Origin of the sequence: Trichocoleus desertorum ATA4-8-CV12 (assembly GCA_019358975.1) — a bacterium.
GTDB classification, from domain to species: Bacteria; Cyanobacteriota; Cyanobacteriia; order FACHB-46; family FACHB-46; genus Trichocoleus; species Trichocoleus desertorum_A.
Window position 1 is genome coordinate 1 of record JAHHIL010000022.1, and the last position, 57,671, is coordinate 57,671.

At 49.6% G+C, this 57,671-nt stretch carries 49 protein-coding genes (1 of these 49 running past the window's edge); 27 read left to right on the forward strand and 22 right to left on the reverse strand.

Annotation, left to right across the window (positions count from 1 at the left end):
* Position 1 precedes the first annotated feature (1 nt).
* Entirely contained in the window at positions 2 to 160 is a 159-nt protein-coding gene (locus KME12_15920; GenBank protein MBW4489276.1) for a transposase, read from the forward strand.
* A 36-nt stretch (positions 161 to 196) separates the two neighbouring features.
* On the opposite strand, the gene KME12_15925 is transcribed toward KME12_15920, so the two are convergent.
* Both KME12_15925 and KME12_15930 read right to left on the reverse strand, forming a co-directional pair.
* Positions 197 to 529: a hypothetical protein gene (locus KME12_15925; protein ID MBW4489277.1), complete on the reverse strand. Its 333-nt coding sequence runs from the start codon at positions 527 to 529 to the stop codon at positions 197 to 199.
* Between the two features lie 72 nt (positions 530 to 601).
* A complete protein-coding gene (locus tag KME12_15930) occupies positions 602 to 4,138 on the reverse strand; it encodes a DNA polymerase III subunit alpha (GenBank protein ID MBW4489278.1) in 3,537 nt (1,178 codons plus the stop codon).
* 484 nt (positions 4,139 to 4,622) lie between these two features.
* Here KME12_15930 and KME12_15935 point away from each other — a divergent pair, with 484 nt between their 5' ends.
* Positions 4,623 to 5,876: a DUF3747 domain-containing protein gene (locus tag KME12_15935; GenBank protein ID MBW4489279.1), complete on the forward strand. Its 1,254-nt coding sequence runs from the start codon at positions 4,623 to 4,625 to the stop codon at positions 5,874 to 5,876.
* Between the two features lie 140 nt (positions 5,877 to 6,016).
* Positions 6,017 to 7,177 (forward strand): isomerizing glutamine--fructose-6-phosphate transaminase, encoded by a 1,161-nt coding sequence (locus tag KME12_15940; GenBank protein ID MBW4489280.1) that lies wholly within the window; start codon positions 6,017 to 6,019, stop codon positions 7,175 to 7,177.
* Between the two features lie 9 nt (positions 7,178 to 7,186).
* On the opposite strand, the gene KME12_15945 is transcribed toward KME12_15940, so the two are convergent.
* The 4 genes from KME12_15945 to gatA all read right to left on the reverse strand — a co-directional run bounded on the left by KME12_15945 (position 7,187) and on the right by gatA (position 14,112).
* Positions 7,187 to 10,861 (reverse strand): hypothetical protein, encoded by a 3,675-nt coding sequence (locus tag KME12_15945; protein MBW4489281.1) that lies wholly within the window; start codon positions 10,859 to 10,861, stop codon positions 7,187 to 7,189.
* A gap of 302 nt (positions 10,862 to 11,163) precedes the next feature.
* Positions 11,164 to 12,069: an alpha/beta hydrolase gene (locus KME12_15950; GenBank protein MBW4489282.1), complete on the reverse strand. Its 906-nt coding sequence runs from the start codon at positions 12,067 to 12,069 to the stop codon at positions 11,164 to 11,166.
* Positions 12,070 to 12,154: 85 nt separating this feature from the next.
* A complete protein-coding gene (locus tag KME12_15955; GenBank protein ID MBW4489283.1) occupies positions 12,155 to 12,424 on the reverse strand; it encodes a hypothetical protein in 270 nt (89 codons plus the stop codon).
* 227 nt (positions 12,425 to 12,651) lie between these two features.
* Positions 12,652 to 14,112, reverse strand: a complete 1,461-nt coding sequence (gatA, locus tag KME12_15960; GenBank protein ID MBW4489284.1) for an Asp-tRNA(Asn)/Glu-tRNA(Gln) amidotransferase subunit GatA — start codon at positions 14,110 to 14,112, stop codon at positions 12,652 to 12,654.
* A gap of 125 nt (positions 14,113 to 14,237) precedes the next feature.
* Here gatA and KME12_15965 point away from each other — a divergent pair, with 125 nt between their 5' ends.
* Positions 14,238 to 15,098, forward strand: a complete 861-nt coding sequence (locus KME12_15965; protein ID MBW4489285.1) for an alpha/beta hydrolase — start codon at positions 14,238 to 14,240, stop codon at positions 15,096 to 15,098.
* A gap of 71 nt (positions 15,099 to 15,169) precedes the next feature.
* Here KME12_15965 and KME12_15970 read toward each other — a convergent pair whose 3' ends face one another.
* From KME12_15970 to KME12_15995, 6 genes are all read right to left on the reverse strand, one after another.
* Positions 15,170 to 15,454 (reverse strand): DUF1816 domain-containing protein, encoded by a 285-nt coding sequence (locus KME12_15970; GenBank protein MBW4489286.1) that lies wholly within the window; start codon positions 15,452 to 15,454, stop codon positions 15,170 to 15,172.
* Positions 15,455 to 15,522: 68 nt separating this feature from the next.
* On the reverse strand, positions 15,523 to 17,004 hold the full coding sequence (gene rlmB / locus KME12_15975; protein ID MBW4489287.1) for a 23S rRNA (guanosine(2251)-2'-O)-methyltransferase RlmB: 1,482 nt from the start codon (positions 17,002 to 17,004) through the stop codon (positions 15,523 to 15,525).
* 91 nt (positions 17,005 to 17,095) lie between these two features.
* Complete coding sequence (locus KME12_15980; protein ID MBW4489288.1) at positions 17,096 to 17,515, reverse strand: ribonuclease III; 420 nt, start codon at positions 17,513 to 17,515, stop codon at positions 17,096 to 17,098.
* A 231-nt stretch (positions 17,516 to 17,746) separates the two neighbouring features.
* The gene (locus tag KME12_15985) at positions 17,747 to 18,097 is read right to left on the reverse strand and encodes an STAS domain-containing protein (GenBank protein ID MBW4489289.1); all 351 of its coding nucleotides are present in this window, start codon (positions 18,095 to 18,097) and stop codon (positions 17,747 to 17,749) included.
* Positions 18,098 to 18,247: 150 nt separating this feature from the next.
* Positions 18,248 to 19,432, reverse strand: coding sequence for a glutamine-hydrolyzing carbamoyl-phosphate synthase small subunit (carA, locus tag KME12_15990; GenBank protein ID MBW4489290.1), 1,185 nt, complete (start codon positions 19,430 to 19,432; stop codon positions 18,248 to 18,250).
* Positions 19,433 to 19,562: 130 nt separating this feature from the next.
* Positions 19,563 to 20,507, reverse strand: a complete 945-nt coding sequence (locus KME12_15995) for a diacylglycerol kinase family lipid kinase (protein ID MBW4489291.1) — start codon at positions 20,505 to 20,507, stop codon at positions 19,563 to 19,565.
* A gap of 275 nt (positions 20,508 to 20,782) precedes the next feature.
* Between KME12_15995 and KME12_16000 the strand changes: the two genes are divergently transcribed.
* On the forward strand, positions 20,783 to 21,715 hold the full coding sequence (locus KME12_16000; protein MBW4489292.1) for a retroviral-like aspartic protease family protein: 933 nt from the start codon (positions 20,783 to 20,785) through the stop codon (positions 21,713 to 21,715).
* Between the two features lie 114 nt (positions 21,716 to 21,829).
* On the opposite strand, the gene hisA is transcribed toward KME12_16000, so the two are convergent.
* Both hisA and KME12_16010 read right to left on the reverse strand, forming a co-directional pair.
* Entirely contained in the window at positions 21,830 to 22,603 is a 774-nt protein-coding gene (gene hisA, locus KME12_16005) for a 1-(5-phosphoribosyl)-5-[(5-phosphoribosylamino)methylideneamino]imidazole-4-carboxamide isomerase (GenBank protein ID MBW4489293.1), read from the reverse strand.
* Positions 22,604 to 22,770: 167 nt separating this feature from the next.
* Positions 22,771 to 24,468: a transglutaminase family protein gene (locus tag KME12_16010; GenBank protein MBW4489294.1), complete on the reverse strand. Its 1,698-nt coding sequence runs from the start codon at positions 24,466 to 24,468 to the stop codon at positions 22,771 to 22,773.
* Positions 24,469 to 24,673: 205 nt separating this feature from the next.
* Here KME12_16010 and KME12_16015 point away from each other — a divergent pair, with 205 nt between their 5' ends.
* A complete protein-coding gene (locus KME12_16015; GenBank protein ID MBW4489295.1) occupies positions 24,674 to 25,564 on the forward strand; it encodes a lipid kinase in 891 nt (296 codons plus the stop codon).
* On the opposite strand, the gene KME12_16020 is transcribed toward KME12_16015, so the two are convergent.
* A complete protein-coding gene (locus tag KME12_16020; protein MBW4489296.1) occupies positions 25,497 to 26,672 on the reverse strand; it encodes an EAL domain-containing protein in 1,176 nt (391 codons plus the stop codon). The two genes, KME12_16015 and KME12_16020, sit on opposite strands and share 68 nt — an antisense overlap.
* A gap of 468 nt (positions 26,673 to 27,140) precedes the next feature.
* On the opposite strand from KME12_16020, the gene KME12_16025 reads away from it, so the two are divergent.
* A complete protein-coding gene (locus tag KME12_16025; protein MBW4489297.1) occupies positions 27,141 to 29,942 on the forward strand; it encodes a cation-translocating P-type ATPase in 2,802 nt (933 codons plus the stop codon).
* Positions 29,943 to 30,002: 60 nt separating this feature from the next.
* Here KME12_16025 and KME12_16030 read toward each other — a convergent pair whose 3' ends face one another.
* A complete protein-coding gene (locus tag KME12_16030) occupies positions 30,003 to 30,158 on the reverse strand; it encodes a hypothetical protein (GenBank protein ID MBW4489298.1) in 156 nt (51 codons plus the stop codon).
* Between the two features lie 5 nt (positions 30,159 to 30,163).
* On the opposite strand from KME12_16030, the gene recF reads away from it, so the two are divergent.
* Positions 30,164 to 31,324, forward strand: coding sequence for a DNA replication/repair protein RecF (gene recF, locus KME12_16035; protein ID MBW4489299.1), 1,161 nt, complete (start codon positions 30,164 to 30,166; stop codon positions 31,322 to 31,324).
* 105 nt (positions 31,325 to 31,429) lie between these two features.
* Positions 31,430 to 31,849, forward strand: coding sequence for a hypothetical protein (locus tag KME12_16040; GenBank protein MBW4489300.1), 420 nt, complete (start codon positions 31,430 to 31,432; stop codon positions 31,847 to 31,849).
* Between the two features lie 47 nt (positions 31,850 to 31,896).
* On the opposite strand, the gene KME12_16045 is transcribed toward KME12_16040, so the two are convergent.
* The 4 genes from KME12_16045 to KME12_16060 all read right to left on the reverse strand — a co-directional run bounded on the left by KME12_16045 (position 31,897) and on the right by KME12_16060 (position 35,077).
* The gene (locus tag KME12_16045) at positions 31,897 to 32,871 is read right to left on the reverse strand and encodes an S-layer homology domain-containing protein (GenBank protein MBW4489301.1); all 975 of its coding nucleotides are present in this window, start codon (positions 32,869 to 32,871) and stop codon (positions 31,897 to 31,899) included.
* A 105-nt stretch (positions 32,872 to 32,976) separates the two neighbouring features.
* Positions 32,977 to 33,648, reverse strand: a complete 672-nt coding sequence (locus KME12_16050) for a (2Fe-2S) ferredoxin domain-containing protein (GenBank protein ID MBW4489302.1) — start codon at positions 33,646 to 33,648, stop codon at positions 32,977 to 32,979.
* A gap of 165 nt (positions 33,649 to 33,813) precedes the next feature.
* Positions 33,814 to 34,062: a hypothetical protein gene (locus KME12_16055; protein MBW4489303.1), complete on the reverse strand. Its 249-nt coding sequence runs from the start codon at positions 34,060 to 34,062 to the stop codon at positions 33,814 to 33,816.
* Positions 34,063 to 34,537: 475 nt separating this feature from the next.
* Positions 34,538 to 35,077, reverse strand: a complete 540-nt coding sequence (locus KME12_16060; GenBank protein ID MBW4489304.1) for a hypothetical protein — start codon at positions 35,075 to 35,077, stop codon at positions 34,538 to 34,540.
* Positions 35,078 to 35,189: 112 nt separating this feature from the next.
* Between KME12_16060 and aroA the strand changes: the two genes are divergently transcribed.
* The 6 genes from aroA (at position 35,190) to KME12_16090 (ending at position 40,578) form a co-directional block, all read left to right on the forward strand.
* The gene (gene aroA / locus KME12_16065; protein ID MBW4489305.1) at positions 35,190 to 36,542 is read left to right on the forward strand and encodes a 3-phosphoshikimate 1-carboxyvinyltransferase; all 1,353 of its coding nucleotides are present in this window, start codon (positions 35,190 to 35,192) and stop codon (positions 36,540 to 36,542) included.
* A 636-nt stretch (positions 36,543 to 37,178) separates the two neighbouring features.
* Positions 37,179 to 38,903, forward strand: coding sequence for an EAL domain-containing protein (locus KME12_16070; protein ID MBW4489306.1), 1,725 nt, complete (start codon positions 37,179 to 37,181; stop codon positions 38,901 to 38,903).
* 80 nt (positions 38,904 to 38,983) lie between these two features.
* The gene (locus tag KME12_16075) at positions 38,984 to 39,409 is read left to right on the forward strand and encodes a hypothetical protein (GenBank protein MBW4489307.1); all 426 of its coding nucleotides are present in this window, start codon (positions 38,984 to 38,986) and stop codon (positions 39,407 to 39,409) included.
* 144 nt (positions 39,410 to 39,553) lie between these two features.
* Complete coding sequence (locus KME12_16080) at positions 39,554 to 39,688, forward strand: DUF167 domain-containing protein (protein ID MBW4489308.1); 135 nt, start codon at positions 39,554 to 39,556, stop codon at positions 39,686 to 39,688.
* A gap of 26 nt (positions 39,689 to 39,714) precedes the next feature.
* On the forward strand, positions 39,715 to 40,302 hold the full coding sequence (locus KME12_16085) for a molybdenum cofactor guanylyltransferase (GenBank protein MBW4489309.1): 588 nt from the start codon (positions 39,715 to 39,717) through the stop codon (positions 40,300 to 40,302).
* An 87-nt stretch (positions 40,303 to 40,389) separates the two neighbouring features.
* Positions 40,390 to 40,578 carry a CsbD family protein gene (locus KME12_16090; GenBank protein ID MBW4489310.1) on the forward strand — a complete coding sequence of 63 codons (189 nt, stop codon included), beginning with the start codon at positions 40,390 to 40,392 and terminating at the stop codon, positions 40,576 to 40,578.
* 80 nt (positions 40,579 to 40,658) lie between these two features.
* Here KME12_16090 and KME12_16095 read toward each other — a convergent pair whose 3' ends face one another.
* Together KME12_16095 and KME12_16100 are read right to left on the reverse strand one after the other, a co-directional pair.
* On the reverse strand, positions 40,659 to 42,050 hold the full coding sequence (locus KME12_16095; GenBank protein MBW4489311.1) for a HEAT repeat domain-containing protein: 1,392 nt from the start codon (positions 42,048 to 42,050) through the stop codon (positions 40,659 to 40,661).
* Positions 42,051 to 42,078: 28 nt separating this feature from the next.
* Complete coding sequence (locus KME12_16100) at positions 42,079 to 42,528, reverse strand: ubiquinol-cytochrome c reductase iron-sulfur subunit (GenBank protein MBW4489312.1); 450 nt, start codon at positions 42,526 to 42,528, stop codon at positions 42,079 to 42,081.
* A 519-nt stretch (positions 42,529 to 43,047) separates the two neighbouring features.
* On the opposite strand from KME12_16100, the gene KME12_16105 reads away from it, so the two are divergent.
* The 12 genes from KME12_16105 to KME12_16160 all read left to right on the forward strand — a co-directional run.
* Entirely contained in the window at positions 43,048 to 43,917 is an 870-nt protein-coding gene (locus KME12_16105) for a formate/nitrite transporter family protein (protein ID MBW4489313.1), read from the forward strand.
* 336 nt (positions 43,918 to 44,253) lie between these two features.
* On the forward strand, positions 44,254 to 46,200 hold the full coding sequence (locus KME12_16110) for a ferredoxin--nitrite reductase (GenBank protein MBW4489314.1): 1,947 nt from the start codon (positions 44,254 to 44,256) through the stop codon (positions 46,198 to 46,200).
* Positions 46,201 to 46,206: 6 nt separating this feature from the next.
* A complete protein-coding gene (locus KME12_16115) occupies positions 46,207 to 46,440 on the forward strand; it encodes a hypothetical protein (GenBank protein MBW4489315.1) in 234 nt (77 codons plus the stop codon).
* Positions 46,441 to 46,551: 111 nt separating this feature from the next.
* Complete coding sequence (locus KME12_16120) at positions 46,552 to 47,883, forward strand: ABC transporter substrate-binding protein (protein ID MBW4489316.1); 1,332 nt, start codon at positions 46,552 to 46,554, stop codon at positions 47,881 to 47,883.
* Between the two features lie 85 nt (positions 47,884 to 47,968).
* Positions 47,969 to 48,805: a nitrate ABC transporter permease gene (gene ntrB / locus KME12_16125; protein ID MBW4489317.1), complete on the forward strand. Its 837-nt coding sequence runs from the start codon at positions 47,969 to 47,971 to the stop codon at positions 48,803 to 48,805.
* Positions 48,806 to 48,915: 110 nt separating this feature from the next.
* Positions 48,916 to 50,976 (forward strand): nitrate ABC transporter ATP-binding protein, encoded by a 2,061-nt coding sequence (locus tag KME12_16130; protein ID MBW4489318.1) that lies wholly within the window; start codon positions 48,916 to 48,918, stop codon positions 50,974 to 50,976.
* A 112-nt stretch (positions 50,977 to 51,088) separates the two neighbouring features.
* Positions 51,089 to 51,922 carry a nitrate ABC transporter ATP-binding protein gene (locus KME12_16135; GenBank protein ID MBW4489319.1) on the forward strand — a complete coding sequence of 278 codons (834 nt, stop codon included), beginning with the start codon at positions 51,089 to 51,091 and terminating at the stop codon, positions 51,920 to 51,922.
* Positions 51,923 to 51,994: 72 nt separating this feature from the next.
* Positions 51,995 to 53,515, forward strand: a complete 1,521-nt coding sequence (locus tag KME12_16140) for an MFS transporter (GenBank protein ID MBW4489320.1) — start codon at positions 51,995 to 51,997, stop codon at positions 53,513 to 53,515.
* Between the two features lie 208 nt (positions 53,516 to 53,723).
* Entirely contained in the window at positions 53,724 to 55,934 is a 2,211-nt protein-coding gene (locus KME12_16145; GenBank protein MBW4489321.1) for a nitrate reductase, read from the forward strand.
* Between the two features lie 18 nt (positions 55,935 to 55,952).
* On the forward strand, positions 55,953 to 56,417 hold the full coding sequence (locus KME12_16150; protein ID MBW4489322.1) for a phosphate-starvation-inducible PsiE family protein: 465 nt from the start codon (positions 55,953 to 55,955) through the stop codon (positions 56,415 to 56,417).
* A gap of 266 nt (positions 56,418 to 56,683) precedes the next feature.
* A complete protein-coding gene (locus tag KME12_16155) occupies positions 56,684 to 57,145 on the forward strand; it encodes a nitrate reductase associated protein (GenBank protein ID MBW4489323.1) in 462 nt (153 codons plus the stop codon).
* Positions 57,146 to 57,221: 76 nt separating this feature from the next.
* Positions 57,222 to 57,671 carry the 5' portion of an HD domain-containing protein gene (locus tag KME12_16160; protein ID MBW4489324.1) on the forward strand. 102 nt of this gene lie beyond the right edge of the window, so only the first 450 of its 552 coding nucleotides appear in the window; the start codon lies at positions 57,222 to 57,224; its stop codon lies beyond the right edge, outside the window.

Here is a 57,671-nt window from a genome sequence, read left to right on the forward strand (position 1 = left end):
TTTGGAATCGCTGGAGCTATCGACCCGACAATGGCGTTGCCCTTCATGCCAGTCGGTGAATGACCGCGATGGCAACGCCGCAGTGAATATCAAACAGGTTGGGATTTCAACCTGGGGATTAGGAGATGTCAGTCAGGCTCAGCCTGCAATCTCTGCTTGAGTCCCGAATCCCCGTCTCTTCAGAGCGGGGAGTGGATCAAGAGCCTTTGGTTTTGAGGTCAGCCAGCATTAAGTTGATGCGCTCAGCCACATCTGCCTTACCTTCTGGATCGGCGTCATATAGAAATACATCCAGAATGAACCAGCGACAGAGGATGGGGTCAATCTGGACTAATTCCAGCATGACTCCGTTGATGACTTCGGTCGTCCAATCCCTAGGCAAGCGCTGGAGTTCATCTCGAATTGCCAAGGCATCTTCTAAGTTTTGACTTTTGTGGGCCGCGATCGCAGATTTAACCACAGCCTCAACCAATTTGTTGAGACCGATCGCTATATCGGAATTGGGGGAGTTGGGAGGCTGGTCTTCCAAGAGAATTTTTTAGATAGTAATACTTCTGAGCTTAGTATGACTCCCTTATTTTTGACCGACATCAACGCTAATTTAAGCATTAACTAAAGCTGAGGCTCTGGCTTGAAAGCCAGCTCTCGCTAAACCATCCACAGCAGCCTGATAATCTTGCACGCGGAACTGTGCCCCTAAGCGCACAAATTGGCGTCGGTTAGAAGCAGAAACGATCGCGACTACTAGAATTTTGGCTTTTTCCTCGTCGCCTCGGTTTTCTAGTAATACTGTTCTGAGGCGATGCTGCGCTTCAATGTCACTAGCTCGTTGGGGGTCAAGCTCTACCATCAGCATCCGTACTTCTTCTACAAGCTCCGCATCATCAATGATGAATTGGTTGCGGTCGTCGCGGCGATCTACTTTGCCCCAGATCATTAAGCGAGCATCAGGAATAATATAAGCTTCGATTCGCGCAAAAGATTTGGGAAACACCACGGCCTCTGCTTGCCCCGTCAAGTCCTCAATTTGCACAATGGCCATGCGATCGCCTTTCTTGGTGACTACGGGCTTGACATTGGTCAGCATGACGATGGCGCTAATAGTTACATCATCGCGCTGTTCACCCAAGTCACAAATATTGATCGGGGCCAGGATCTTGGCTGATTGTTGTAGCGACTTTAGCGGATGGTCGGAGATGTAGAAACCGAGCAATTCTTTCTCTAGCCGTAGCTTTTCCTGCTTCGGAAAATCTTCTACGGGAGGTGCTTTGGGAGCAGATTCAAAATTAGTTGTAGCTATTGTATCGTTGCTTTCAGCCGTGGCTCCTCCAAACAAATCGAACAAGTTCCCTTGACCGATCGCCCGATCTTTGGCGCGGGCTTGGGCCCAATCAATCACGAGCCCTAGGTCTTGAATCAGCTGGTTACGGTTGGAGTTGGGGTCAAAAGCGTCCATTGCCCCGCACTGAATTAAGGCTTCTAAGGCTCGTCGGTTTACAGAGCGAGAATCCACGCGATCGCATAGATCCGCCAGTGATTTAAATGGGCCTCCTTCGTCACGAGCCGCCAAAAGACACTCGATCGCACCCTGACCTACGTTACGCACCGCTGACAGACCAAATAAAATACTGGTTTTGAGCGGGGTGAAATCTACGAGCGATCGGTTGATATCCGGTGGCTCTACTTCAATCCCCATACTCAAGCAAGTACTAAGATATTTTTGAACTTTATCCTGATCGCCACTATTAGCGGTTAATAAAGCTGCCATGTATTCGACTGGATAATTAGCCTTTAAATAAGCGGTTTGATAAGTGACATATCCATAAGCTGTGGAATGGGATTTATTAAAACAGTACTCTGCGAAAAGTACCATTTGATTGAAGAGTTCTTCGGCAATTTTGGACTTTACGCCATTCTTCGTTGAGCCATTTACAAAGATTGCCTGATGCTTTTGCATCTCAGACATCTTCTTTTTACCCATCGCCCGACGTAGCAAATCGGCTTGCCCCAAAGAGTAGCCACCCATATCTTGAGCGATCTTCATGATCTGCTCTTGATAGACCATGATGCCGTAAGTTTCTTTGAGGATTGGCTCTAAAATTTCATGAGCATAATCAATTTGTTCTCGGCCATGCTTACGGTTAATAAACTTAGGAATTAAACCTGCATCTAAAGGGCCTGGACGGTAGAGCGCCAGAATTGATGAAATATCTTCTAAGTTAGAAGGTTTTAGATCACGTACTACCTGACGCATGCCAGAAGACTCTAACTGGAAAATACCTTCTAGTTCCCCTTTAGCTAATAAGGAAAAAGCTTTGGAGTCATCCATCGGAAGTTGGTCTGGATCGACTTTTTGGCCGTGGGTTTGCTCAATTAAGTCAACCGTTTTCTGGATCATCGTCAGGTTTCTAAGACCCAGGAAGTCCATTTTTAGGAGGCCAATATTCTCAATATCTTCCATGAAATATTGAGTAATTACAGAGCCATCATTGTTGCGTTGTAATGGCACAATTTCATCGAGAGGTTGAGCCGAGATCACTACTCCGGCGGCATGCACGCCAAAGGTTTTGTTCGTGCCCTCAATTCGGATTGCCATGTCAATCCAGCGGCGATAGGTGACGGAAGTGTTGGGAATTGTTTGGTTGCCATCGTATTTTTCTTTGAATTCTGGGGCGGGGGTGCCATCCGAAATCATGACCTTAAGTTTGGCAGGCTTACCCCTTGCCACCGGAATGAGTTTCGCCATGCGATCGGATTCACCGTAGGGGATATCTAACACCCTAGCTACATCCTTGAGCACCGCTTTTGAGGTCATGCGGTTAAAAGTAATAATTTGGGCCACCCGGTCTTCACCATATTTGCGGGTGACATATTCCAGCATTTGATCACGCTTTTCAATGCAGAAATCGGTATCAATATCAGGCATTGACTTCCGTTCTGGATTCAAAAATCGCTCAAATAGTAAGCCGTGATGTACCGGATCAATATTGGTAATTTTTAGGGCGTAAGCGACTAAAGAACCTGCTGCGGAACCACGCCCTGGCCCTACTGGAATCCCACTATCCCTGGCGTACTTAATGTAGTCCCAAACCACTAGGAAGTAATTAGGGAATCCCATTTGCTGGAGCATTTCTAGCTCATACTCTAACCGTTCGCGATAGGTAGAAGGTATCTCTTGCTGAGACTCACAGCCTAATCGCTGCAATAAACCTTCCCAGGTTACGTGCTCTAAATAAGTATCAGGAGTGTGGCCTTCAGGAACTGGGTAATTTGGTAGGGGATCTTTTCCTAAAATGTCGTAAGGTTCTACTTTCTCAGCCACTTCTAGAGTGGTCGCGATCGCCTCTTCAATCACTTCATCCGGTAAATGATCTTGAAAGAGTTGCCGCATTTCATCGGCTGATTTTAGATACTCAGTCCCGCTATAGCGCAGCCGTTTATCTTCAGCAATGAGCTTGCCAGTTTGAATACATAGCAGTGCATCATGGGCTTCGACATCAAAGCAAGAAATAAAATGAGAATCGTTGGTAGCAACAATTCTGATGTCTAACTCACGAGCAATTTTAATAATTTCAACATTGACGATGCGATCTTCAGTAGAACCATGATCTTGAATTTCGAGATAGTAATCCTCGCCAAACAGATCTTTATACCACTGGGCTACTCGACGTGCGACTTCGGGTTTGCCTTGCATAATGGCTTGCGGCACTTCTCCCCCTAAGCAAGCACTCGTAACAATCAATCCCTCGTGATATTGCTCTAGTAAGTCTTTGCTAATGCAAGGGCGCGAAAAAATACCCTTCCCTTGTACGCCTTTGAGGTGAGAGATCGTAGTAAGTTTTACGAGATTTTTATAGCCCTGAGTGTTTTTGGCCAGCACGACTTGGTGATAGCGAGGACGGCGCTCTTGCTTCTCAATGTCACCGTTGATCACGTACATTTCGTTGCCAATGATCGGCTTGATATCTTTGCCACGACACACTTTAATCAGTTCGATCGCCCCATACATGACTCCATGATCCGTCAATGCGATCGCGGGCATACCGAGTTCCAAGGCGCGATCGATGAGGGCGGGCAACTGACTGGCTCCGTCGAGCAAGCTGTAGTCACTATGAATATGTAGGCCAACGAAAGACATGGGCGTCTCAACCACAGAGGGATGGAGATTAGATTACCGCATATCTAGTGTTCGTACCACTAAATTAGCCCTATAAATCTCAATATCTAGTAGGGATTGAGTTACAAGGGATCATTCAAGTTAGCGATGCTGTTTAACTCAGTTTTTTAATAGTGCAGTAGTACTATTTTACTTGCGTCATCCCAGGGATGTGAGTTAACTTTGGGCGATCGCTTGGTCTGTATAGCAATCCTTTTTGATTTTTGAACGGGTGGGGGGGTGAATCCCTGCGTGGGGACGCACCCCCCCACACCCCTTGGTCATAAACCGTTTGTGATCGCTGTATATCTATATTGATTTGGGGCACTCTAAGTGAAAACTTAGGCTTAAAATAACCGGACGGCAACCCCCTTAGGCAGTTAAAAAATTAATATACAGCCAGCAACTTTATTGAGCCTGGTGCAATCACTACTAGTACCTCACACACAAGCTTCTCACACAAACTATGTTGAATTCCCTGCGGCTTCAATTGGCTGTTTCAGCTACGCTAGCGTTGAGTGCGCTCAGTTCTGTCGATCCGGCGATCGCGGCTGCCACGTTTAGTCAACAAGAGGTAGACCAAGGCAAATTTATTGCTGTAGCGGCTCCCTATGGTCAACAAGCTCACCAGCTCCTCATTTTGGAACAGGTCTCCAATAAGCGTGCCTGTTGGCAAGAAGGTAGCACAGCCGCAAACAGCCCTACTCCCGTAGAACCACTGCTCCTTGGCTTTGACTTCTCAGGGATTTGTGGGCGCAGCACCGACAGTAACGGCTACTCTCTGCGGATGGCAGGGCAAGACTTAGGGTTGAAGTATAGTGTGCGAGTGGTCAAACGCAACAATGAGTTGGTTCTGATCGGGCAACCCAACCGGGGCCAAAACTTACCGATGTTAGAGATTGGTAGAACCCGTGGCTTAGACTCAGGCTTTGCTAAGATTTTTCTCGATCCAGGTTGGCGGTTGAGCAAGCGGGTTTACAACGATCGCCCGCTTGGTCATGTTTACCTCACCAATGATTTGGCTCCAGAGACACTACTACCCAACAACATTGCCACGGGTTCAACTTCGCCTACTACGATTCCTGCGGTTGGCTCTACCAAACCTGTGACCTTCCCCCCAACTGGCTCGACTCGCCCTGCCACTGCACCTGCTCCCCTGCCGACCGTTCGCCCCACTCAGCCTATTGGAACCGTTCGCCCCACTCAGCCTATTGGAACCGTTCGCCCCACTCAACCCGCTGGCGTGATTCCTAAAACCCCAACAACTGCAATCATCATCCCCGTGCCAGTCCCTCCTCAATCTACGGTTCAGCCCGCAGGTCAGCCCATAGGTCAGCCTATCAGTCGGCCCATAGGGCAGCCAACTCGTCAACCTGGTCGGGTGACACCTCAAGTATCCACTTCTCCCGCATCCGTTCCAATTTTGGTTCCACTACCAGAAATTCAAACGAGACCTAGCACCTCTAGCGTCAAACTGCCGACTGTCACACCTACGCCCAGCATTCCCCCTGTGACTAACTCTAGCCGTCCTCTCCCGAATGGTGGCATTAAGGTCACACCTGTACCCAGTCTGCCGCCTCTTAACAGCTCTAACAACGCTCCTAGTAAAGGTGGTTTTGTCGTCGTGCCAACGGTTGGCGAGCCAACCAATAGCCGTACCCAGGCACCTGTGGCTCCCACGGTTCAAATCAACTTACCTACCGTTACGGTTTATCAATAAGCTGAATTCTCTGTCCATCTCATCTGCTAAGGGGCAGAAAAGTTTTCAGAGAGGAATTCGGTCTTCTGCCCCATGTTTTTCAGGCTGGTTTGGGTTGCGATTGATATGGTATTGCTATTCCGCTTCACCCGCTATCCTCCATGCTTGACGATCGCCCAGAATTTCGGCATTTTATGCTGCAAGAGATCTACGAGCAACCTGATGTCGTTCAGGCTTGCCTAACGCAGTATCTCGATTTGGACTGGCCCCAAAATCACACTTCAGGTTACGCTTCCACATCTCCGATGCAGTTGGGATTGTCAGCCTCCCTTTATGACAATTTAGCGGAGATCCACCTCCTTGCTTGCGGCACCAGTCTCCATGCCAGTTTGGTTGGGCAATATTGGTTGGAACAGTTGGCAGGTATTCCTAGTAGAGTTCGTTATGCTTCGGAGTTTCGAGAGACTCCGTTTCCCCTCACTGCCAAGACCCTGACGATCGCGGTGACGCAATCGGGTGAAACGGCAGATACGCTTAAAGCCCTGGAATTTGAGCAACAACGACGGTTTCAGCGATCGCAGCTTGCTCCAGCCTACCGTCCTCACTTGCTAGGTTTGACGAATCAACCCGCCAGCACCTTACACCAACGGGTGGACTATATCCTACAGGCACCTTCCGGGCGGGAAGTGGGAGTGGCCGCAACCAAGAGTTTTGTGGCTCAGTTAATGGTGTTTTATGCCTTGGCGCTAGATTTGGCCGCTCGACGGCAAACCCTATCCAGCGATCGCATTCACCAACTCCTGAGAGAGCTAGAACGATTGCCTGGAAAGATTGCCCAGATTCTAGAATCCGCCGATGCGATCGCCCAATTGGCCAAAGATTTAGTGGATACTCAAAATTTTATCTTTTTGGGCCGAGGCATTAACTACCCGATTGCCCTGGAAGGAGCCTTAAAGCTAAAAGAAACCAGCTACATCCATGCCGAAGGTTATGCGGCAGGAGAATTTCTACATGGGCCGATCGCGATTTTGGATGAAAACGTAGCTGTAGTGGCGATCGCCATGCCAGGGCAAGTGTATGACCAAACCTTGGCAAATCTACAAAAGGTGAAATCTCGTGGATCTAAGTTAATTGGCATAACCACTCCTGAAAACCCCGCCGCCGCTTTGTTTGACTGCTTGCTGCCGATGCCCGACGTAGATGAGTTAATGTCGCCAATCTTGACGGTAATTCCCTTGCAACTCTTGGCCTATTACATCACGGTGTATCGTGGCCTAGATGTCGATCGCCCTCGCGGTTTAACGAAGTCTTTGACCACATAAGGCGGGTTCCTACTGGCTCAATGGCTGCGTCACTGCACCCAATGCCATGAGTGTAGTTTTTTGAGCCTCCGTTAAACCCATCACCTCTGTAATATTCATTCCTTCGTAAGGTCGAGGTGGTTGCAGCGTATGAGCACATATCCCTGTTTCGAGTTGCCAACATTTTATAGTTTCATCTTGGCTACCGCTCCATAGCACTTGGCGCTTGGCATCAAACACCAATGACCATACCCAGTTTTGGTGACCTGACAAAGTGTTTAGGCACTCATCGCTGCTTAAACTCCAGATCTTAATGGTTCTGTCAGCGCTGCCCGTAATCAGAGAGTTGCTACCCGGATGAAAGAGAATTGCCAGAACCGGACTGGTATGACCTGACAAAGTTTTCTCACATTCTCCGGTAGCAACATTCCATAGCTTGATGGTAAAGTCATCTCCCCCCGTTGCTAGCAGTTGTCCATCCGAGCTAAAAGCCACAGACCAAACTCGGTTGGCATGGGCTTGGAGGCTTCTGAGGCATTGACCTGTGGCAACATCCCACAGTTGAATCATTTGCTCGTAGCCACCACTTGCCAGCCAGCGAGCATCGGGGCTAAAAGCGACAGACAGCACCGAGCTGGAATGACCTACCAATGTCTTGAGACATTCTCCACTGCTGAGATCCCACAGCTTTACCAAGTGGTCGTAGCTACCACTAGCGACTAATTTCCCATCTGGGCTTAAGGCAGTTGCCCAGACCCAACTGGTATGACCTTGCAGGGTTTTCAGGCATTCTCCAGTTTGCACATTCCATAGTTTGAGCGTGCGGTCTAAGCTGCCTGTAACCAGGGTTTTTCCATCCGGTGTGAAGGCGACCCCAAAGATCCGATTGGTATGTCCCCGAAAGATTTTTGTGGGTGGGTTGGCTAAACTGCTGGCAGAAACAGCCAAGGCTGGAGGTTCTCCAAATTCTGCGGCGTTGAGATTCCACAGCCTCAGGGTTTGGTCTTCATGGCCGCTAGCTAGCCATTGCTGATCTGGACTCAGAGCGATCGCATAGATCGAATTACTGTGACCCTGAATGGTTTTGGCACATTGACCTGTAGAGATATCCCAAATTCTCGCAGTATGGTCATCTCCCCCACTCGCGAGTAGATGTCCCTCTGGGTGAAAAGCGACAGACCAAACCCGATTGGTATGTTTTTGTAAGGTGGTCAGGCATTCTCCTGTGGGTACGCTCCACAGCTTGACGGTTTGGTCATAGCTACCACTAGCAACCATTTCGCCGTTGGGGCTAAACGCTACAGCCGCTACAGTGCCGATATGTCCCTGGAGAGTTCTTAGACATTCTCCCGTACTGGCATTCCACAGCTTCACGGTATTGTCAAAACTGCCGCTGACTACAGTTTGCCCATCTGGGCTGAGTGCTACAGCTTTGACCCAATGACTATGGGCTGGAAAGCTTTGGAAACATTCTCCTGTCGCGATCGCCCACAGCTTGATAGTTTGATCTTCGCCTGCACTAGCTAGCGTTTGGCCGCTGGCATCCACACTCACCGCCCACACACAGGCCGCATGTCCTTCTAAAACTCGCAGACAATCTCCGCTCTGAATATCCCAAATCCGAATGGTTTGATCGGCGCTACTACTAATCAGGATTTGAGCTGCTCCCCCCTCTGCATATTCTGAATTGGCAGCAAAGGCGATCGCTGTGACAATGCTGTGATGTCCGTGCAAGGTTTTGAGGCATTGCCCTGTCTCTACATCCCACAGCCGCACTGTATGATCTTGCCCACAACTGGCTAAAACTCGGCTGTCCTGGTTAAAAGCAACGGCCCAAACCCAACTGTTATGACCCTTGCAAGCGGTAAGTTGTTTACCATCTACCGCTCTCCAGATGTGAATGTCGCCATTGGTATCGCTAGTCGCTAGGAGTTGACCCTGTGAGTCCAAGTTCACAGAAGTAATGCCGCCAAAGGTCGCAGCGAAAGCACAATCGATGAACTCTGCTTGGGCAAAATTCACCTGATGTAAATTGACATCTTGCAGATAGGCTTGGCGGATCTTTAATTTGGAAAAATCATAACCCGCCAAGTTTGTTTCTAACTGGCGAAACAAGTTGAGGAGGTTACCCCCGCCGTATCCGACAAAACCAGGTGACTGATGTTGTAGGTTAGTCAAAAGCTGATTGAGTTTTTGTTCGAGCTGTTGTGGCGATCCTAAGGCGGTTAGCGATCGCTCCATCACAGCCTTTAAGATCACCCGCATCTGGCTTTCGCGGATGTACTCTTTGGCTTGGGCTTTCATCAACACGTGGCTTAGCAGCAACCGAGGAGAGACTGTAACGATCTCCTCACAGACTTGCTCAATCAGTTTTTCGGTGACATACTCCATCACCACTGGCTGTTGCGTAAACCCCACTGGGCCATTCTCGCCAACATTGGGTCTGGCTGTGTCAATTAGACAGCGCCATTTCAACGACTCCAACGTCTCCAGTAATCTGAGCTTCGAGATTTCCGGCACCATATCAGCTGAAATTTCAGCGGGTGAGACAGGTTCCCGGTTGATAGCCAGCCAGTACATTACCTGGATTTCTATGTCTGACAAACGCTGAAATTGTTGGCTCAGTAAGGTAGCAATGCCATTGAAGGCTCCTGTACCCTGGTCGAGAAACGTCGCAATGTCACCAGCAAATAAATCTTGGATGGAAGTGGCAGCAATCTTGAGCGCCAAGGGATTGCCCCGATAATGTTCAATCAAATGATTTTGCTCGGTGTTTGAACCTGCTAATCCTTTCGCTAGCAGAATTTCTTGACCTGCGATCGCTTCCAAGCCAGACACTGCTAGCGTTCGGACTAGCAACAAATCTCCTTCTAGCGCTCCTATTTCTTGGGGTTTCTCGCGGCTCGTAATCACCAAACAACTTTGGTGGGAGATCTCGCCGACCCGCTTCAACAATTCGCCATAGCTTTCATAACCGCTGCGGTAAGCTCCTGTCCGCTTGCCTCCTTGGAGAACCGCCTCGAAGTTATCCAGAATGAGCAGACAACGCGAAGCACGCAACAGCTCTAGCAGGCGAGAGAGTTGACCACCCAGGCTCTCTGGTAGCTTGGTGTCTTGCTGAGCAGACAAAAACTTAATTAAGGTCGTGAGTAACTCTGTCAGTGGAGGGGCATCCCGCAGCGATCGCCAAATTAGATAATCAAATTCGCCCTGTAACTGCTCCCCCAGCTTCACAGACAAAGCCGTTTTACCCATTCCTCCCATCCCTAAAAGGGTGATGAGACGGCAACGGTCTTGCTGGACCCACTGTTTCAAAGTGCCGAGTTCACCGGAGCGGCCATAAAAAATCGACACATCGATCGCTTCTCCCCAATCTTGAGCCGGCAGGGAGGGGCTAGGAACATGAACCGAGGTGCTGGTATCTTTTGGGTCGTTGGCTGCAAGTTCTTGACGATTGACCTGCGATCGCTTCACCACTGCTTGGACGTTGAATTTTGTGACTCTCTCGCCTAAAGCATCCGAGAGGAGCTGCCACAACTTAGCGCCTGTGTCTTTGATGTAGCCTTGGTCATAACCAGATTCTTTAGCAATCTCTGCATACGACCATCCTTGCCAAGCTCGCTTAAAGACAGTCTCCTGCACCTTATTTAAGTAGCCTTGCTCTAAAATCTGCCCAACAATCGCTAATGCTTCCTCAGCCGTCATTAACCTGCAACTCAAACTGTATTTGCGTAGATAAACGGTTATGGCACGCTAACTCGCGTCCTCAGCTTTGACGTACCCCTCAATAACCTTATCCGCAAATTTACGGCTTATCCGACTTTATCCGAACCTTTTTTGGCTTTTAACTGGGAGAAATCAAGGCTAATGCTGCTCAGCATGATACCTTGACCGCTACAGATTGACGGGATGTGGTTCTCCGCAAATACTGGAACAACCCTCAGTCAGACCCAAATAAGGCGATCGCTTCTCTTATATTTTTCCCAGTTTGATACTAGAAAAGGAGACTACTGAGAAACCGTAACCTGTTCCTGCCTGGTTCGTACCTGCTCAGTAAATTGTTGAATCGCTTGCAGATAGCGGCCCTCACCAATGGCGGCGACATCATTGTGTCCTGCGTCCTCTACCCATAAAAGTTGTTTGGGTTCTGGGGCTGCTTGGAATAAAGTGCGGCTCATTTCTGCGGGGACTGTCAAGTCCAAAGTGCCGTGGATAAACAACACGGGCATTTGCAGCGATCGCACTTTCTCTAAAGAATTAAACTTCTGCAGCAGTAACAAATCAGTTGGAAATAGACCAAATCCACCTCGGACATCTACCATCCGTCTCATTGAGGTAAAAGTGCTCTCCACGATCAGCCCAGCCACTTCAGGCTGCTTCACCGCTAAGTCGATCGCGATCGCCCCCCCTAAGGAATGCCCATAGAGAAAAATCTGTTTAGGTGGAATTTGTCGTTCTTGAGTTAAGTAGTTCCACGCAGCCTGCGTATCCTCATAAACCTGCGCTTCGCTGGGAAAACTGCCTTGACTACGGCCATACCCTCGGTAGTCAAAGACAAAAACAGATAGCCCTAATTGATGAAAGCGTTGAGATTGAGAAACCGTAGCTCCTACATTCGCACCATTGCCATGCAAGTAAAAAATTACGCCCTGCTCTAGACCTGCCGCTGGCATCCACCAGCCATGCAACTGCTCGACTTTGCCCTTAGGAGTCGCGATCGGTATCCAGACATCCTGATACGTGAGTTTTACAGAGGCAGGTGTGATGTCACTGACGGGAGCAGGAAAGAAGATAAAACGACTTTGCCGAAATAGCAGGAAGATGCAGGCCGCTAAGTAGGCGATCGCCAACCCTCCTCCCAAGACCAATAGTAGCTTCAACAATAGTTTGAACAGCAGGACGAGAGTAGGCATAGTTTTTCAGGTCGGAAGCAATCCTAGCGCTAGCCGTAACCCTGGCTGAAGTTACCAGCTAGCACGATTCACTGCGCCACTCTAGCTAAATGGAGCGCCGCTTGAACACAAAATAAGATCCTGCGGCGGCGGTTCCCAACAATAGGGTACTGCCTAAAGCCAGAGGTAGCGTTGTGTCAGGGCTGGATACAGTCTGGGTAACTGTTTCCTGAGCAGAAGATACAGTTTGAGTGACTGTTTCCTGGGCAGAGTGGACAGGGTCGTGATGAGCTTGGGCAGTAGGAGCCAGCAAATGACTCGCACCCACCAAAGCGAACGTGAGGGAGGAGAGCTGCCAAAATGAGCGTAGGTTCATTACATCCTTCCTAAGAGTCTAGAGGTTCTGTCATCCCTGCAGGAAGACTGAAGGCATAATAACTAGACTCTCGCGGTTCTCTAATAAATCTTTAGAGAGAAAACAGAGTTCAGGAAGCTTGGAACTTAACCCCCTGCCCCTTCCCTACTAGGGAGGGGGAGCTAGATCTAAAGTCCCCTGCCTCATAGGAGAGAGGGGTTTGGGGAGTCAGTTTAACTGCGATCGCATTAACCAAGCTGGGGCGTTTGCTCATGCCAAGGCGTGGATTGCTCATAAGCGTAGGCAACCTGGAACAAGATATCTTCCCGGAGCACATTACTAATCATTTGCAAGCCAATCGGCATACCGTTCTCATCAAAGCCGCAGGGAACGCTTAAGCCTGGTAAGCCAGCTAAGTTCACCGGAATGGTCATCAAGTCCGACAGATACATGCTTAAGGGATCAGCCGTTTTCTCGCCCGCCTTGAATGCCGTTGAAGGGGCAGTGGGACAGACCAACAGATCCACTTGTTCAAAGGCTCGCTCAAAGTCTTGCTTAATCAAAGTTCGAACTTTTTGCGCCTTCAGGTAATAAGCGTCGTAGTATCCGGCAGACAAAGCGTAGGTGCCAATCATAATTCGGCGTTTCACCTCAGCCCCAAATCCTTGAGCGCGGGTTTGGGTATACATTGCCAGAATGTTGTCGGGATCTTCCGAGCGGAATCCATACTTCACGCCATCGTAGCGAGCCAAGTTAGCGGACGCTTCGGAGGGCGCAATGACGTAGTAAGTGGGCAAACCGTAGCGGAAACTAGGACAAGAAATTACTTGAATTTCCGCACCCAAATCTTGAAGCTGTTGAATCGCTTTGGTGACTGCTGCTTCTACGACCGGATCAAGCCCTTCACCAAAGGTTTCTTGAATCACCCCAATTTTGCGCCGACCTCTGGGTTTGAGATCAGGCTTGAGGAATTTTGAGTAGTCTGGGATTTCTACGTTAAGGCTGGTTGAGTCTTTGGCATCGTAGCCCGCGATCGCCTGCAACAAAACTGCCGCATCTTCTACCGTTCGACCAAATGGCCCAATTTGATCGAGAGAAGAGGCATAGGCCACCAAACCATAGCGCGAAACTAAGCCATAAGTTGGCTTCAGGCCCACTACACCGCAGAAGGACGCGGGTTGCCGAATTGATCCTCCTGTATCTGATCCCAAAGCGACTACGCACTCTTTAGCCGCCACTGCTGCCGCCGAGCCACCAGACGAGCCACCAGGTACCCGTTCTAGATCCCAAGGATTTGCGGTGACTTGATAAGCAGAATTCTCGGTGGAGCTACCCATCGCAAACTCATCAAGATTGGTTTTACCCACCATTACGGCTCCAGCGGCAGCTAGCTTCTGGGTCACCGTTGACTCGTAGGGGGGCACAAAGTTTTCTAAAATGCGAGAACCGCAGGTTGTGGGAATGCCTTGGGTACAAAGATTGTCCTTAATTCCTACAGGGATACCTGCTAACAGGCCGATTTCCTCCCCTGCCGCAATTTTGGCATCGACTTGCCTTGCTTGCTCTAGCGCCCGGTCTGCCGTGACGCACAGAAAGCTATGCAATTTCGGCTCCAGGGCTTGAATGCGCTCTAGAGCGTCTTGAGTAATTTCCACAGCCGAGCGCTCTTTGCTGACAAGCTGTTGATGCAACTCGCGGATGGATGCCATGCAGCGACCTCTTCCTGACTCAAAGTCCAAAACTTTAGTATACGTTTCTGCAAATACACCTTATCTGTTTAACCGAATAAAGTTCTGGTCAGTCACTATGAAAGTTGAGAAGTTAAGGGTTTAAGATGCAATCCCAAAATTCAAGTTGCGATCGCGCTACTCAAGCTGTACGTCTACATGTTCAGAGACAGGGGGAAGGGTTTCCGATTCTTTGTCTGCATGGACATCCGGGATCGGGCAGTAGTTTATCGGTCTTTACCAATCATTTATCGCAGCGTTTCCAGACGATCGCGCCTGATTTACGCGGTTATGGCAACAGCCCTGCCCAGCAAGCCTTTGAGATGGAAGATCATCTGCTGGATCTAGAAGCAGTGCTCGATCGCTATCAAATTTCGCGTTGCTTAGTTTTAGGCTGGTCGCTGGGCGGAATTTTGGCGATGGAACTGGCCCTAAAATTTCCCGAACGAGTCAGTGGCTTAGTCTTGGTCGCAACTGCGGCTCGGCCACGTGGCAACCACCCACCGATTACTTGGCAGGATAACTTTTATACAGGGCTGGCCTCAATCGTCAATCGCCTTTCCCCTGGTTGGCAGTGGAATATTGAGGCGTTTGGCAAGCGATCGCTCTACCGCTACCTAATTCAGCAGCACACCGCGATCGCTTACCAATATCTAGCGGATGAAGCTCTCGTGGCTTACCTAAAAACTTCACGAGAAGCTACCCAAGCTCTGACAACCGCTTTGAGAAAAGACTATAACCGCTTGGCAGATCTCTCGCAAATTACTTGCCCCAGCTTAGTGCTAGCGGGTGCCGAAGACCGCCACATTACAGCCCAATCGAGTTGGGAAACGGCTCAGCACCTCCAGCACAGCCAATGGCATTGCTACCCGAATACGGCTCACCTCTTTCCGTGGGAAATCCCCGATCAAGTCCTGAAAGATATTGATCGGTGGTTGGCTCTCCATCCAGAAGTGGTGACAACTTAGGTTTTCTTCTTAGCTAACCTCAAGGGTAGCCACAGGTTTAAAGACAATCTTGAGCGTGACGACTCACACTACTAAAATTGACCGCTAAGAATCCGAGACTTTCCCAGAGGGAGTTTTACCTCCAAGTCATCCGAGATTGTCAGGTCGGCAGGGGGCTTGCAGCGCTTTACCGTAACTCGAATTCCTTGAGCACCTTCTTGCTCCAAATCTTCAACGTAACCAGATTTGGCAGCTTGAGCCTCTTGAGAGCTGAGGAATGGCCCAAAATAGTAAGTACACCGAGGTCTGTCGGTTACTATCTCAACCCAAAAAGCGAGCCCAAGAGTCTCGAGAAGACTGATCAAAACTTCTTTCATGATTCTTTTTCTTTGCCGATTACCAACGTTTTACGGAGTGCTACGCGGGCTTCTACCATCGTTATTATTCACACTTTGTTATACTCTGTGGCATTTCTTTTTTCAATTCCTTCTTTACTAGGCAAATTCGCGAAATCGAAGGAATTTCCATGCCGCTGTCGGTAAATTTCATAGAGCACCATGCCTGCGGCCACAGAAGCATTGAGGCTGGGAGTCTTTCCAGCTAGGGGAATTGAGACTAAAACATCACAACACCGCTGCACCGCCAAACTTAAACCTTCCCCTTCTGAACCGATGACCAACACGATCGGGCCAGAAAACTTCACGGCTGGGATAGGTTGGCTAGCTTCAGCAGCAGTGCCATAAATCCAGAATTCCGCAGTTTTAAGTTCTTCTAGAGCACGGGCAAGATTCACTACCCTAGAAACTGGAAATGTTTCTAAAGCGCCTGCTGCTACTTTCTTCACCGTTGATGTGATTCCCGAAGCTCGGCGTTGCGGGATCACTAAGCCTTGGGCTCCTAAGGCTTCTGCCGTCCGAATAATGGCTCCCAAATTGTGCGGGTCTGTAATGCCATCGGCTACAACCAACAATGGTTGAGTCGTTGCAGCTTTGGCTCGGTCGATCAAATCTCCTAATTCTACATACTCATAAGGTGCTACCTGGGCAACTACACCTTGATGATTTGCCCCCGGAACTAGGTAGCTGAGGCGTTGTGGCTCTACTTCATCAATAACGGTGCCATTGGCTTTGGCTTGCAGTAGGACTGTATGAAAACGGGGGTCGTAGCGCAATCGGGGAGTAATCCAAATCCGATTGAGTGGGCGTTGGTTTTCAAGTGCTGCCAACACTGGGTGCCGACCATAGATCAAGTCGTTCTCTTCCGACTCAGTATCAGGTCTGGTCGAGGTCTCGCTAGTGCCCCGCTCGCGCCCTTCAAAGCTGCGATCGCGTCCTCCAAAGTTGCGCTCACGCCCTTCAAAGCTGCGATCGCGGCTCTCAAAGTTGCGCTCACGTCCTTCGCTGCGATCGCGGCTCTCAAAGCTACGTCCACCACGGCTCTCATTGCGATCGCGGCTCTCATTCCGATCGGGCCTTTCCTTCCGCTCACCGCTTGCAAAATTCCGATCGCGACCCTCTGTGCCTCGATTGCGATCTCCAAAGTTGCGATCGGGTCTTTCCTTCCGCTCACCACTTGCAAAATTACGATCGGGTCTCTCACTCCGTTGGGGTCTTTCACCGCGATCGCGGCTTTCAAAGTTGCGGTTAGGCTGATCTGAACGTTGCCGAGGCGGTTTAAAGTCTCCACCTACGGAGGGTCTTGCTCTGGGTTCTGATTTATCCGGGCCTCTGCGATCGGAGTCTTTCCCGACAGGGCGATCGCTAGCTGGTTTTGCACGCAAACGGGGACTCTGGCTGCGGGAGGCATCCTTAGGGGTCGGTCGGCGGCTCCTCTCTCCTGGCTTGTCTCTTGAGGGGCCTTGAGACTGGGAACCTTTGCCCTCCTCGGCTCTACCTCGGTCTTTAGAGTAATTCTTCTTAGCAGCCATATTATTCTCTCAATAATTTGAAAATTTATATTCCGGAGCTTTACTTTAAAGTTCCCCTAGGTCTGGGCTCATTATCTTGACCGCTGGGGAGCTACTCCTCTAGCGTTGGGTCTAGTTTCAATTGAGCCAGCAAGTAAGCCAAGCGTTGAGGATTAGTGAGATACAAATAGCCCATTAACGCTTCTAAACTGGTTGCTTGCTGATAAATTCCTGGATCAACTCGCTTAGGTCGTCCAGAAGCAGCGTTACGTCCTCGCCGCAGGATTTCTAACTCTTCGCTGGTCAGCAAAGCCTCTAGCGATCGCAGATGTTGAGCCTGGCTTTCTGCTCTGACCTGTGCCACGACTCGATGATGATAGCTTTGTAAGCGCTGCGGAGGGACAAGATACAGAGCGCGAATATACAGTTCGTAAACTGCATCTCCTAAATAGGCCAACGCCCCAGGAGAAATGCTTTTCATTTGTGCGGCTGACAGTGCAATAACGGGCAGAAGGTTAACTGGGCTAGCCATGTCTTGAGCTGCCTGAGCATCCAAAATTTCTAAGCAATCTTTTTCTGCTTTCACAGACAGCTTCTACCTTGTCAGTTAGATTCTACGGAAGCGTTATCTCCCATCATAAGTCTCATCAGTGAGTCTGTTGATCCGCTGTAGCACTGTCAATTTTTCAGAATGACAAGTTCTCAGAATGACAAGCTATCCAGTTAAGTCTGGATAGCTTGGTGGCATAACTTTCTGCATGAGTCAAGCTGACTTGACGTTCTCTAAGGCGACATCAACTGAAGGTTGCAGAGCCAAAAACTGTTCTAGACGAACTAGCTTCACAGTTTGGGTCACCCTAGGATTGGTGACAATCTGCAAGGTACCTTCGGTGGATTGTGCCTTTTTGGCTATCTGCACCAAAGCGCCCAGTCCAGAACTATCGACAAAATCAATCTGGGAAAGATCCAAAATGATATGCTTTGGGCCTTCCTCAACGCACTTCGTGAGCACCTTACGAAAGGTAGGCTCAGAAAAGGCATCTAATAAGCCCGTCAAACGGAAAAGTTGGCAATTATCTCTGACTTCGCGTGTGCCTCTAAGGCTAACAGTCAGGGTGAGTGGCTCAGGAATAAATCCCTCCTACACAAAAAATGTCCACAATTTGAGGCTCCAGTATACACTTTAGCCAGTTTTAAGGACAACTCATGCCAGTATAATTCTTAGCCCCATGCTTGTAACCTCAATTTTGTGACTTTAAGCTCTCTAAGGAGTTGCTACGGCTGTAGAGCGATCGCCATTAGCCTTAGCAGCTTGCATGGACTGAACAAACTGCTCAAACAGGTAGTCTGCGTCATGAGGGCCAGGGCTGGCTTCGGGATGGTACTGCACTGAGAACAGCGGTAAGGATTTGTGACGTAGACCTGCAACTGTGCGATCGTTGAGGTTTAGGTGAGTAATTTCCACATCAGCATCTGGCAGGGAGGCGGGATCGATCGCAAAGCCATGATTTTGACTGGTGATCTCGATTCGCTGCTTTAACCCCGCAGGCTGATTCAACCCGCGATGGCCAAACTTGAGCTTGAAAGTTTCTGCCCCTAACGACAACCCCAAGATTTGGTGACCCATGCAAATGCCAAAAATAGGTTTTTGACTCGTTAAGAGTGCCTTGGTTGTGGCAATTCCTTCGGTCACTGCCGCTGGATCGCCCGGTCCATTCGAGAGGAAAATCCCGTCTGGATTGTATTTCATGATTTCGTCTGGAGGAGTATCCGCCGGAACCACAACCACACGGCAACCATAACTCGCTAGACGACGCAAAATGTTGCGCTTAATGCCGAAGTCGAGTGCAACTACGGTCAATAGAGTCGAGCTACTCTCGTCATTCTGAGCGCCGGGGCTAAACTCCCACACTGAAGCCGTGGGGTCAGACCATTCGTAAATAGCGGAGGTAGTGACTTCGCGCACCAAGTTGAGTCCAGCCATGCTAGGTGCGTTTTGTACTTGCTCCAATAGCTCAGTGGGGTCCAGAATCTCGGTTGAGATGGCTCCATTCATGGCCCCAACGGAACGGAGCTTGCGAGTCAGAGCGCGGGTATCAATGCCATAAATGCCTGGAATGTTGTGCTCCTTAAGGTAGTCCGGCAGGGATTGGGTCGATCGCCAATTGCTAGGACGTGGGCAAATATTGCGAGCGATCGCCCCTCGTACCTGAGGCCGTGCAGATTCATCATCTTCAGGGTTTACGCCAGTATTTCCCAACTCAGGATAAGTGAAGGTAACAATTTGACCGCAATAGCTGGGATCGGTCAAAACCTCTTGATAACCTGTCATTCCCGTGTTGAATACAACTTCGCCAATGGTGGTTCCAGGCGCACCAAAAGACCATCCCCGGTAAACTGAACCATCCGCAAGAACTAAAAGAGCAGGTTGAGGGGCAGAAAGAGCCATAGAAGTCTAGATAGGAGAACCTTGAAAACTGATACTTGAGAAGTGATACTTGCAGGACGCTATTATCTCATGCTCAATTGTAAGTGTCGTATCGAAAACTGCCGAATACGGTTGGCGTAGTCGTTGCCAATTATTCAACGCTTGGTTCCGCAGGGACGATCACTTTCAATGCTTGTTTCACCACTTGGAACGTCACGGGCAATTCCCCAATCTGATGCCCATCAATATGAACAGGTAGCTTGGCGATTGAAGTGAAACGCACCTTTGCCACTTGGTAAGTTTCAATCTTGGGGCTGTAGTAGTACTGCCCCCGACTAATAGACCAAAAATGGCGCACGAGTTCCCATTTACTGAATTTTCGGTAAACGCTGACGGTCAGCAGACCATCATCCATGACTGCATCAGGGGCAACCGTAAATCCAGTTCCATAATAGGGGCCGTTGGCAATTACAACCAGTAAGGCTTGGAGCTGAAATTCACTGCGAGTTGCGATCTGACGGCGCAAAAATCGTTTAGGGAGGGCGGTGCGAACCATTGCTTTTGCCAAGGGACGATCTAACTCAATTCTTAGCCGTTGAGGTTGATAACCAATTGCTAAGCGAGCAGCTTGCAGCATGCGTCCCCATTGCCCACCCTTGACCTCTTCCCCCAAAGGAAACAACGCGGCATCTAGTCCTACCCCAGCTGCCTCAAAAAAATAGTGCTCATTGTCGTTATTGGCTTGCCCAACATCAATTGTTTTAATTTGCCCTTGGGCGATGACTTGACAAGCTTGGGCCATATCTGTGGGTATGCTGAGACTCCGGGCAATGTTGTTGTAGGTGCCGATGGGGACTATGCCCAGGGGAATCGGAGCGTGAATTAACCCTTTGGCAACTTCGCTGACTGTGCCATCCCCACCCCCTACAATCACCATGTCATAGGCTTCTTCCACCGCTCGTTGGGCTAGCAGCGCTGGAGATTCATCTGGTTTGGTGAAGGCAAGGTCAGCCCGAATATCCTCTGCTTCTAAGGCCGCTAGGAGATCGGGCAACTTCATGGGATTAGGCTCATCAGTACCGGAAACCGGATTCATGATTAAACTTGCACGCTTCACTGGCTTAGTCCCACTTCGATGTTGTGATCCATACAAAATATGTGGTTAATACAAATTAATTTCTGCAACATTTGAGTTCAATGTAGCTGATTCAGGTTTGATACCGATCGCTTGCCTGGGCACGTCGTTTTTTGAGCGAGCGATCGCTTAGTACGGAATCAGAGTTAGAGGCACTGAGTTTAAAGTGGAAGAGTGAAAACTGAAAATATCTAGCTTGTAGACTTTAAACCATCCACGGCAGTTGTTCGCTTCCTATGCCAAAGCCTTTTTCGTCGAGAGCAATTTTGCTGATTGCATCGGCTGTCTTAACGCTGGTTAGTGCAGCTTGTAGCGGTTCATCGATCAAATCCTCCACTCAGAGCCAGTCAGATTCTACCCCTGCCTCAACTTCTGGAGCGATCGCCTCCTTACCCACGGACCCCTCCCCAGTAGTCATTGCAGAGCCTACCCCTCCGCCCACTCCACAAACAGACCCCTTTGAGTTTGCTCTCGATCGCGCTGCTAGTGCCGCTAGCATTGGAGCTTCCGCGCAATCTCAAGATGACTGGAAGTTGGTCGTGAGCCAGTGGCAAGACGCGATCGCCCTGCTCAAGCAGGTGCCAAACTCCAGCCCTTACCAACTGCTGGTCAAAGAAAAAATCAGCGAATATCAGCAGCAACTTGCCTACGCTAAACAACAAGCTAGCAAACCAGACGGTAGTAACCAGCCACAGCCTGAGCGCATCATTGCCCTAGCCCCTCCCCCGATTCCGCAACCTGTAGAAGCGGCTCGCTCTAATGTCGCGACTCGGCCTGCCCCACCTGCTCCTAGGCAAGAACGGGTCTTTGAAGCTCCGATCAAACGCCGAGAAGGCGGAACTCCCGTCATTGATGTCACCTTTAACGGCAATCAGACGTTCGAGATGATTGTGGATACAGGCGCAAGCGGCACCTTGATTACTCAGCAAATGGCGATCGCAATGGGTGTCAAACCTGTGACTAAAGCTTTGGTAGACACAGCCAGCCAGAAAGGGGTAGAAATTCCTGTGGGCTTTGTGGATTCCATTGAGGTGGACGGGGCGGTGGCTAGAAATGTATCAGTCGCGATCGCAGGGCCTGATCTAGGCACGGGGCTACTCGGGCACGATTTCTTTGGCAACTTTGATGTCACTATTCGACGGGATGTGGTTGAATTTCGAGTTCGATAGGCCAAGCCTTTTGAAGCTCGCTACCTGAATAGTCCCAAGGCTTGCGATCGCTTTGCTACCGAACTGCACCAGGGACAAACCGTTTTCTTTCAGAAATCCCGTTAGGCGGAACCCTTAGGCAAAAGCTGAGGTGCCAAAATCAGGAGGGACATCCTGCCAGCGTCCTTGACCCACGGCTCGCAGGGCTTCTTTCAAATCCACATCTCCGGTATAAATGGCTCGACCGACGATCGCCCCTGTAACTCCGGAGGGTTCTAGCGCCAGTAAGCTCAATAGATCGCTTACCGAACTGACGCCACCTGATGCAATCACAGGAATGGCGATCGCACTGGCTAATTCCCGTAGCGCGTCCATATTTGGCCCTTGCAGGGTACCGTCACGGTGAATATCGGTGTAGATAATTGCCGCCGCGCCCAGTTGGGCCATACGCTGTGCCAACTCTGTGGCTAAGACTTCCGAAGTTTCGAGCCAACCACGAGTTGCTACCTTCCCGTTGCGGGCATCAATCCCAACCACGATTTGACCCGGAAATTCTTGGCAGAGCTGCGCCACTAAATCTGGTTGCTCCACTGCCACAGTGCCTAAAATGGCGCGTTGCACACCTGTTGCTAGGAGATTGGCTACACTCTGGCGATCGCGCAAACCACCCCCCACTTGAATGGGCACATCTACCGCTTGCACAATGGCCTCGATCACTGCCAAATTTACCGGATGCCCAGCCTTGGCTCCATCTAAGTCAACCAAGTGCAATCGAGGTGCGCCTTGCTCGACCCACTGCCGCGCCACTGCAACTGGATTCTCATCAAATACTTGTGATTGAGCGTAGTCGCCCTGGTACAGCCGAACACAGCGACCTTCTAGTAGATCAATGGCTGGAATCACATCCATGACTTCACTATTCCTTACCCGTAAACACCAAACTTGCTGCAACTCAGGGTCGCGATCGCGCTACCTCGTGCTTTCCTATTGAAGCAGGTTCAGTTCTCAATCAACTACCACGCCGTTACGGATTCTAGGACTTGCCTAGTTCAGGCCATCTAGCTCTTCCTTACCCCTTAGGGAACTGGGGCGAGTTCGCCCAATATTTTGAATTTGATGTGATTGATTGATAGATCGCCTAATGAAACATCACAAGATTCACTAATGGGGGCTCCTTGAACTTTGACGTTTTCAAAGGAAACGCCTTTGGCCATTTCAGCGTGATACCAAGCCAAGCCCATAAAGAAACGAGTTGGATAGGGGCCGCGATCGACCACATCATCTGGATTAGATTCCATTGGTAACCAGCCAAACCCTGGAATATAGAACTCAATCCAAACGTGATTAAAATCGGGTTCTAAAGGGACGAATTGGCGTTCTGCGTAAGGTGGACACTTGTAGCGACCGACGGTGCGGCAGGCAATGCCATTGAGACGGGCTAACGCTAAAATTAGGCCGACATACTCACCACAGGAGCCGATGCCGCGTTCTAAGACGACATCTGGGGTATCAATATGCGGCTTGATGCCATAGGAGAGGCGATCGTAAACATAGTTCCGAATCTTCAAAACCTGTCGCAACAAATTAGTTTCTGTACCAACTGCGGCTTGGGCAGCCCAACGAATCGTAGCCGTATCCATTGCCAACTCATCATCATCCACCAAGTAGCGGGCTTGAAACTCCGGCGACAACGGTGGGGCATTTTCTACTTCGCGGGGGGCGAGCTGATACTTGATACTCCAGACTTCTAAAAGCGCTTTCCAACCCAATAAGCGTCGCTCTCCAGGCTTCAACGCTGCAAACTTAAACAGTGCCACCCGTTGTCCTTCGTGCAGTTCTTCAGTAAACGGCACCCCAATCGGCTCAATCTGCCTGACCTTTTGCCGATTAGTTTCTGCTGGCAGCGCAATCCGCCACTCCACATTTTCTAAATCCACTTCTTCTAGAGGTTGCAGTTCCTCTACATAAGACATTTCAACCAGATAGCCATTGGAGAGGGAGTAGCGGTCGTCTTCGTAATAGTGGAAGTACAGCGGATGGATAAACGTGCGATCGCGAATGGCGAGTTCATGAGATGGATCAGCATTGGGGTTATCGCGAATGTAGGGTTCTTCCCCGGCATAAGCAACATAGAGAATATTTTGGCCAGTAGCAGGATGGCGGTGAAAAGCTAGACCTGTGGGCTGGTCAAAGGGTGTTAGGACACTGAAGCGAATTTCCCCAGTGCCTCGATCGAGACAGTAAACAGTTTGCTCAATGCGATCGCTGACCCAGAGTTCCTCGCCCCGCACAGTTAAGTGTTCGCTGCCGACACCCGGCGTAGAAAACCGGGTAATTTGGCGACCTGTCGCTGCTTCAAAAATCACAATGTAGCCCAGCTTCTGGCAACTGACATAAACCGTTGATTGCCAGACCGCTACTCCATCAATCTGATAAGGCAAGGTGACAAAGTGCTGCGGTGTCAAATCTTTCAGGGTGCAATAGTAAACGCTACCGCCTCGCGTAAACCAGAGCTTGTCTCCCTGAACCGCTAAACCCGTGGCATCTAGAAAACTTGTGGTTTGATGTGCATTCAAGATTTGGGTGTCACCACTAGTCACCGTGACTTGGAGTAAGTATCCCCGGACTGTATCTACTGCAAGCAGGGTATCCTCCCAGAAACTCAACCCCTCGAGGGCATAGGTACCGAAGGGGCGAATGGTCGTTAACCACGGATCGAGTTGCCCGATCGAAACAGGGGATAGCTGAGTAGATGGAGGTGGTTCAAGCGGCATAGGTACAGGTTTTTCAGCAATGGCTCCCTCATCATAAACAAAACCTTTTAGACGTAACCGTATCCCAGCACTACTCTCTAGGCAGAATTTGCAATCTCGTACTCCAGGCACTTGTGCTACTGGGGTACCCCATAGACGATCAACTCAGGATCATGAGGCAAATCATTCCTGAGTTTGTTCATCCTCTAGTTATTTTTGGCCATCTATGAATCAGCGCGCTCTATTACTAGTCAATCGTCAGGCTCGTCGGGGTCAGGAGACCCTTACCCAGGCAATTGAAGCCTTGCAGGACTGGGGTCTAGATTTACTGGAGGAATCAACCGCTGATCCTCAGCATTTATCTGATTTGATTCGGAGCTACCGCGATCGCGTGGATCTAGTCATTGTGGGTGGGGGAGATGGCACTCTGAATGCCGTGACTGAAGGATTGGTTGAGACTCAACTGCCCCTGGGAATTTTGCCTTTAGGTACCGCCAATGACTTAGCTCGGACGCTCTGCATCCCGACTGATCTGACTCAAGCTTGCAAAATCATTGCTCAAGGTCGAGTGCAACGGATCGATCTAGGCTGGGTGAACGGCAAGTACTTTTTTAACGTTGCCAGCCTGGGCCTCAGCGTGCAAATTACTCAGCAAATGACTAAAGAAGTGAAGCGCCGTTGGGGCGTATTTGCTTATTTGACGACTGCCATTCGGGTAGTGGGCCAGTCTCGACCCTTTTGGGCCGAAATTCGTTGTCAGGGAGAATCGATTCCGGTGAGAACGGTACAAGTTGCCGTAGGGAATGGTCGTCATTACGGCGGTGGCATGACTGTGGTTGAAGATGCCGCGATCGATGATAATCGGCTCGATTTGTACAGCTTAGAGATTCAGCATTGGTGGCAGATTATTCCCCTATTGCCAGCCATGCGGAGTGGGCAGCACATCAATTCACCCAGGGTTCGAGCGTTAGCTGGGAAGGAATTTGAAGTGCATACTCGCAGACCGCGTCCGATTAATACCGATGGTGAAATTACCACATACACGCCAGCTACTTTTCGGGTCGTTCCCAAGGCGCTATCAGTTTTGGTTCCCAACTCGCCGCCCCAACCAAGTTAAACCAGGAACTAGAGTCTGCCACCTGAGATACAGAGCGATCGCTAGGTAGGGTTTCTGCGAGATCGAGGGCTGACCAATTGAGGGGCTGCTGCTGCAAGGTGAGTTCTGGCATCCCCAAGCCATAGCCCTGCCCAAAGTCCACTCCTAGCCCACGGCAGAACTCGATATCGGCAGTATCCTCCAAGCCTTCTGCCAAGACAGAAATGCCTAGCTCATGGGCGGAATGCAGCAAACTTTTAATTAAAACTTGCTGGAGTGGCTGCCGACTACAACCGTGCACCAGTTGGCGATCGAGTTTAATTAGATCTGGATAGAACCCGGTAAAGTAGTGATCAAACGCTACATTGCCGCAGAGATCGTCTACTGCAATTCCAAATCCTTGTTCCCGAATCCAAGGAATTAGTTCGCTGAGTTCTGGGCAATTGAGTAAAGCTTCCACTTCGGTTAGCTCAAAAACAATTTGCTGAGGCCGTAAGCCTAAATCAAAAACTTGTTGAAAGTTCTGGGCTAAGGCTTGTGGGTTTTGCATGATTGCATTTGGCAAAACATTAATAAAGAAAACCTGTTCAGTTCCCAGATTTGCGATCGCTTCCAAACAAGTTTTGCGTGCTAGTTCATCAAACTCGTGAATACAGCGACTAGAAAGCGCAGCATCTACCAACTGCTTGCCACTAAAAGCATCTCCATTTTTGCCAGTCGCTCTTGCTAAACATTCGTGAGCAATCACCTGCCCAGAAGCCAAGTTAAAAACAGGTTGATATTTGAAGAATAAGGTTTGATTAATGAGAACTTCAAAAAACCAACTGTATTTAATCGATGCCGTCAAAGCACTAAGGGGCTGAGCATGGAGAAATTCAACGAGTAAGCCTTCCGAGTTCAAAGGCGATCGCGTAAAGAAACAACGAGAAAGTAGTTGACTCTCTTCAGATACAGTTTGGCCAATCTGCAAGCAAACCTCAATCAACTGCTGATCGGTAACTGCTAAATAAAGCAGTTGAGGAATATTAGGAAGCTTCTGAAACCCTAAATCGTGCAGGCACTGCTTCACCTCTGGGTTATGAGGTTGAATGATCAGCTTAAAGGAATCGGAGAGAGCCGAGGAATCAATAGGGAACACAAACAAGGAACCTTTTTCTATCGCTGCTTAAATTCTAATTAAGGACGTTTCATTAATGATGAAGTAGCTGAATATCATCTTGCAAAATGCGGAGGCTGCTCGTGAAGTCAAGGACTGATAATTTATTGAATCCCCTGTATCTTTTTACACTTATTTGCACTCATGTTTTCTCGGTGTTAAGGCTGCATGTCTTTCTCAGCATTGGCTCTAGGCATTCAAACTATCAAATTGATCCTAGAAGATTTCCTTGTCAAAAGTTGAATGGCGAGATTAGCAAAGTCTCTTTAGCTCAACCTATTCCCGATCGCTCAGGGTTTTATGTCCCGAATAGAGTTAGAAACTTGAGCAGGCTCAGAAGGGTTGAGATTGCGGTGTGACAGCGTAGAGACACATGGAAACCAAATTTAAGCACTATGATTAAGTGCTGTAGGCGTTTTTTTATTTCCCGTGACTCTATCCATGGCTTCAGATTCACCGCCAGACTCTGTTGTGGCTTGGCATACCCTAGAGGCTGAGAAAGCACTAGAGGTTCTTCATAGCGATCGCGAATCTGGCTTAACGACTCAACAGGTGACAGAGCGCTTAGAACAGTACGGCCCCAACGAGTTAGTTGAGTCTGCGGGCCGCAGTACCTTAGCCATCCTGTGGGATCAGTTCAAGAACATCATGTTGTTGATGCTGATGGGTGTTGCGGTCGTCTCTGCCATTTTGGATTTGCGTGCTGGCCGCTTTCCTAAAGACGCGATCGCCATTACCTCGATCGTAGTTTTGAACGCTATCTTGGGCTACGTGCAGGAAAGCCGAGCTGAAAAGGCTTTAGCTGCTCTCAAAAGTCTGGCCTCCCCTAGGGTTCGGGCGATCCGTGATGGCAAAATTGTTGAAGTCAACTCAAAAGAGTTGGTCCCAGGCGATGTCATGCTGCTTGAAGCAGGGGTTCAGGTGTCTGCGGATGGCCGCCTGCTCGAAGCGTCAAATCTGCAAGTCCGAGAATCGGCTCTGACTGGGGAAGCTCAGCCATCGACCAAACGCGCAGAAACTCACTTGCAGGAAGAAACACCTTTGGGCGATCGCCTCAACTTGGTTTTCCAAGGCACTGAGGTCGTCCAGGGGCGGGCTACCGTGCTAGTCACGAATACTGGCATGAAAACTGAGCTGGGCCACATTGCTACCATGCTTCAGTCTGTCGAGGCGCAGGAAACGCCTTTACAGCAACGCATGACCCAGTTGGGGAACGTTCTCGTCAGCGGTTCGCTGGCTCTAGTGGCCTTAGTCGTCGTTGGTGGCGTGATCCGAACCGGAAACTTCAGCACCTTTGAGGAGTTATTAGAAGTTTCTTTGAGTATGGCCGTTGCCGTTGTCCCAGAAGGCTTGCCTGCGGTCATTACAGTAACGTTGGCCTTGGGGACGCAGCGCATGGTTCGTCGGCAAGCGCTGATTCGTAAATTGCCTGCGGTGGAAACCCTCGGTTCTGTCACCACCATCTGTTCCGACAAAACCGGGACGCTGACTCAAAACAAGATGGTTGTGCAACTCGTTGATACCGAGCGGCATACTTTTCGGGTTTCTGGCAACGGCTACGATCCAGTCGGGGATTTTCAGCTAGAGCAACAAGCTGTTTCTCCAGAGCAATATTTAGAGCTACAAACTTTATTAATCGCTTGTATTCTTTGCAACGACGCGACCTTGCAGTATGAGAAAGACCAATGGCTCATTTTTGGTGATCCTACCGAAGGAGCGTTGCTCACTTTAGGCGCGAAGGCAGGGGTTGACAAGGCAACTTGGGCCCGTAAACTACCACGGGTTTCCGAGTTCCCCTTCTCGTCTGAGCGCAAGCGCATGAGCGTGATTTGCGAAGCGAACGATTACCGACCCATTACAGCCACGGCGGCAGACCCAATTCAATATCTGATGTTTACCAAGGGGTCTCCAGAGTTGATTTTGGAACGCTGCGCCCATATGCAGGTGGGCGATCGCTTGGAGCCGTTAAACGCGGAACAGCGAGCCGAAGTGCTAGACCAGAACAACCAAATGGCAGGTCGGGGTCTGCGCGTTCTTGGGTTTGCTTACAAACCACTGGCAACTTTGCCTGCCGAAGGCTCTGATGAAGTCACCGAGAAAGAATTGATTTGGCTCGGCTTAGTAGGGATGCTGGACGCACCTAGACCCGAAGCCAAAGAAGCCGTCGCTCGTTGTCGCGCCGCAGGTATCCGGGTGGTGATGATCACAGGTGACCACCAACTAACCGCCCAGACCATTGCCCAGGAACTAGGAATTGCCCAGCCAGGCGATCGCGTGGTCAGTGGTCAAGAACTCGATCGCATGAGTTTACAAGAACTCGAAGATCAAGTCGATCAAGTCAGCGTCTATGCCCGCGTTTCCCCAGAGCACAAACTACAAATTGTGCAAGCCCTAAAACGTCGCGGTAGAGTCGTCGCCATGACCGGAGACGGCGTCAATGATGCTCCCGCCCTGAAGCAAGCCGACATTGGCATCGCTATGGGAATTACGGGTACTGATGTCAGCAAAGAAGCCAGCGATATGGTGTTGCTAGATGACAACTTTGCCACCATCGTAGCTGCGACTGAAGAAGGCCGCACCGTCTACACCAATATTCGCCGCTTCATCAAGTACATCTTGGGTAGCAACATTGGTGAAGTACTTACCATTGCGGCAGCTCCCTTAATTGGTCTAGGAGGGGTTCCCCTCTCGCCGCTCCAAATTTTGTGGATGAACTTGGTGACGGATGGTTTACCCGCCTTGGCCCTTTCGGTTGAGCCCCCAGAACCCAACGTCATGAATCGGCCTCCCCACAATCCCCAAGAAAGCATTTTTGCGCGGGGTTTGGGTTCCTACATGATCCGAGTGGGCATTGTTTTTGCTGTTCTAACCATTGCCCTGATGACTTGGGCTTACGGTTACACCCATGCTCCTGGATACGATCGCTCACCTGAGACTTGGAAAACGATGGTATTTACTACCCTTTGCCTTGCTCAGATGGGCCACGCGATCGCCATCCGTTCTAACACTCAGCTCACCATTGAACTCAATCCCTTTTCCAATCCTTATTTGCTAGGGGCTGTCACTCTTACGACGATTCTGCAATTGCTGCTAGTTTATGTACCCCCGCTCCAGAACTTCTTTGATACCTTCTGGTTAAGTCCTTTAGAGTTAGCCATTTGCTTTGGCTTTAGTGCTCTGATGTTCGTTTGGATCGAGCTAGAAAAGCTGTTTCTCCGTTGGCACTCCGCTCGACGCAGCTAACGCTCAGTCCGATCGCTGTTTAGTCCGATTGCTGCTTAGTTCGATCGCCAGACTTGCTGGCTAGGGTTGGGTTGGGTAGGCAAAGCCCAACTCATACAACTCCACAAATCTAATAGAGTGCAGTAGTAGGGGTGTGCTAAGGTGCGCCCCTACAATAATTTTGAGCGATCGCATCGCTTCCTCTTCCTCCATCGCCTCTTGCTGACCGCTGACCATAACCCATGTATCTCAAAAGTCTTCATCTGCGTCACTTTCGCAATTATCTGGATCAGCGGGTTGACTTCTCTGCCCCCAAAACCATCTTGGTGGGCAACAATGCTCAAGGTAAGTCTAATTTGCTCGAAGCCGTGGAGTTATTAGCCACCCTGCGATCGCACCGGGCTAGCCGCGATCGCGACCTAGTGCTAGAAGGAGAGCCAATTGGCCAAATTGCCGCCTTGCTAGAGCGAGATACAGGTTCTATTGACCTCACACTCACCTTGCGGAGTAATGGTCGCCGCACCGTTGCGCTTAATAGCGAACCTTTACGCCGCCAACTCGACTTTTTGGGCGTTCTGAATGCCGTCGAATTCTCCAGCTTAGATTTAGATTTAGTCCGGGGTGGCCCCGAAAAACGGCGAGCCTGGTTAGACGCCCTGCTGACTCAGCTAGAGCCGATCTACGCCCACATTTTGCAGCAGTACAACCACATCCTGCGGCAACGCAATGCTTTACTCAAGCAGCGGCAACCACGCACGACAGAGCCCAGCTTATTTTCCTCATCTCCAGAGCCTACAGAAGCAGTCGATAAACCAGCAACCTTAGAGCTGTGGAATACCCAGCTGGCCGCCGCAGGCTCTCGTGTGATTCGCCGCCGAGCTAGAGTTCTAGAGCGATTGGCTCCTCTGGCTGAGCAATGGCACCAAGCCATTAGTGGCAGCACTGAAGTTTTGCAAGTGAGATACGCACCAAACGTCGTGTTGACTGAGGACGACCCTGCCCAGGTGCAGCAAGCCTTTCTAGAGAAAATTCAGCAACGGGCGATCGCAGAACAGCACCAAGGCACCACCTTAGTTGGCCCGCACCGGGACGAAGTGGAATTCACCATCAACCAAACTCCCGCTCGGCAATATGGCTCTCAAGGGCAGCAACGCACCTTAGTTCTAGCTTTGAAATTAGCAGAACTCAAACTAATTGAAGAGGTCGTGGGGGAACCCCCTCTGCTGTTATTAGATGACGTTTTAGCAGAGTTAGACCTTAACCGCCAAAATCAATTGCTCGATGCCATTCAAGACCGATTTCAAACTTTGATTACCACAACCCACTTGGGTTCTTTCGATGCTCAATGGCTAAATTCTTCGCAAATTTTGGCAGTCCGAGCAGGGCAAATCTCACCTATTTAATGCAGTCATCCTGATTGATTGGCTGGGGTTTTGTATTACTAATTACTCGGCATATACGCAAACTCATAACCTTAGGCTGTGTTCGCTAGCTTCTATTCATCAGTTATGAAAACTGTTATGGATCAGCATGAAATCAATCAATTAGGATCTTCTCTCCAAAAGATTGACCAAACCTTAATTCGCTCCGATCAATCGAGTGGGGTCACTCGACTTTGGTATCAAGGAAGAGAGCCTTACTTCGATGTGGTTTTTGAGCTGCAAAACCACGATTTAGTCTGGTTTCAACTCACTCTGCGAGGCAAGTCACTCTCTTGGAACCAAAAATCTAAAAACGTCCAAACTGGGATGACTAACGAACGCCAGGTTAATGACACAACCTACTACTCTGGCAGCAAATTGATCCAAACGAATCACACCGTTGATCAAAACTTTGTACAACTCGTGCGAGCAATTTTACAGACTAGAGTTGGGGAACTTGTGTTTGATCAAGCATTGGCGTTGCTAAACCAACGAACCCAGAGCTAATGTTTAGCACTAGTAGCGCGATCGCTCCCCAAACTTCCGTTTCTAACCTAAGGCTGCACTACATACTGAGATGAAATGTTTTCGGCTTTGCCAGAGGCGACTAAGGCTTGGTAGATAAAAGCTGCTGCATCTGCACGAGTTGTCTTTTCGTTTGGCTCCAGTGCTTTGGGTTGTGGATAAGACACAGCTAGACCAGCCTGCGTTGCCGCTGCTACGGCATTAGTAGCATACTGAGGGATCTGCGCTGCATCGTCATAGGTTTGCAGCACTTGGGTAGGAGCCGCCGGACGAGGAATTTCTAAGCCACTGGCCAGAGCAACCAACGCTTGAACTCTGGGAATTTGTTGGGTGGGCTGAAAGATCCTGTTTGGGTAACCCGCCAAAAAACCATTTCGAGACACTTCTTGAATAGCATCGTTGGCCCAGAAGTCTGAAGCTACGTCTTTGTAGCTTACCGCTGCTAGGTTTGGTGGTTTGTCAAAGGCTTTTTGCAGCATCGCCGCATACTCAGCTCTTGTTACCGGAGCATCGGGCCGAAATGTGCCATCTGGAAAGCCGCTAATGATATCGCGCTGAGCGAGAGCTGTAATGAAGGGGTAAGCCCAATAATTTTCTGAAAGATCCGAGAAGCCAACTGGCTCAGTGGCCTCTGAAGTAGGGCTAGGGGTAGGACTGGGACTAGGGCTAGCAGGGGCTCTGATTGCAAACGGCACCGGAACCACAGTCGATTCAGCTGGGGTAGGCGCAACCAAAGGGCTCGGTTGAGTTGGGTCCGGAGCTGGGGCTACGGTTCCTGCAACTGGACTGGCAGGATCGGTTGGGGTCGCAGTAGGCGTTGGGGTTGCAGTAGGCGTTGGGGTTGCCGAAAGGTTACCGAGATTGAAGCTTTGTCCTGTTCGGCCTAGCGACCAAAACAAGATACCGCCAATGACACTAAAGGCGAGAAAAATGCCAATAAACTCATCAAATCCTAGAGGATCTCTGGGGGATGGCTGAGGATTGGGGGGCAGCGAATTGGTCATCTTAGCTCCAACAGTGCCAAATGCGCGAAGTTTGGTTAGATTCTACGCCCAATTTATAACCGCGATCGCAGTCTATGGCAATTAGTCGCAAGTTAGAGAAAAATTTTATGAATGATGCCTAGGAGACTTAGAAGATGCGATCGCGAGTTCTGCCTTGATCGCACTATCGTCTTCGCTTGCTTGAGGTTGGGGTTCAGATGGGAAATGCTCTTCCAGAATGGCAGAAACGGTTTCAGGATGAATGCGGGTATAGCGGGTTTTGTCAGGCATCACGACCATAGTGGGGCCAGCCTTGCACTGCTTCATGCAACCAGTGCCCTTAACCGTGACTTGCTCACTCAGACCGCGATCGCTTATTTCCGACTCCAACGCCTGACACAGCGCTTTTGCACCCCGTTTCATACAGTCTGATTTTTGGCAAACTAAAATAGTTCCTTTACCGGAGGCAGGAGCTGCTTTGGATGGAGCCACCGGAGGCATTTCACCGGGTACAGCGGGGTGGATTGCGTAAGCCTTGAGCTTGGGAAATCCCGTTTTAGAGTCCAGCTTTTTCTCGCCCGTAATCCGAATCCAATCGCCTGGGTTTAACACTTTGCCTTCAGCGATAAAGGAGGAAACGACACTCGCTCGTGACTCTTTAGACAGTTTGATACAAACCTCGCCTTCAGGGGTAGCCACTTGGATGCGCTTAAATTTGTAGCCATCTTCCATTTCAAAGCCGAGAAAACGCCCCTCTAAGCTGAATTCTGAAAGCTGGTCGTACTTGGACTTACCCATGATGAGATCCTAAGGTTTGCTAGGTTTACTTTTTTCTTAAAACTGCTCTTAAAGCTGTTGCCATCAAAAATATAGAAGCTTGATTCTGTTTCGCTAAATTTTCATAGGTATTGTTGCTTATCGCATCAACCATAATGTTGATTCCGTTCTGAGTCTAGTGTGAGTCTAAGCTTCCAATTGCCAACATAGATCCAACCAGTCGATTAACTCATTGCGAGAACTTGTTAGCTGCTGGATGACGCTGCGGAGTTGAACTGCTTCTCCGACCGTTTGAACTTCTACCGACAAGGTGCCATCCCCTGCACACCAACACTGAACGCCTAGCTCCTGTAACCGTTGGTAAGCCTGCCAGCGATCGCAACGGGAAACCTGGATAACTTGACCAACAAGGGAGTTGAGGCTGGATGAGTTCATAAGCTGCCTTCCTAAATGCAAGGGATTCTTAGTTGCAAAAGCTAGGGAAATCGAGAGGGAGAGCAAGTGCTGCAAAGGAATTGCAAGTAGCTGTGAGTTGAAGTCTGCTATTGAGTAAATACGGATAGCATCAGTGAAATTTCGGATTGAGACTAAGGGATCGCGGTCAGGTGCTGTAGTTAGATTGCCCAAGACTGAGCTAATGTGATTGATCAGTTTAGGTAATCAATGCTTGGATTGACTCAGTTGGTTCTGACTCAGACTCTAAATTATTGAGAATAATAGTCAATAACTTCGTTAAAAACAATATAACAAAAAGTGTGTATTTGAAAACTCTTTTCATTAAGAATTCATTCACTGTGCCTCTCAGGACAGATTTGAAAGCAGCAAAAATTGGGCAGTGATGGCACTGTCCTGAAGGCGATCGCTTACAGTGAGATGCTTTCAGCCTTAGCCTGGTTTTCGTTGGGTGAGTTTAAGGCTCGATTTCAAGATTCAACACATAAGCGCCGAGCTGCACTTTTTCAGACCATAACTCATACTCAATCCGCAAATGGTGCGGCAAAGCTTTGCCTTCTAGCTTTAAGCTTCGAGTGAAATTCCGGAGACGCATCTGGCCACTGCCGCTGAGCAAATCACTTTGTAGCCAATAACGGCTCATGCCATAAACGCCTTGCTCCCAAAAATGGCGGTAGCTAAAGCGGCCATTGCCTTGCATGGTCATGATGACGCGATAGGGCGAAATTTCTAGCCACAATAACCGAGGTGCAGGGGTTGGTGGCAACATCTCATGGCCTGGAGTACCCAAATGGCCCGGAGTACCCAAACTTGAAGCTGGGGCATCCGCACTTTCAACAGCAATAGCTTGGTCTTGGATCATCGGTTCAGTTAACAACAAATGAAACCGTTCTTGATCCTTTTGGTAGAGTGTGGCGGCAGCTTCAACCACTGACCAGATTGGTAGATCTGTGGAAACAAAGGATAAGCAAACAGGCTTGCGATGATGCGTCAGCATGAAGTGTGAGGAGTGTGAGGAGAGCGCAATTTCGGATAGGTAGTAATCACTCAGCCCTAATATCTAAGGAAAGCGGTAGGATTACTACGCAGTTCTAGGTCAGTCTATCTCAATGCCAGCTCCGATCGTAACGTTGACAACCACAGAAAATCAGCATCAGCTCACAATTGCCCAGCCGAATTCAGGTCTTTCTTTGCAGGGTCGAGTGCAGATTCCTGGCGATAAATCCATCTCTCACCGGGCTCTGATGTTGGGAGCTTTGGCCGAGGGAGAAACGCAAATTCAAGGATTACTCCTGGGCGAAGATCCTTGCAGTACCGCGAGTTGTTTTCAAGCGATGGGAGCAGAAATCTCGGAGCTGAATACGGAGCTGGTGCGCGTGCAGGGGATTGGCTTAGGCAATCTGCGAGAACCCGTCGATGTTTTGAATGCAGGCAACTCTGGTACCACTCTGCGGCTGATGCTGGGGATTTTGGCTTCTCACCCCGATCGCTTTTTTACAGTGACAGGGGATAGCTCTTTGCGATCGCGCCCCATGTCCCGTGTCGTCAAGCCGCTGCAACAGATGGGAGCCCAAATTTGGGGCCGCCAAGGGGGGGCTTTAGCGCCCTTAGCGGTGCAAGGCCAAGCCCTCCAGCCCACACATTACCAGTCCCCCATTGCTTCAGCTCAAGTCAAGTCTTGCATTCTGTTGGCAGGGCTCATGACTGAGGGCCAAACCACGGTCACTGAGCCTGCCCTCTCCCGTGACCATAGTGAGCGCATGTTGCGGGCGTTTGGCGCTGAGTTGACTGTCGATCCAGAAACCAAGAGTGTCACCGTTACGGGGCCAGCTCGTCTACAAGGCCAAACCGTAATTGTTCCTGGTGATATTAGCTCTGCCGCCTTCTGGCTAGTGGCAGGCGCGATCGTCCCAGGTTCCGAACTGTGGGTGGAAAACGTGGGGGTGAATCCGACCCGTACCGGGATTTTGGAGGCTTTAGAGATGATGGGAGCCGACATTACCCTGGAAAATCAACGCATTGTGGCGGGAGAACCAGTCGCTGATTTACATGTGCGGCATAGCGTCCTGAAAGCTTGTGAAATTAAGGGAGACATCATTCCTCGCTTAATTGATGAGATTCCAATTTTGGCAGTTGCTGCCGCCTTTGCTCAAGGTACTACCATTATTCGGGATGCAGAGGAGTTACGGGTCAAAGAGAGCGATCGCATTGCGGTGATGGCAACTCAGCTCAACCAAATGGGGGCGCAAGTTACCGAGTTACCAGATGGTTTAGAAATTACGGGTGGTGTTCCCCTCAAAGGTGCCGCAGTGGATAGCCACACCGATCATCGGATTGCTATGAGTTTGGCGATCGCCGCTCTCAATGCCACGGGCACCACGACCGTTCACCGAGCTGAAGCCGCCGCAATTTCTTACCCCAACTTCACGACCACTTTGCAACAGATCTGTCACTCTCTATAGATCTTGAGATCTGGAGTGAGATCTTGAGATCTTGAGTGTCGATTCAGATCTGGGCAAACTAGCTCTAGCTTTTAGAGACAACGGAGCGATCTAGCTGGTAACCCCAGCGATCGCTTTTTTTTTGACTTAAATAGCAGCAAAACCTCTAAAGGTTGAAGTTAGGTTAAAGTTAGCGGAAAACTGCCACTCACTGTTAGCTAATGATCAAGTAGCTAATGATCAAGCCAGTCAATAATTAATTTAGTTCTTGAAGGTATTTAACTACTAATTAAATATCAATGTTTTTTGTTTATCCGCTCGATTGATAACTGTTAGCAATCAATGATCTGACAGTGCCAAAATCATAGAGTTTACTTAAGGCGAATCATCGAGAAGTCTGATGTATAAATCAGTTTCAATTGATAGTTGAATTTTTTAAAGCCATACTACGTAAGTATTCAGCGATTAATCAGCACTGCCAACCTCTGTATTGCTTAGGATGCCACTCAGGCTATCTACTGACATTATGTAAAAGGATTATGACGGCCTGAAATAACAGTTTAATTATTTTTTGAGGAATAATTTGGTCGAATTAGTAGGTTTCCAAACTCAAACCAGTCTCAGAATTTTTACTTAGCTTGGCAGTTGTTCAATATCATGGCGAAAATTCTTGTAATCGAGGATGATCAACCAGTTCGGGAAAATATCTTAGAGCTATTAGAAGTCGAAGAGTTTGATGTCATTGGGGCAGAAAATGGTTTGCTTGGCGTACAACTGGCCCAGAAGCATCTACCAGACTTGGTTCTCTGCGATGTCATGATGCCAGAGCTGGATGGCTATGGAGTGTTGACCGCTCTGCGGGCAGATCCGCTCACTGCTGCAATTCCGTTTATCTTCTTGACGGCCAAAGCTGACAAAACTGACCTCCGCCAAGGTATGAACTTGGGAGCTGATGACTATTTGACCAAACCCTGTACTGCTGATGAGCTGCTAGACGCGATCGCTGCACGGTTGCAAAAACAAGCAAGAGTGACTCAGCAGTACACGACGGCTCTCAACCAGGCCCAAGAACAGCTGAACCAGCTAATCCGGCATGATAGCCTCACAGGTTTGTCTAACCGCTTAGCTCTCCGAGAACGATTTAGCGTCATTCTCGCCCAAACGACCCAACCCGAACCCATAGTGCCAGTTCTACTGGTACATCTAAACCGGTTTAACCGCATCAACGATACTTTAGGCTACTTACTGGGGGATCTCTTGATCCAAACAGTGGCGACCCGAATTCTAGAGTGTGTACAACCCACAGACACAGTCATTCGCCTGAGCACAGAACAATTCGTTGTGCTTTTACCTAACACTCAGCAAAAACAAGCAGTAGCAGATATTGCTCAAGAGATTCTAGAGCGGCTATCTCTGCCTTTTGTTCTAGAGGGGCAAGAAGTCTTTGTGAGTACAAGTATCGGTATTTCTCTCTATGCCGAAAATGCCGATAGCATTGACGCTCTGATTAAGCAGGCCGATGCAGCTATGCAGAGCGCTCAAAAACAAGGAGGCAACCACTACGAGTTTTATGCGGCAAGCATGAATCTTGGCTCGCTCAATCAACTGCTGCTAGAAGCGAACCTCCGGCATGCTTTGGAACGCTTAGAGTTTCAGGTTTACTACCAACCCAAGGTGAGCTTAACGACTGGGGAAATTGTTGGAGCGGAAGCGTTGATTCGCTGGTTTTCTCCCACTCAAGGCTTCGTCTCACCTGCCGAGTTTATTCCTTTGGCGGAAGAAACAGGGTTGATCGTGCCCTTAGATGAATGGGTGATCACAACTGCATGCACTCAGGTCAGGCAGTGGCAGCTAGCCGAGTTTCCTCCGTTGCAGGTTGCGGTTAACTTGTCAGGGTTGCAATTTCACCAAACTAATCTGATCGAACGAGTCACCCAAATTTTGCACCAAACTCAGCTAGACCCGCAGTATCTAGAGCTAGAGCTAACGGAAGGGGTGATTATGCAAAACACTGATGCCACGGTTCATAGGTTGGATCAGCTCAAAGATTTGGGGATTCAGATTGCGATTGATGACTTTGGCACTGGGTATTCTTCCTTAAGTTATCTAAAGCAATTCTCCTTTGACACCCTGAAAATCGATCGCTGCTTTGTTCAAAACATTAGCTGTGACTCTAAAAATGCAGCCATTACCACTGCCATGATTCAGATGGCTCATGATCTGGAACTGAAGGTGATTGCGGAAGGCGTCGAAACCAGTTCAGAGTTAGCTTTTTTGCAGCAGCAAGCTTGTGATGAAATGCAAGGATATTTCTTTAGTCGCCCTGTTCCAGCACATGAGTTTGAGCAGCTACTGGTAACTGGTAAGCGGCTGAGCAATTAAGCACAGTTCTGAGAGATTACGGAGGAAGTGGGAATACTGGGAAAAGCTTCGGTGAGTCCCAGGTTGGTAGCTTGTAGAGCATGTGGCAAAGGCTCAAGAATTTATGGCTTAGTTGGCGAACGTATGGTGACCTCAGCCCAGATCTAAAAACTCGGCGGGGGGTAAATCGGTGGCTGCGCGATCGCCCTGCTTTAGGGGTAGATGAGTGGTACCAGTCTTTTTGGCAATCACGCCAAGTTTCACCGTCTGTTGCGAAGTTTGTCTACTTCCATCTAGAGAAATATTCTGGTTTACAAGCGGCCAGAATGTTGCCCAGCGATCGCCTAGAGGAAGACTTACGCTTAACCCTGGTTTGCTGGTTTGACTGGCATTTCACCCTTTGCGAAGATTTTGAGCAACACTTAGGGGTGGGGATTGACGACTACCTGGAACTGCAAGACCTCTCCACCATCGAAGAATTTATGATGTTCCTCAATCGTCAATTGCTCTCCGTCAATCATTCCTAGGTCAGGTGACGTTAACCTAGGTTTATTGGGAGCCTAATAGCTATATAGCAATCCTTTTTGATTCTTCAATGGGGTGCAGGGGTAAAACCCTTGCGTGGGGGCTTCGTCTCCACCTCCTGTTTCCAATCCATTTAGGATTGCTATATGCAACGCATTGTGGTTAAGGTGAGGCCCGATTCCAAGGTGCAAAAGATTGAAACTGCTTCAGATGGTAGTTTAGTGGTTCACGTCAAGGCACCACCCGTTGATGGCAAGGCGAATATTGAAACCAATAATTAACAGCTCAATAATTAATACTTAAAGTTATGTCACTCGCTGCAATTATCCTCGCTGGCGGTCAAAGCTCTCGGATGGGTCAGGATAAAGCCCTGATTCCGGTGCATGGTGTGCCTCTGCTGCGCCATGTGTGTGATGTTGCCTCCAAGTGTACCCGTGACATCTATGTGGTGACGCCTTGGCCACAGCGTTACTGGGAGTTGCTACCTCCTTCCTGTCGCCTAGTGCAAGAACGACCTTTGCATCCAGATATTCAGCCTCAAGGCCCTTTAGTGGGATTTGCTCAAGGTTTGGTGCAAGTTAAAGCAGATTGGGCCTTATTGTTAGCCTGTGATCTCCCCCGGCTCAGAGCTGAGGTCTTACAAGACTGGGCACAACAACTAGACAGCGTTCCGGAGTCTGCGATCGCCTTTGTCCCTCACCATGCTAAAGGCTGGGACCCCTTGTGTGGGTTTTATCGCCGGAGTTGCTTACCGCTCTTGAATGCTTTTATTAGCCGAGGTGGGCGATCGTTCCAACGTTGGCTAGACCGCAATGAAGTGCATGCGATTCCAGATCCTGATAAGTCAATGCTCTTTAACTGCAATACTCCTAGTGATTTAGCAGCTTTGAGTTAGATGTGCCACCAGAGAGATGCTGGGTTCTGACATAAATTGCTAAGCTCGGTTTGGATAGGAATATTTTTAACTAAGGAGCTTAACACTATGAGTATTGAAGATAGAGCCGAAGCAGTTGCTAAAAACATTGAAGGCAAAGTTCAAGAAGCAGTGGGCAACATTACGGGCGATCCTAAAGACCAAGCCGAAGGTCAAATTAAGCAGCAGCAGTCCGCCGCGATGCACACGGTAGAAGATATGAAAGATCAGGCGAAAAGGGTAATTGATCAAGCCTAGTTCATCACCAAACTAGGCTTGATCAATTAGGTTGAAATTTCGCTTCAGCAGAGTTCTTGAAATTCTGCTGATTTTTTATGTCAATTTTCGCCAATAATTCTATTCACTTGCCACTCTTGCAAAGCGATCGCCACTCCCTGCTTCAATTTCGGTGGAGTTTCTGCATCTGCCGACAAAGCTTGCAGGTGTTGATGGGCTTGTTCAGGAGCAAGTTGCTTCAAGGCGGCGATCGCATGGAGCTGCACACCCATATCCGGCGTGGCTAACAGTTGAATCAGCGGTTCCACAGCAGCAATTTCTCCCAATTGCCCTAAACCTAGCGCGATCGCTTGTTTCGTGTGGGGTTGTTGCACAGCGGGGTGTTGGCTGTCCAGCGCTGCCAATAAAATTTCGGCGGCTTGCGGTTTCAACTCAGGCAGTTCCACTCGACCTAGTGCCGTGAGCACAGCTTGATACACTTCGTCAGATCCTAGCTGCAATGCTTGGCGTAAGTAGTCCAGTGCGTCAGAGTGATTCATCCAACCTAAAGCTCGCACCACTTCTAACTGGAGGGTGACAGGAGTGGCCGCAGATTGCAACACTTGCCATAAAGCTGCTGCCGCTGTGGGACTCCCTAACCGCCCCAGGGAAGTTGCTGCTTGTTGGCACACTGCCAGATTAAAATCCCATAGGCGATCGCGCAGGAGTGCAACTACATCCAGATCGGGGGCTAAATCTGCTCGTAAAGCCAAGCCCGACACAGCCTCTCGTCTGACTGTAGCTGCCACATCATTGAGAGCATTGACCAAAATCGGCGCAATCTGGGGGTCATGAAAACTACTCAACGCCTCAATCGCAGCCGATCGCACTTCTACTTGAGAATCGTTCACCACGCTGCATAAGGGAGCAATGGTTTCACGGCTGCGGATCTGGGCTAAGGCTTGCACTGCTAACACTCTGGATTGCTCATCGGCTAGTAGCTCTGTTAAAGCTGCGATCGCGGTTGGGCCAAAACTTGCCAAGGTAGTTGCAGCGATTTCACTCAACTCTTCCGCTTCAGTATCCTCAGCATCTTGCAGTAGTTGCACCAAAGTCTTAATTACTACAGGCTGATTAAACTGGCCCAAGATTCTTACTGCAAACCAACGCAGTTCTACATCGGCTGCATCATCTTGCACAATTTCGATCAAAGGCGCAGTGATCCAATCTTCACTTTGTCCAGCCTGGTTGACTGCTGTGGCTAAGGTGGGAAACAGTTTGGCGATGTCCCACCGCGATTGAAAGTCTCCGTTAGAGAGAGCCGCGATCGCCAAATCCAGCACTTGTTGCAAACCTATGACTGTCTGCTGATCTATTTCAGCCCTAGAAGCAGCATTAGAATCAGCGCTAGAAGCAGTTTTTAGGGCTTCAGGAACTTGTTGCAAATACTGATTGAGTAGCGGCCAATTGGCTTGCAGGGCCGCAGCCTGCGCTTCTTCTAAAACCTTTAACATCAGAAAATAATCAGCAAATAGCTGGTGCTTAGATTTTTACCAAAACCGTACTCCCTTCTAGCTTCGCCTCATAGGTTTTAAGCGGCTCTGTAGCTGGCCCTTGCAATGCTTTGCCATCGGTGGCGAACTTGGAATCGTGGCAAGCACAGAAGAAAACTTGTTGATCCGCCTGCCAGGTTACCGGACAAGCCTTATGGGTACAGGTAGGATTAACGGCGACTAGGCTCTCAGGACTAGCAGGGTTTCGTACTACTAATAAAGGCCCGGAGGCAAACTTTGGGACGGCCAATTCACCCTTCGAGTTTAGTGCTCCCACGGGTTGGAAGCCATCCGAGCGAGCCGAACTTGCTGAAGGAGCTGTAGAATTCGACGCCGTTTCGTTTGTAGTCGTTTTGTCAGAGCAGGCGGCGATCGCCACTGGCAAAGAACTGGCAATTCCACCAACGCCAACCCAAGTTAAGAAAGTACGACGATCCATTATTTAGTCTATAGAAGTTCTGCTCGTTCAATTGTCGCATAAGGCTCTAAATCAGTTCCCCATTACCGATCACACGGGTTTTCAGCCTCCTGCTTGTCTAAAAAATCTACCTGACCATGTTTTGTGAACAGTATAGATTGCGCCAGGATTATGCAGCTTTTGTATAGTTAATTGCTTTTTTGCATTCGTTGAGTTAATACAAGAACTGCATAAATTAATCAGAAAAATAAGTAATTTTTCTCAAAGGAATTGCGTTTTTAGCTCAAGTTAGTTTCTTTCAAATTGTCTTGAATGATGCAAATCCTCAAAAAACTGTATAGAGAACGACTTTTTGTAAGCATGAAATTCATGCAGTAATTGCATTGATTGGCGAATTTTGTAGTTAAAGATACAAATTTTATTTCTATGCAGAAGTTACATAAACTATAGATTTTGTGGTCAGAGATACATTTTCAAATTCAAAGTCAAAGATTTCGATTTGAAATTAAATTTCCTGGCTCAAAGCAGCTTTAAAGGGACTTGATTATGACGAAAGAAGCGATCGCGACTATTATTAGTGCTGCCCGCACCAAAGCAGAACTGGTTGAAAACAGCTTGCCTAAATTCTTAGTTCTATCTGTAATGGCAGGTGTTTATGTTGGCTTTGGAGTGATGCTGGTTTTTTCCATTGGCGCACCCTTGCATGCGGCTGGATCACCTGCGGTTAAAGCCTTAATGGGAGCTTCGTTTGCGGTCGCTTTGTCATTAGTTATTTTTGCTGGGTCTGAACTATTCACTGGCAATCATATGTTCATGGCAATTGCTAGCCTTGCTAAACAAGTCACCTGGAAAGACACTTGGAAGGTTTTGGGAATCAGCTTTATTGGTAACTTGGCTGGCTCTCTGCTGCTAGCCCTGCTCTTGGTTCAGTCCGGGCTTTTGGCTAAAGGACCGATCAAGAATTTCGTCTTAGAAGCTGTAGCTGGAAAAATGCAGGCTCCCTTTATGGAGCTATTCTTTCGCGGCATCCTTTGCAATATTTTGGTTTGTTTAGCCATTTGGATGGCCGCTAAGACCAAAGAGGATATCGCGAAGTTGGTGCTGATCTTCTGGTGTCTGTTTGCCTTTGTGGGGGCAGGGTTTGAACACAGCGTCGCCAACATGACCCTGATGGGATTAGGTCTATTTATTCCTCATGATCCGGCGCAAATTTCTTGGATCGGATACGCCAAAAACCTGATCCCTGTCTCTCTGGGTAACTGGGTTGGTGGCGCTTGCCTCGTTGGAGCCTCTTACTGGTATGTAGGGAGCGATCGCCCATCCCGTAAAACCAGAAAAACTAAAAAGTTGGAATCAATGCCTAGTTTTGAAACTTGGGAAACAGAACCTAGAGAGAAAACAACTTATTAATTTGCTTAAGCAAACTCATTCTCCTAGTTAAAGAGCTTATCCAGACTATTTGGATAGGCTTTTATTTTTTGAAGCAGCACCAAATAATCAGGTTTTTTGTATCTTTCGCTGCAAAATCAAATGTATTTTTAGCTTTGTGTGATTCAACAAACTATGTCAAAACAGCATGACTTACATGCAAGTGTTTCATATATAGAAACATTTTGTAACTATAGATACGAATTCTCTAGCTGAGTGCTCATAACCTTAGCTGGTAAGAAACATTAAACGGCAAATTGCATTGAATTCATCCGAATTCAAACCTTGCTTAAAGCCAACAGTGACACGGGTAGATTCATGACAACCGCAGCAACCAATCCAGCGACTGGAAGCAATAAATTTGAGAAACTCAAAGCTGAAAAAGACGGTTTAGAGGTTAAAAAAGAACTCGATCGCTTTGCTCAAATTGGCTGGGAAGCGATGGATGAAACCGATCGCGACTACCGCCTCAAATGGTTGGGTGTATTCTTCCGACCTGTCACTCCTGGCAAGTTTATGTTGCGGATGCGGATTCCCAACGGCATCCTCACCAGTGGCCAAGTACGGGTTCTGGGAGAAGTGCTACAACGCTATGGTGAAGATGGTACGGGTGACATCACCACTCGGCAGAATATTCAGTTACGCGGCATCCGCATCGAAGACTTACCCGATATCTTCCGTCGCTTCGAGGAAGCGGGCCTCACCAGTGTTCAGTCAGGGATGGATAACGTTCGCAACATTACAGGCTCTCCCGTCGCAGGCATTGATGCAGACGAGTTGATTGACACTCGCGGCATCGTCCGTAAAGTGCAGGACATGATCACCAACAACGGTGAAGGCAATCCCTCTTTTACTAACCTGCCCCGGAAATTCAATATTGCGATCGCGGGCTGTCGCGACAACTCAGTCCACGCCGAAATCAACGACATCGCCTTTGTCCCCGCCTACAAAAACAACAACCTAGGCTTCAATGTTTTAGTGGGTGGCTTCTTCTCCGCCAAGCGCTGTGAAGCAGCAATCCCCATGAATGTCTGGGTTGACCCCCGCGATGTGGTGGCTCTGTGTGAAGCGATTCTCTTGGTCTATCGCAATCACGGTCTGCGGGCCAATCGCCAGAAAGCGCGCTTGATGTGGCTGATTGATGAGTGGGGTCTCGACAAGTTCCGCTCTGAAGTTGAGCAACAAATGGGGCATCCGCTCCAAACTGCCGCCGCCAAGGATGAGATTGTTTGGGATAAGCGCGATCATGTTGGCATTCATGCCCAGAAGCAACCCGGACTGAACTATGTAGGGCTACATGTTCCAGTAGGCCGTCTCTATGCCCAAGACCTGTTTGACTTAGCTCGTCTGGCTGAAGTCTATGGCAGTGGGGAGGTTCGCCTCAGTGTTGAGCAAAATGTGATTGTTCCCAATATTCCTGATTCTCGCTTAGGCCCCTTCCTGAAAGAGCCTCTGCTACAACGCTTTACCGCTGATCCTGCGCCTCTGTCGCGATCGCTGGTTTCCTGCACTGGGTCTCAGTTCTGCAACTTTGCCCTGATTGAAACCAAGAACCGCGCTGCTGCCTTGATTCGCGAACTCGATGAGGAACTCGCTTTGCCGAAATCGGTGCGAATTCACTGGACAGGTTGCCCCAACTCCTGTGGTCAACCCCAAGTGGCTGATATTGGTCTCATGGGCACCAAAGTTCGCAAAGATGGCAAAACGGTAGAAGGTGTAGACCTCTATATGGGTGGCAAGGTGGGCAAACATGCCGTTTTGGGTACCTGCGTACAGAAATCCATTCCTTGCGAAGACCTCAAACCAGTTCTTATCGATCTCCTAATCCAAAACTTTGGTGCTCAAATTCGCACAACTCCACTGAAAACTTCTGCTCAAATTCAATTTTCTGTAGAAGAGGAGGTAGTTCCTAGCCCTGTTGCTGCTGTCAATAGCACTGCGACATCCGCCTATCAACCTGTGGCCGTGGAAATTCCTACTCCCTCGGCTCCTCCTGCTCAAGCCGCGATCGCTAGCTTTGCTAAATCTGGTAAAGAAGTTGCTTGCACTGAAGCAGATACCTTGCTAGATGTGGCGACTCAGGCAGGGGTAGAGCTAGATAGCAGTTGTCAGGCGGGTACCTGTGGCACTTGCAAGCAAAGATTGCTGGAAGGCCAAGTGCAATATGAGGGCGAACCGGATGGCTTGGATGCCTCTGAGCAAGCCGAAGGTTGGATTCTCACCTGTATTGCTCATCCGATTGGCAAAGTTGTAATTGATGCCTAACGTCCGGTGACGATCCTCATTGAGCTACCTTGCTGGCTCACCTCATTGACTCTGCAACTAGGTTTGAGTTTTGCTCATAAGACTGCGATCGCAATTTTTGTGGAACTCAAACCTAGCTTAGACGGCGGCTATCAGCACGACCCAGTACAGGTCATTACAGCTCAGCGATCGACCCGTATGTTTTGCTACAGACAAGAACTACAAAATCTGCATAAAAGTTTCAGATTTGCTCATGGGTAACAGTTTGTCTTTAGCAATGCAGATAGGGTAATTGCAGCGGCTGGTATAGAAAGCTACCAACGCTGCCCCAAACATTTTTACAACTTATAACTTGAGTATTGGTGAACGAGGATGACGAAGTTTTCGAGACGGAAATTCATCTTGACAGCAGGAGTTACCGCCGCAGGTACCTTACTCGCCCACGGCTGTACGTCCTCTAGCTCGACCGATACTGCTGGAACTGCCTCTAATGCCACTCCTGCGGTGAATGTCTCAGCTGCCGACACGCCAGAAGTCACCACGGCCAAGCTGGGTTTCATTGCTCTGACCGATGCTGCTCCCCTGATTATTGCCAAGGAAAAGGGGCTGTTTGCGAAATATGGTATGAAAGATGTTTCTGTAGCTAAGCAAGCCTCTTGGGCCGCTACTCGCGACAACATCGTCCTGGGTTCTGAGGGTGGCGGCATCGACGGAGCCCATATTTTAAGTCCTATGCCTTACTTGATCTCCACAGGTAAGGTAACTGACGGCAAGAAAGTACCGATGTACATTCTTGCTCGCTTAAACGTGAATGGTCAGTGCATTTCAGTCGCCAACGCTTACAAAGATCTCAATGTTGATGTCAAGAGCAATTCGCTCAAAGACGCTTTTGCCAAGGCTAAGTCAGCCGGAAAAGAGACTAAGTGCGCTGTGACTTTCCCAGGTGGCACTCATGATCTATGGATGCGCTATTGGCTCGCCGCAGGTGGGTTGAATCCAGATCAGGATGCTTCCACCATTGTGGTACCTCCCCCACAAATGGTTGCCAATATGAAAGTCAACAACATGGAAGCCTTCTGTGTCGGTGAACCTTGGAATGCTCAGTTGGTGAACCAAGGATTGGGCTACACCGCTTTCACCACAGGAGAGTTGTGGAACAATCACCCTGAAAAAGCCTTTGCGATGCGGGCTGAGTGGGTCGATAAAAACCCCAAAGCAGCAAAAGCCCTGCTGATGGCAGTTCAAGAAGCCCAAATTTGGTGCGATGAAGCAGGCAACAAAGACGAAATGTGTGACATTCTCTCGCAGCGAGAGTGGTTTAAGGTTCCTGCCAAAGACATTGTAGAACGAGCTAAAGGCCGTTTTGACTATGGCGATGGTCGTCGAGTCGTTGAAAATAGCCCCCACTTAATGAAGTTCTGGGCTGATAACGCTTCCTATCCCTACAAGAGCCATGACCAGTGGTTCCTCACTGAGGATATCCGCTGGGGCTACTTTGAGCCAGATACAGACACCAAGAAACTAGTGGATGCGGTGAACCGCGAAGACCTCTGGAAAGAAGCTGCCAAAGCGATCGGTCAAACAGCCATGATTCCGGCTAGCACCTCTCGTGGTGTGGAAACCTTCTTTGATGGCGTCAAGTTTGACCCAGAGAATCCAGAAGCTTACCTGAAGAGTTTGCAAATCAAAAAAGTCGAAGTTTAAGTCCCATTCTTAGCCTGTAGGGGCTTGATTGCCTAAGCTCCTACCCTTCCCTTCTCACCTGCGACCCGACGAGGAACAAGAGAGCATGACAGCTAGATCGAGTAGTAACGCCATTAATTCTTTCCCTGCCAACTTGCTGTCTCAGCTACGGAAGCAGGCAATCAATGTGATTCCCCCTGTGGTCGCAATTTTGATCTTTTTAGTGATTTGGCAAATCCTTTGCTCAGGTCCTCAAGCTCCACTCCCAGCACCCACCACTGTTATCTCCGAAACCTGGGAGCTGATTATTGATCCCTTTTTCGATAACGGTGATACTGATAAAGGCTTAGCCCTCCAGATCTTTGCCAGCCTCAAGCGAGTTGCGATCGGTTACTCTCTCGCCGCTATTGTCGGAGTGGCTTTGGGAATTTTGATTGGCACCAATAAGCTGATGTTTCGGGCCTTAGATCCCCTCTTTCAGGTACTGCGTACCGTTCCTCCTCTGGCTTGGTTGCCCATCTCCCTGGCGGCGTTTCGTCAAGCTAACCCCTCCGCAATCTTTGTTATCTTCATCACTGCCATCTGGCCGATCTTGATCAATACAGCGGTGGGCGTGAAGCAAATTCCCCAAGATTACAACAACGTTGCTAAAGTCCTACGTCTCTCCAAGCAAAAGTACTTCTTCAAGATTCTCTTTCCTGCCACGGTGCCCTACATCTTCACGGGGCTCAAGATTGGGATTGGTCTCTCTTGGCTCGCGATCGTAGCGGCTGAGATGCTTACGGGTGGCGTTGGCATCGGCTTTTTTATCTGGGATGCCTGGAACAGTTCTCGCATCAGCGAAATCATTCTCGCCCTCGTCTATGTCGGCGTGGTGGGATTACTACTCGACAAGCTAGTTAACTACGTCGCTTCTCTGGTTGTTACTGAAGAACAGAAGTAAATGCATCAGTGAGCCATATTGATGCTGAGCCTGAGCGATCGCTCACTGTTCCTCTCAATCAATGATTCTAATTTCATCCTTCATCCCTCATCCTTCATCCCTCTAGCACCATGTCTGCCTTTGTTGAAGTCGATCATATTGACCGTGTCTTCCCGCTCCCCGATGGCGGCAGCTATGTAGCGCTAAAGAATATTGACCTCAAAATTCGCCAGGGTGAGTTCGTCTCCCTAATTGGACATTCTGGTTGCGGTAAATCCACTCTGCTCAACATCGTGGCAGGCTTAGATAAGCCCACCAGCGGTGGCGTAGTGCTAGAAGGTCGGCAGGTCACGTCACCGGGACCCGATCGCATGGTGGTGTTCCAAAATTATTCTTTGCTGCCTTGGCTAACGGTGCGTGAAAACATTGCCTTGGCTGTCGATGAAGTCGCTAAGAACCTACCCAAAGGAGAGCGACGGGGCATTATCGAACACCATATTGATTTGGTGGGGTTGCGAGCTGCGGCTGATAAGCGCCCAAGTCAATTGTCGGGGGGGATGAAACAGCGGGTGGCGATCGCCCGTGCCTTGGCTATTCGTCCTAAGTTGTTGCTACTGGATGAACCCTTTGGCGCTTTGGATGCGCTGACGAGAGGGAACTTGCAAGAGCAGCTAATGAAAATCTGCGAAGAGAGCCGTGTCACTTGCTTAATGGTGACCCACGACGTAGACGAAGCGCTGCTCCTCTCTGACCGCATCGTTATGCTTACGAATGGCCCCGAATCTCACATTGGTCAGATTTTAGAAGTCGCTATTCCTCGACCTCGCCATCGCTTGGAGGTGGTGAATCACCCCAGCTACTACAGTATGCGGAGTGAGATCATCTACTTCCTCAACCAGCAAAAACGGGCGAAGAAGCGGCAAGCCAAGCAAAATATTGCGATCGCCCGTCATGGCCTCGAAAAAGTCAACCTAGACATCGGCTTTATCCCCCTCACCGACTGTGCTCCCCTCGTAGTCGCTAAAGAGAAGGGCTTCTTCAAAAAGCATGGTTTAGACGAAGTCAATCTAGTCCGAGAATCGAGTTGGAAGACAGTCGCGGAAGGCATTGCCAGTCGTAGATTGGATGCCGCTCAGATGGTGGCAGGGATGCCGCTCTCGATGACCATTGGCGTCGGTGGCAACGCGCCTACCCCCGTTGTGACTGCTTTAGTGCTCGATCGCAACGGCAATGCCATTACCCTCGACAAACACTTTCATCGGCAAGGAGTTAAAACCTTAGCTGACTTCAAAGCTGCAATCGATCGAGCGCCTGACCAAGTGCATACATTGGGGATTGTGCATCCTGCCTCCATGCACAACCTAATGTTGCGCTACTGGCTAGCTTCGGGTGGCATTGATCCAGATCAAGATGTCAACCTCACGGTGATCCCGCCGCCGCAAATGGTCGCGAACCTCAAAGGAGGCCACATCGACGGCTACTGTGCGGGTGAACCATGGAACTCACGGGCGATTCAAGAAGGCTTGGGATATGCGATCGCCACCGATCTCGAAATTTGGCCCGGACATCCGGAGAAAGTTTTGGGAGTCCGCGAAGATTGGGCGACTCAACATCCCGAAACTCACATCGCCCTGCTCAAAGCCCTCATGGAAGCTTGTGAGTATTGCGACGATCGCCGCCATCGCGAAGAGATTGTGGAACTGCTAGCGCGACCAGAATATGTCGGCACTGCTGCTAGTTACATCCGCCCTGGCTTTATCGATCCCTACGATCGCGGCAACGGTGACGCACCGAAAAACTTACCTCGCTACAACCAGTTTCACGTGAACCATACCAATTGCCCCAGTCGCGTTGAAGGGCTATGGATTTTGACTCAACTGGCTCGCTGGGGTATTACAGCCTTCCCTAAAAACTGGATTGAAATTCTCGATCGCGTCCGGCGGGTTGATGTTTACGGAGAAGCTGCTAGACAACTGGGTTGGCCCGATACCGAACCCGATCGCGATGCCTTCCAACTCTTCGATGGCACCCTCTTCAACCCCGACGATCCCATCGGCTATCTCAACCGCCTAACCATTCGTCGCGATATCCGCATCGAAGAAATCAACATCGATCAACCTATTCCGACTCCCACTTCCACCACTCCTACTTCCACTACTTCTACCTCCACAAGCCCCACCATCGCCGCCTAACCCCCTTTTCCTCCCTCATCCCTCATCCTTCCTCCCTCATCCCTCATCCCTCATCCTTCCTCCCTCATCCTTCCTCCCTCATCCTTCCTCCCTCATTCTTCCCTAAGCAGCCATGCAAATTCTCGACGGTCAAGCCTTAGATCCAGCTCCAGCCATGAACCGGGACCCCTTCCTGGTGATTGACCACGTTTCTAAGGTCTACCCCACTCCCAACGGTCCCTACACAGTTTTAGAAGGGATTGATCTCACAGTCTACGAAGGCGAGTTTATCTGCGTCATTGGTCACTCTGGCTGTGGCAAATCAACGCTCTTAAATATGGTGGCGGGCTTTAGCAAACCTACTACTGGTGAAGTGCGCCTGCAAACCAAGCGCATCACTCAGCCTGGACCCGACCGGATGATGGTGTTCCAGAACTATGCTTTGCTGCCCTGGATGAGTGCTTTTGACAATGTCTACCTCGGTGTGGACGAGGTGTATCCCACCAAACCACGAGCTGAGAAGGTGAAGATTGTCCAGGAGCACTTGGCAATGGTGGGCCTGACAGAAGCCGCTGACAAAAAACCAGGGCAACTGTCGGGCGGGATGAAGCAGCGGGTGGCGATCGCTCGTGCCTTGGCTATTCGTCCTGAAGTGTTGATTTTGGATGAACCCTTTGGAGCGCTGGATGCCATTACCAAGGAAGAACTGCAAGAGGAACTCCTCCAAATCTGGCGAGATCATCGTTGCACCGTGATGATGATTACCCACGATATTGATGAGGCGCTATTCCTAGCCGATCGCTTGGTGATGATGACCAATGGCCCCTCGGCCCAGATTGGGGAGGTCTTGGAGATCCCCTTCCCTCGCCCTCGCGATCGCGCCCAACTGCTAGAAAGCCCGGAATACTACAGCCTCCGCAACTACGCCCTCGACTTTCTCTACAGTCGCTTTGCCTTGGCCCATTAACCAACCCATACCCACAACGCTACCCCGCTCGAAATTGGGAATCTTTCCCTCTGTTGAATTCAAAGGTTTGACGTGCTTAGAGAATTATGGTCATTTCAGGGTCGTTACCGCATCTTGCACATGACCTGGTTTGCTTTCTTTCTGTCCTTTGTCGTTTGGTTTAACTTTGCTCCCCTCGCGACAGCAGTGAAAGCCGACTTGGGTCTTACAGAAGCTCAAATGCGGACGATCGCGATCTGCAACGTTGCGCTAACCGTTCCGGCTCGCATCATCATCGGCATGCTACTGGATCGTTACGGCCCTCGTGTGACCTATTCCCTCCTGTTGATGTTCTCCGCCATTCCTTGCACCGTTTTTGCCTTAGCCCAAAACTTTAGTCAGTTAGCCCTAAGCCGTCTAGCTTTGAGCATTGTGGGAGCTGGGTTTGTGATTGGCATTCGCATGGTGGCAGAATGGTTTCCCCCCAAAGAGATTGGTCTAGCCGAAGGGATTTATGGCGGCTGGGGTAATTTTGGTTCGGCTGCTGCTGCCTTTACGCTGCCGACTCTTGCCGCTACCACTGCTGTGGTTGCCGCAGGTCAGGTGAACTGGAGACTGGCGATCGCCTTAACCGGAATTTTTGCTGCGGTTTACGGAGCGATCTACTTTTTCAATGTCCAAGATACACCCACTGGTAAGGTCTACCAGCGTCCGGCTCGGCATGGTGGGATGGAGGTCACCAGTCGCAAGAGTTTCTGGGCCTTAATGGGCATGAACATTCCTTTGATAGGTGTTTTGGGCTTGTTGGCTTGGCGCTTGCAGACCGCTGGGATTTTAGATGCAATAGGGCTTTACATTAGCTGGTTGCTTTTGGTAGGTCTTTATCTCTTTCAGGCTTATAAGTGCTGGGAGGTCAACAAGGAGTTGATGACTGGCAAAAAGTCCTATCCCCCTGAGGAGCGCTACCGCTTTGGCCAAGTTGCCCTTCTGGAACTCACCTATTTTGTCAACTTTGGCTCAGAACTCGCAGTTGTTTCGATGCTACCTGCCTTCTTTGAAAACACTTTTGGTTTGAGCAAAGTCGTGGCGGGTATGATTGCTGCGAGTTACGCTTTTATGAACTTGGTGGCTCGGCCTGGGGGCGGTTTGGTGTCAGACAAACTCGGCAGTCGTAAGCTCACCATGACCGTCTTGACTGCTTGTATGGGCCTAGGCTACCTCGCGATGAGCAGTGTTACCAGTAGTTGGTGGCTGCCGATCGCCATTGTGTTGACGATGGCTTGCTCCTTCTTTGTTCAGGCAGGTGAAGGCTCTACCTTTGCGATTGTGCCTCTGGTTAAGCGCCGAGTCACAGGTCAAATTGCCGGAAATGTCGGAGCCTACGGTAACGTCGGAGCGGTGATTTACCTGACCCTCTACAGCCTGCTACCTGAAGGGGCGATCGGAAACCAGATTTTCTTTCAAACTCTCGGTATCATGTCCGTGATTGTTGCCTTCCTCTGTGGATTTCTCCTTAAAGAACCTAAAGGCTCGTTCTCAGAACATCATGAAGGAGAGGAAGTCTTAGTATTGTCTCCTAAGGCCATGCCAGTTTTCGCTGAAGAACACGAATAAGGTAGCTGCAAGCGCTTGGGAGGGTGAGGATTGACGAGCTTTTATGCTCTTTGGTCTACACTCTCCGGCTGATATTTTCAGGTTTATCAGCTTGAACGGTATTTTTGTAACAAATTCTACGAATTAAATCTCTCAAGCCGCCTAGGTTGGGGTTAAACTCTGAATCCATCTACGGCCCATCTACGCTTAGTACCGGACGACTGTTGTTATGACTGATCCCACTAAAACTCTCTGTCCTTACTGCGGTGTCGGGTGTGGCTTAGAAGTATTGCCACCCGCACAGGCTGGTAAGCCCACTCATAGAGATAGTGAAGGTAAACCTTCCTGGCAGGTGCGGGGCGATCGCGCCCATCCTTCGAGCCAAGGGATGGTTTGCGTCAAGGGAGCCACGATCGCAGAATCGTTGAATAAAGACCGCTTGCTCCACCCGATGATCCGCGACAACCTGAATCAGCCGTTTCGTCGCATCACCTGGGAAGAAGCCTATGATGCCATCGTGAACCGAATTCAAGCTGTTCGGTTTACTCAAGGCCCAGAAGCAATCTGTATGTATGGTTCTGGGCAGTTTCAAACTGAGGACTACTACACAGCCCAAAAGCTGCTCAAGGGTTGTCTGGGCACAAACAATTTTGATGCCAACTCGCGCTTGTGCATGTCTTCAGCCGTGTCTGGTTACATTCAAAGCTTTGGAGCTGACGGTCCTCCTTGTTGTTATGACGATCTAGAGCTGACTGATTGTGCGTTTCTGATTGGCACCAACACCGCCGAATGCCATCCGATCATCTTTAATCGCCTGCGGAAATACCATAAGCAAAACCGCCACGTCAAAATGATTGTGGTTGATCCGCGCGAAACAGCAACGGCTCAGGCTGCTGATCTGCATTTGGCCATTCGCCCTGGCACTGATATTGATTTGCTCAATGGCATGGCTCATCTGCTGATGCGGTGGGGCTACTTTGATGTCAGCTTTATTGATGAATGCACCGCCAATTTCCCCGCTTTTGCTCAAGTGATTCAAGACTACACGCCTGAAATGACAGCGCGGCGTTGTGGTATTGCGGTGGAAGATTTAGAAACTGCGGCTCGTTATTGGGGGGAATCTCAGCGAGTGCTTTCCCTGTGGTCGATGGGAGTCAACCAATCTAGCGAAGGTACTGCTAAAGTCCGGACGATCATTAACCTACACCTGATGACTGGGCAAATCGGTAAACCTGGAGCAGGGCCATTCTCTCTGACGGGACAGCCGAATGCAATGGGGGGGCGAGAGGCAGGTGGATTAGCTCACTTGTTACCTGGCTATCGCGTGGTGCAAAATCCCCAACACCGGACAGAACTAGAGCAGTTTTGGGGACTGAAGCCTGGACAGATTTCTGCTCACCCAGGTCGGACAGCCTGGGAAATGATCACTGGGTTGGAGCAGGGAGATGTTGGGGTGCTGTGGATTGCGGCTACTAATCCGGCGGTGAGTATGCCTGACTTGGAGCGGACGAAAGCGGCCCTCAAGCGATCGCCCTTCACGATTTACCAAGACGCCTATTACCCTACGGAAACTGCCGAGTATGCCCACTTGCTATTGCCCGCAGCGCAATGGGGCGAAAAAACAGGTGTGATGACCAACTCAGAGCGGCGAGTCACGCTTTGTCAGGCATTTCGCGATCGCCCTGGTGAAGCTAAAGCGGATTGGGAGATCTTTGCGGAAGTGGGGCGGCGTTTAGGCTTTTCTCAGTACTTTACCTTTACGACGGCTGCCGAAGTCTACGCTGAATTTGCTCAGATTACTCGCGATCGCCCTTGTGAAATGACGGGATTGAGTCATGAGCGATTGCGGGCTCAAGGTCCAACCCATTGGCCTTGTCGAGCTTCGGGTGAGGTTAAACCTGGGGAACCTGCGAGGCTCTATCAAGATCTGCGCTTTCATACTCCCGATGGTCGGGCACGGTTTGGTGCTTACCATTCCCGTGGCTTAGCGGAACGTCCTGATCCGGAATATCCTTTGGTGCTCACGACGGGTCGGCTTTACGGTCACTGGCATACGCAGACGCGAACTGGACGGATTGAGAAGACGCGGCAAATGCACCCGAATCCTTTTTTGGAAATTCATCCTCGTGATGCGGCGGCGCTGGAGTTGCAGGACAAAGATTGGGTAGAAGTGCGATCGCGGCGAGGGTTGGCGCGGTTTCCGGTGACGGTGACGAAGGCGATCGCGCCTGGGACTGTGTTTGTGCCGATGCACTGGGGCTTTTTGTGGGCAGACCAAGCGGAGGCAAATGCCTTGACGCATCCAGAATGTTGCCCCGATTCTAAGCAGCCAGAGTTGAAAGCTTGTGCGGTGCAGCTAATTCCGATGAAGGCTGGAGCTAGTAATCTGGAGAGTTTGCATTCATCAGCCCGATCGAGTATCCTCGCACCATCTTCTTAGCTGTTCTAGTTGCATCAGATGCGATCGCTAAAAAAAGTTACCCGACAGTGTACTGAAGCAGGCAGTAATGAAAACTTTCTCAAGTTTCTTGCCAATGTAGAAGCTTTGGTAGCTAGAGCGTTGTCGATTGCTATGGTTCTGGTCTTGGCCGTAGCAGTGTTTGACTTGTGCAAGTTTCTGGTTTTGCAAATTTTCTCGGCTCCGTTTGGAAGCTTCGGCATTACTCTGATCGAGATTTTTGGCTTGTTTCTCAATGTCTTGATTGCGCTGGAAATTCTGGAAAATATTTCTGCTTATCTTCGGCAGCATGTGGTGCAGGTGGAGTTGGTGGTGGTAACTTCGCTGATTGCGGTAGCGCGGAAGATTATTATTCTCGATTTTGAGAAAACGACTGGGGTGGAGTTGATTGGTCTGGCGATCGCGATCTTTTCGCTTTCGATTAGTTATTGGGTGATTCGTCATGTGAATGCGAAGGCTCACTAAATCCGATCCTTGGGGGCACTCGCCCCCAAACCCCCGCTGAGGGACGGTTGCGTCCCCCAGACCCCCTCCAAACGAACGTAATTGTAAGCGTTTCGATTCTTTTTCTAGATCCCAACTTTTTTCTTCCAAACTTCTGTCTCCTTTTTCATCCTTCATCCCTCATCCCTCATCCTTCCTCCTTTCCTACCCCCTCCCTCCTCCCTCCTCACCTTTTCATCCTTCATCCCTCATCCTTCCTCCTTCATCCTTCATCCCTCCCCCTCTCTATGTCTCACTTTTTCCAGTTCGAAGCTGATTTTGTCGAGTCTCTCCGTTGTATCCCAATGCAGGTACGGTACAAGCTAGATGCTTGTGGCGTTAAGTTGAAGTTGCAACACTGGCATCAGTTTATGCAGGGGGAACGGCAGTCTTTGGTGGATCTTCCTTGTGGGACGGAGGGGGAGGCTGCGAGTTACCGGGAGCATTTGCAGCAGATGGTTGTAGAACATATGGGGCAGGCTGCGAGTGCTCTTCCAGTGGAGGCTTGCCCTGCTTGGATGGATGAAACTGTGATTCCGTTGAGTGTGCAGGAGAAGGCAACGGAGACTGGTGTTGGGTTGACGCTGGAGCAGTGGCGATCGCTTTCGCCGCTCCAACGGTTTGTGTTGATCAAGCTCAGTCGATCGGGTCACGAAAACAGCAATTTTTTGCCAGCGATGCAGGAATTCCAATTGGTTTCAGCAGATTGAAAAGCTAGTGGAATTACGCAGAGCTAAATCAGCTTTGTAGTTCATAAACTAGAGGTGCTGGTCATGAGATGCTGCTATGGAATTGCAACAGGTTGGGTTGATCTTCAAGGCTCTGGATTTTGCGGCTCGTAAGCATCGGGACCAGCGGCGCAAGGATCTAGAGGCTTCTCCCTATATCAATCACCCGATTAATTTAGTGAATTTATTGTGGAATACGGCAGGTGTGAGCGATCCAGTGGTGATGGCTGCGGCGCTGCTGCATGACACGGTGGAGGATACTGAAACAACTTTTGCAGAGTTAAAGCAAGAGTTTGGCGCAGAGGTAGAGCAGTTGGTCAGGGAGGTGACTGATGATAAGTCTCTGCCTAAGCAAGAGCGGAAACAATGCCAAGTTGAACAGGCGGCACATTTGAGTCAGAGGGCTAAGTTGGTAAAGCTGGCGGATAAGATTTCTAATCTGCGCGATATTATGGCCTCACCTCCGGCTGATTGGTCTCACGATCGCAAGCGAGAGTATTTTATTTGG

Coding starts and splice junctions, on each gene's coding strand:
- KME12_15940 (MBW4489280.1), top strand. CDS start 6,017: ATGCTTGACGATCGCCCAGAATTTCGGCATTTTATGCTGCAAGAGATC.
- hisA (MBW4489293.1), bottom strand. CDS start 22,603: ATGGATGTGATTCCAGCCATTGATCTACTAGAAGGTCGCTGTGTTCGG.
- ntrB (MBW4489317.1), top strand. CDS start 47,969: ATGACAGCTAGATCGAGTAGTAACGCCATTAATTCTTTCCCTGCCAAC.
- KME12_16075 (MBW4489307.1), top strand. CDS start 38,984: ATGTGGCAAAGGCTCAAGAATTTATGGCTTAGTTGGCGAACGTATGGT.
- KME12_15965 (MBW4489285.1), top strand. CDS start 14,238: ATGCAATCCCAAAATTCAAGTTGCGATCGCGCTACTCAAGCTGTACGT.
- KME12_15930 (MBW4489278.1), bottom strand. CDS start 4,138: ATGTCTTTCGTTGGCCTACATATTCATAGTGACTACAGCTTGCTCGAC.
- KME12_16070 (MBW4489306.1), top strand. CDS start 37,179: ATGGCGAAAATTCTTGTAATCGAGGATGATCAACCAGTTCGGGAAAAT.
- KME12_16015 (MBW4489295.1), top strand. CDS start 24,674: ATGAATCAGCGCGCTCTATTACTAGTCAATCGTCAGGCTCGTCGGGGT.
- KME12_16060 (MBW4489304.1), bottom strand. CDS start 35,077: ATGCTGACGCATCATCGCAAGCCTGTTTGCTTATCCTTTGTTTCCACA.
- aroA (MBW4489305.1), top strand. CDS start 35,190: ATGCCAGCTCCGATCGTAACGTTGACAACCACAGAAAATCAGCATCAG.
- KME12_16090 (MBW4489310.1), top strand. CDS start 40,390: ATGAGTATTGAAGATAGAGCCGAAGCAGTTGCTAAAAACATTGAAGGC.
- KME12_16000 (MBW4489292.1), top strand. CDS start 20,783: ATGCCAAAGCCTTTTTCGTCGAGAGCAATTTTGCTGATTGCATCGGCT.
- KME12_15955 (MBW4489283.1), bottom strand. CDS start 12,424: ATGAACCTACGCTCATTTTGGCAGCTCTCCTCCCTCACGTTCGCTTTG.
- KME12_16085 (MBW4489309.1), top strand. CDS start 39,715: ATGTCACTCGCTGCAATTATCCTCGCTGGCGGTCAAAGCTCTCGGATG.
- KME12_15980 (MBW4489288.1), bottom strand. CDS start 17,515: ATGGCTAGCCCAGTTAACCTTCTGCCCGTTATTGCACTGTCAGCCGCA.
- KME12_16055 (MBW4489303.1), bottom strand. CDS start 34,062: ATGAACTCATCCAGCCTCAACTCCCTTGTTGGTCAAGTTATCCAGGTT.
- KME12_16025 (MBW4489297.1), top strand. CDS start 27,141: ATGGCTTCAGATTCACCGCCAGACTCTGTTGTGGCTTGGCATACCCTA.
- KME12_16010 (MBW4489294.1), bottom strand. CDS start 24,468: ATGCCGCTTGAACCACCTCCATCTACTCAGCTATCCCCTGTTTCGATC.
- KME12_15950 (MBW4489282.1), bottom strand. CDS start 12,069: ATGCCTACTCTCGTCCTGCTGTTCAAACTATTGTTGAAGCTACTATTG.
- KME12_15995 (MBW4489291.1), bottom strand. CDS start 20,507: ATGAATCCGGTTTCCGGTACTGATGAGCCTAATCCCATGAAGTTGCCC.
- KME12_16050 (MBW4489302.1), bottom strand. CDS start 33,648: ATGGGTAAGTCCAAGTACGACCAGCTTTCAGAATTCAGCTTAGAGGGG.
- KME12_16080 (MBW4489308.1), top strand. CDS start 39,554: ATGCAACGCATTGTGGTTAAGGTGAGGCCCGATTCCAAGGTGCAAAAG.
- carA (MBW4489290.1), bottom strand. CDS start 19,432: ATGGCTCTTTCTGCCCCTCAACCTGCTCTTTTAGTTCTTGCGGATGGT.
- KME12_16130 (MBW4489318.1), top strand. CDS start 48,916: ATGTCTGCCTTTGTTGAAGTCGATCATATTGACCGTGTCTTCCCGCTC.
- KME12_16145 (MBW4489321.1), top strand. CDS start 53,724: ATGACTGATCCCACTAAAACTCTCTGTCCTTACTGCGGTGTCGGGTGT.
- KME12_16100 (MBW4489312.1), bottom strand. CDS start 42,528: ATGGATCGTCGTACTTTCTTAACTTGGGTTGGCGTTGGTGGAATTGCC.
- KME12_15970 (MBW4489286.1), bottom strand. CDS start 15,454: ATGAAAGAAGTTTTGATCAGTCTTCTCGAGACTCTTGGGCTCGCTTTT.
- rlmB (MBW4489287.1), bottom strand. CDS start 17,004: ATGGCTGCTAAGAAGAATTACTCTAAAGACCGAGGTAGAGCCGAGGAG.
- KME12_15945 (MBW4489281.1), bottom strand. CDS start 10,861: ATGACGGCTGAGGAAGCATTAGCGATTGTTGGGCAGATTTTAGAGCAA.
- KME12_16040 (MBW4489300.1), top strand. CDS start 31,430: ATGAAAACTGTTATGGATCAGCATGAAATCAATCAATTAGGATCTTCT.
- KME12_16155 (MBW4489323.1), top strand. CDS start 56,684: ATGTCTCACTTTTTCCAGTTCGAAGCTGATTTTGTCGAGTCTCTCCGT.
- KME12_16030 (MBW4489298.1), bottom strand. CDS start 30,158: ATGGTCAGCGGTCAGCAAGAGGCGATGGAGGAAGAGGAAGCGATGCGA.
- KME12_16045 (MBW4489301.1), bottom strand. CDS start 32,871: ATGACCAATTCGCTGCCCCCCAATCCTCAGCCATCCCCCAGAGATCCT.
- KME12_16135 (MBW4489319.1), top strand. CDS start 51,089: ATGCAAATTCTCGACGGTCAAGCCTTAGATCCAGCTCCAGCCATGAAC.
- KME12_16150 (MBW4489322.1), top strand. CDS start 55,953: ATGCGATCGCTAAAAAAAGTTACCCGACAGTGTACTGAAGCAGGCAGT.
- gatA (MBW4489284.1), bottom strand. CDS start 14,112: ATGGCATCCATCCGCGAGTTGCATCAACAGCTTGTCAGCAAAGAGCGC.
- KME12_15935 (MBW4489279.1), top strand. CDS start 4,623: ATGTTGAATTCCCTGCGGCTTCAATTGGCTGTTTCAGCTACGCTAGCG.
- KME12_16095 (MBW4489311.1), bottom strand. CDS start 42,050: ATGTTAAAGGTTTTAGAAGAAGCGCAGGCTGCGGCCCTGCAAGCCAAT.
- recF (MBW4489299.1), top strand. CDS start 30,164: ATGTATCTCAAAAGTCTTCATCTGCGTCACTTTCGCAATTATCTGGAT.
- KME12_16110 (MBW4489314.1), top strand. CDS start 44,254: ATGACAACCGCAGCAACCAATCCAGCGACTGGAAGCAATAAATTTGAG.
- KME12_16120 (MBW4489316.1), top strand. CDS start 46,552: ATGACGAAGTTTTCGAGACGGAAATTCATCTTGACAGCAGGAGTTACC.